Genomic DNA, 57,348 nt, shown 5'->3' on the forward strand with positions numbered 1-57,348 from the left:
GGTCTCTCCTGTTCCGGCCCAGACTGTGCACACGTGCCGCCCTCCATACCCCGGGAGAACCCCGGAGGCTGACCCCGGAACAGGGCCCCCAGGACGTGGCCTTCGCCCAGTCATGAGGGGCTCGGCTTCTCCGCTTTGGGTCTGACGAGGCTGCAAGGTTCGCTTCACGCTACGGCCCGCGTGCTTGCTCCCTCCAAAGAGGTTCTTGACATCCCGCTCAGCCCGCCGCGTCTCCACGACGAACCGGGACCTGCTACCGGGCACTCCGGTGTCTACCCGGACGGGACTCCCACCCGCGAGCCTGGACCAGCTTTCAGGACGCAACATGCCTGCGACCATAACCGGCCGTCCTGCGATTGATCTTGGTCGGTGAGTGCGGGGACATGGAGGCACCCGCGCGAGCTGCCTGGTGGGTGTCGAACAAACAGGACCCTCGCGGTCATGTCTCGTTCCGCCTCCCGCGGAGGCGACCGTCGGCGGGAGGCGGCCGGGCCTCGCGCCGACACCGTACCGACCGGACGCTGACCCGCAGGTCGTGAGCAATGACCCGGGTTCTCGTCGCGCTGCCCGAACCGCCCGGCCGCCGGCGACCGCAGCTTCTCGCGGACGGCTCCCGTCCTGTTCCCAGGGGACTAAGTGGCGCGTGCTCGTGCGGCCCGCCGGACTCGCTATACGATCAGCTGTCGACGGTGAGCTGCTGTGCCGGGGAGGCAGGGTGTACGAGCTGGTGCTCCGAGTGGATTCCGGTCCCGCGGCGTCCGCTGAGCAGGTGGAGCGCCACGTACGCAGCCTTTACCGGGACTTGCGAACGCTCGGCCTGTTCAATGTGGAGCGCAAACAGGCTCCCGCACCGGCCGGCTCGATGGCCTCCGCCGGGTACGAGATCGGAGCCCTCGTCGTCAGTGGCGCCTTCACCGCGGCGGCGATGAAGGCCATGAGCAACGTCCTGGTGGCGTACATTCAGCGTGCCAAGGCCCGTTCCGTGGAATGGGAGTTCGACGGCGACAAGGGCACGTTCCAGGCGCTCTCCGCGAAGGACCAGAGCAAGCTGGTCGATGTCGTGGCCTCGCGGATCGCCGCAGGAGTCAGCACGAATGCCGACAACGGGGAGCCGGGAGACAGCGATGGCGGGTCGCCGGATCGCGCTGCTGGTCGCGACTGACGGGTACGTCGATCCCGGGCTCAACCAGCTCCGGTCACCCGCGCGCGGCGCCGGTGAGTTGGAAGGGTTGCTCAAGGACGAGGCGGTGGGCCGTTTCGACTTCGTCCGTACGCTCACCAACCGGCCCAAAGAGGAGATCGAGCGGGAGATCGAGGCGCTGCTCAGCAATCGCGCGCCCGACGACCTGGTCCTGCTCTACCTCGCCTGCCACGGCATCAGGAACGACACCGACCGGCTGTTCTTCGCGACGGTCGGAACGGACCTGAACCGCCCGCACACCACCGCCGTCCGTGCCGACCTCATCCATCAGCTCCTGGACGAGTGCGAGGCCCGCACCAAGATCGTGCTCCTCGACTGCTGCTACAGCGGTCTCTTCCACCGGGCCACCCCCATGTCTCCCGCGCCGGTGGATGTGGAGGCGGCACTGGTCGGCCGCGGCACCTTCGTGATCACCGCGTCCACCGCGCTTGAGTACGCCTACGAAGGGGACCAGCTCACGCTGGACAACGCCCGGCCCGTGGCACGCTTCACCGCCGCGGTCAACGAGGGCCTCAGCACCGGACTGGCCGATCTCGACCGTGACGGTGTCATCACACCCGACGAGCTGTACACGTATGTGCACGACGCCGTCGTCAACCAGAGCGGCCCGGAACAGACGCCCACCAAGTCCGGTCAGTGCGAGGGACATGTCCCCCTCGCCTACGCTGCGCGCACCGACCCCTCCACCGGCTTGCCCTCGCAGGGGGCGAGGACGAACGAACTGGTGCTGGGGACGCTCCTCCCCCCGCCGGTCGACACCCCGGACCGCGGGTTCATCTGCGACTCCTGGGAGGGCGCGTCCCGGCTCGTGGTGCCGATCGGTCGTACGGCTGCGGCTTCCGGCGGCGAGCTCCTGTGCCTCGACCTTTCGGGGCGGAGCGGGAACGCTGCGGTCGTCGGCAGGCTGGGCAGCGGCAAGACGACGCTGCTGCGTGTCCTCGCGATGTCGCTGGCACTGACCCACACGCCGCACGAGGCGGAGCTGTATCTCCTGGAGGGAGCCGTCAACCGGCTGGGTGTGCTGCGGTCGATGCCGCATGTGAAGAAGGTCGCCGCCGCACACGAGCACGAGGCGGTCGCAGAGGTTCTCACGGCCTTGAAGGACGCCATCGCCGACCGACGGGCCCTGTTCCGGGACCTGGACATCGACTCCGTCGAGGAGTTCCGCGAGCTGCGGGCAGCGGGACGGCTCCCGCGCGCCAGCGCCAGCGATGTCTTCCTGGTGATCGACGGCTGGCTCGACTTCGACTGGGAGATGCCCGAGTTCTCCCAGGAGGTCCACCGGCTCGCCAACACCGGCCTGAACTACGGACTCCATCTCCTCGTTTCCGCCCGGCGGTGGGACGACTTCGGGGCCGGCCTGCTGGGCTTGCTCGGGACCCGTGTCGAACTGCCCCTGGACGACCCGTCGGAGTCGCAGATCGATGCGACTCTCTCGGCGAGCCTCGGGATCGGCTGGGCCCTGTCGCTCCGACGGCGCTTCCGGGTGGCCGTGCCTCACTTGGAGGAGGTCACCGGCTCCGCAGCGGCCAGGCAGGCCCTGGCCGAGACAACGCAGCGGATGCGGGAACGCTGGCTCGGCGTGCAGCCGGACACGGCGCCCCCGGCCCGCACGGACATCCCGTTCACGAAACTGTTCGGCATCGGCGACGCCGAGCGGTTCGACGTGGTCCGCACCTGGTCGCAGCGCCCACCGCAGGAACGGCTCCGGGTGCCGATCGGGGTCGGTGAGGACGGCCAGCCCGTCCTGCTCGACCTCAAGGAAGCGGCACACGGCGGGATGGGGCCACACGGCCTGTGCGTCGGCGCCACCGGCTCCGGCAAGTCGGAACTGCTGCGCACGCTGATCCTCGGCCTCGCCGTCACACACTCGTCGGAGACACTGAACTTCGTCCTGGCCGACTTCAAGGGCGGTGCCACCTTCGCCGGCATGGCGGAGCTGCCGCATGTTTCGGCGGTCATCACCAGTCTCGCCGACGAACTGACCCTCGTGGAGCGCATGAACGATGCCATCGGCGGCGAGCTGATGCGCCGCCAGGAGCTGCTGCGCGCTGCGGGCAACTACCCCAACGTCTCCCAGTACGAGAAGGCCCGAGCGGGGGGCGCCCGGCTGGCTCCCCTCCCCTCACTGCTCATCGTCGTCGACGAGTTCTCCGAACTCCTCACTGCCCGGCCCGACTTCATCGAACTCCTCATCCGGATCGGCCGCGTCGGCCGCTCGCTCGGTGTGCACCTGCTGCTCGCCTCACAGCGTCTGGAGGAGGGCAGGCTGCGCGGCCTTGACACGTACCTCTCGTACCGGATCGGCCTGCGGACCCACTCGGCCGCCGAATCCCGTACGACGATCGGGGTTCCGGACGCCTATCATCTGCCCCCGGTACCGGGCTCCGGCTACCTCAAGCACGACATCGGCGCCATGTCCCGCTTCCGGGCCGCGTACGTCTCGGCCCCCTACGCACCGGAACACGCCCCGGACACCGCGGACGGCACGGTCGTCGACGACGTCTTCGCGGACAGTCTGCTGGACGTGCTGATCCACCGAATCGCAGGCCAGGGACCACCCGCGCACCAGATCTGGCTGCCTCCGCTGGACGAACCGGCCACCCTCGACCAGCTGCTGCCGGAGCTGGCGGCCTCTCCGGAGCGCGGGATGCACCCTCCGGCGTACGAGGGGCTGGGCGGACTCCGGGTCCCGGTCGGACTGGTCGACCGGCCCGACCAGCAGCGCCGCGATCTGCTGTACCTCGACTTCTCGGCGGCGGCCGGGCACGGCCTGATCGTCGGCGCCCCCCAGACGGGCAAGTCGACGCTGCTGCGTACGGTCATCTGCGCGCTCGCCCTGACCCACACGCCGTCCGAGGTCCAGTTCTACTGCCTGGACTTCGGCGGTGGCGGCATGCGGCAGATCGAGCAGCTGCCACACGTGGGAGGGGTGACCTCCCGGCTCGCGCCGGATCACGTCCGGCGGACGGTTGCCGAGATCGCCGGCGTGCTCGCCGAGCGGGAGGAGTTCTTCCGGACCCATGGCATCGACTCCATGGCCGCGTACCGCAGGGGACGCGCGGCCGGAAGGTGGCCGGACCAACGGTGGGGCGACGTGTTCCTGGTCATCGACGGCTGGGCAGGCTTCAAATACGAGTACGAGCAACTGGAAGAGAGCATTCTCGACCTCGGGGCACGCGGCCTCGGCTATGGCGTCCATCTGCTGCTCGCAACCCCTCGCTACGCCGACGTCCGCACAGCGCTACGCGACCATTTCGGCACGCGAGTCGAGCTGCGCCTCGGCGATCCGATGGAATCGGAGATCGCACGCAAGGCGGCGGCGGATGTTCCGGTCGGTGCGCCGGGCCGTGGTCTGACCCTCGACAAGTTCCACTTCCTGGCCGCGGTGCCCCGGCTCGCGGACGGACCGAGCGCTCACACCGGACTGGCCGACGCCACAGCGGAGTTCGTCGAGCACATCCGGTCACTGTGGACAGGACCGACCGCCCCGCCCGTACGCGTCCTGCCCACGCTGCTGTCCGTGGACGCGCTCCCCCCGGACTTCGGCCGCTCCAGGGCAGAGATCGCCCTGGGCCTCGACGAAACGACCTTGCTGCCCTTCGGCGTCGACTTCGAGACCGACCCGTATCTGGTCGTCATCGGGGAGAGCGAGTCCGGGAAGACTTCACTGCTGCGCCTGCTCGCCCAGCGGATCAGCGAGCGGTACACGCCTGAGGAAGCACAGCTGATCGTCATCGACTACCGACGTTCACTGATGGGCGATCTGCCCTCGGAGTACGTGACGGAGTACGTCCCCAACGGCTTGGAACTGCCGTCCCACATCGGGGCCCTGACCCGCGTCGCGGCGCAGCGGATGCCGCCCTCGGACATCACCCCGGAGGAGCTGCGCAACCGCAGTTGGTACACGACGCCGGACTTCTTCCTGCTCGTGGACGACTACGACCTCGTCGCGACCTCCTCGGGCAACCCGCTCCGCCCTCTCCTGGACTACCTGCCGTTCGCGCGGGACGTCGGCCTCCGCATGGTGCTGTGCCGCAATTCGATGGGGGCGGCACGGGCGATGTACGAACCGGTCATGCAGTACCTGCGGGACCAGGGCGCGCGCGGGCTCACGCTCTCCGGCGACAAGTCCGAGGGCGCTCTCATCGGTTCGGTGACCCCGCACCGCCGGCCACCCGGCCGGGCCACGCTCACCGACCGACGCCACCTGCCGCGACAGGTCCAGCTGGCCTACCAGCCTCCCCGTACCGTCTGACGGGCGAGGGAGGGGCGGCTCGGCCTCACCCACAGGGGAACGGATGCGGGCGGTCCGCAACGGGCGCAACCCGTCCGGCGCGCAGCTGACCTTCTCCTCACCGGCAGACGACCCGTCCTGCGGGTCCCTGCCACCGCGCGAGCAGTGATCTCCGGCTGCCGCCGGGCGGGCCTGGCCCCGTGAGCCGCTGCCCCCTACGGTCCCGGGGCGGTGGGCGGGCCCCCACCGGGCAGCAGCTTCTCCGGTCCGGCCGCGACGACGTCGACGGCCTCGGTCTTGGGACTGCGCTGCTCCTGCCGGGCCACCCAGCCGGCGAACCACGAGAGCAGCATGCACATCCCGATGTAGATCGGCGAGATCACCATCACCACGGGGATGAACGGCAAATCGTAGTCGAGGTTGGACGCGATCAGCTTTCCGGCATGGAGGAACTCCTCATAGGTGATCAGATAGCCCAGCGAGGTGTCCTTCAGGGCCACCACCAACTGGCTGATGATGGCGGGCAGCATCGCCCGCACCGCCTGGGGCGCGAGCACGTAGGCCATCACCTGGGTCTTGTACATGCCGAGCGCGAACGCGGCCTCCTTCTGGCCTCGTTCGACGGCGTTCACACCGGAGCGGAACACCTCGGCGAGCACGGACCCGTTGTAGAGGGTGAGTCCGGCGACCAGGGCGGGCAGTGGCTGCACCTTGAGCGCCACGAAGATGAAGAAGATCATCACCAGTACGGGCATCGCGCGGAAGAACTCGACGACGGCCGTGGCCCCCAGGCGCACCGCCCGGTGGTCCGACAGCCGCCCGGCGGCCAGCGTCCCGCCCAGCGCCAGCGACAGGACGGCTGCCAGCGCGAACGCCTTGAGGGTGTTCCCGAGGCCGCGCAGCAGCAGTTCCTGGATGCCCTGGTACTCGAAGGGCGTCCACTTCTCGTGGGCGAACTGACCGGTGGTGACCAGGAGGGAGACGATCCAGCCGAGCAGGGCGAGGATCACCGCGCCGGACAGCGCCCCGTAGGCGCGGTGCCGCTGGACGGTCCGCGGCCCGGGGATGTCGTAGAGGGCGCCGGCCTGGCTCATCGGACCACCCCCCACGTGCGTTCCAGCAGGTGGAACAGGGCGCTGATGGCGAGCGTGACGATCAGGTAGCCGACGGCGATCCAGACGAACGTCCAGACGATGTCGTAGCCGAGTTCGCCGAGGGTCTTGTACGTGCCGAGCAGTTCGGTGACGCTGAACGCGCCCGCGATGGCCGAGTTCTTGGCGAGCGCGATCAGGGTGGAGCCGACCGGCGGGATGACGGACCGGAACGCCTGCGGGAGGATCACCAGGTTGAGGGTCTGCCCGAAGGTCATGCCGAGACTGCGGGCCGCCTCGCCCTGCCCCTTGGGCACCGTGTTGATGCCGGAGCGCAGCGCCTCGCAGATGAACGCGGAGGTGTAGCAGCCGAGCGCGATGACCGCGAACACCTGGAACGGCAGGACGAGTCCGAACCGGGGCAGTCCGAGCAGCACCGCGAAGAACAGCAGGGTCAGCGGGGTGTTGCGCAGGACGGTGACCCAGGCGGTGCCGATCGCCCGCAGCGACGCGACCGGCGCCACCCGGAAGGACGCCATGAGGAAGCCCAGCAGGAGCGCCAGCACCGAGGCGTAGACGGTGAGTTCGACAGTGCCGAGGAAACCCCGGACATAGGTGGGGAAGTTGTCCGTCAGTACGTTCAAACCGTCCTCGCTCAGCTCGCCGGGTAGCGGTCGATCGCGGGTGGGCGGGGCGCCGGCACGCCGGACAGGCCGAGCGTCGCCTCGTACGCCTTCTTCCAGTCGCCGTTCTTCTCATGTGCCTCCAACGCGTCGTTGAGTGCGAAGCGCAGTGCGTTGTCGCCGCGCGGTACGCCGATGCCGTACGGCTCCTCGGAGAACGGCTCGCCGACGAGCTTGAGTTCGCGGGGCGCCTTCGCCACGTAGCCGAGGAGGATCGCGTCGTCGGTGGTGACGGCGTCGACCTGGTAGGTGAGCAGGTTGTCGACGCACACCGAGTAGGCGTCGTAGGAGACCAGGACCGCTTGCGGATAGTCGGCCAGGATGCGCTGGTAGGGGGTGGAGCCGGCCGCCGAGCACACGCGTCTGCCCGCCAGGTCCTCGGGTCCGTGGATGCGTGTCTCGTCCTTGCGGACCAGCAGCGACTGCCCGGCCAGGTAGTAGGGCCCGGCGAAGCCGACCAGCTTCTTGCGGCCCGCGTTGATGGTGTAGGTGCCGACGTAGTAGTCGATCTGGCCGTTCTGCAGGGCGGTTTCGCGGTTGGCGGAGGCGATGGTCCTGAAGTCGATCGATTCCGGCGGCAGGCCGAGCGAGGCGGACATCATCCTGGCGATCTCGATGTCGAAGCCGGAGTAGGTTCCGGTCGCCGGGTCCCGCTCGCCGAGGTAGGGCTGGTCCTCCTTGGCCCCGACGATGACGTGGCCGCGCTGCTTCGCCCTGGTCCAGGTCGGGGAGTCGGGCAGCTTGAAGCCCCGGGCCACCTGGTAGCGGGGAAGCGTCGAGGCCGCGGGGCCCTTGCCGGGCGGGCTGCCCGCCCTGCCGCATCCGGCGGCGAGCAGCGCGGCGAGCACGGCCAGGGCCAGGGCGTGTTTCGAATGTCGCGTCGGAACGCGGCCCGGGGGCACACGTCTGGTACGGAACATGGGTGGCACCCCCCGGCTCAGTGCATGAGGATCTTGGGCAGGAAGTCCTTGGCCCGGCCGCGGTCCGGGCTGGTGGCGAATTCCTCCGGGACGTGGTCCTCGACGGTGCGGCCGTGGGGAGTGAAGTCGGTGCGGCCGTGGGGCGTGAAGAGGGCGCGACCGTTGAGGGTGAAGACGGTGCGACCGTCAGCGGTGAAGGCGGTTCGGGTCGGCCGGCCGACCCGGGCGAGGGGGCCGCGGGAATCGAGGAGTTCAGGGGAGCGGCGGTCGGCCCCGTCCCGCCGGTGCTCGCCCGCGCTGCCCGGCCGCACTCCGCGCAGCTGTGCCCTGCTCAGCCTCACTCCGCCCAGCCGCGCCGGCGGTCGGCCCTCCGCGGGCAGCCGGCGGCCGACGGGTCCGGCCGTTCCCGGACGGACGCTCTCCAGCCGCTCGACCGTCCTGCACGGCGTCGATGTACCGGATCCCGACGGGCCGATGACGACGACCACCTCTCCCTTGCCGACGGTGGGGCCGATGTCCCGCAGGTCCCGCAGCACATGCAGCTCGCCGTTGTACTCGTTGACGTCACTCAGCTCGATCAAGGGATCGACGGCCATACGCAGCCCTACTCACTCTCAGCTGTGTCGTGGTTGCCGCAAACTATCCAGACAAAGGTGGACTTAATACACGACACGCACTTTCGGGCATTAGCCGTATTTACTGTGCTGAACCTTCCGCATTCAGGCTTCGGCGACCTCTCCGTACAACTGCGACAGCTCGGGAACCCCGTTCGCGGCCCACTCCTGGCCGTCCGCGACGACATCGAACTCGCGCCCCGACGCGAGCCGGACGACGGGCTGCCCGCCGGGCCGGATCGCCCACTGCGCGCCGGGCACGGTGCGCACGATGACCGTGCCCAGATAGAGCCCGGCGTCATTGCCCAGCCAGGGCAGGATCTCCGGATCGTCGCGCCAGCGCGGCAGCACCTGGTCCAGCGCTTCCAGTGAGGCCACGGAGTCGTCGAGCCGGACGTCCTCCCGCGACGCCTGGGAGCGCAGCAGATCGCACTCGGACAGCAACCCGGCGAGTCCCTCGGGGTCGAGGGGCAGCACCGGAGCAGTGCCTCGTCTGTGCCGATTGCCCAGGAAGGGGATGTGCATACGCCCAGCGTGGCACCGACCAGGTCGGAGGCACCACAGGGCGGACGCGGGTGTCGTGCTAGACGTCCAGATCCGCCACCACCGGGGCGTGGTCCGAGGCGCCCTTGCCCTTGCGCTCCTCGCGGTCGACGTACGCGTCCTTGACGGCGTCGGTGAACGGCCTGTTGCCGTAGACCAGGTCGATGCGCATGCCCCGGTTCTTGGGGAAGCCCAGTTGGCGGTAGTCCCAGTAGGTGAAGGGCCGGTCGTACTTGAGGGGGCGGGGGACGACGTCCGACAGGCCCGTCTCGCGCAGCGCGGCCAGGGCGGCGCGCTCGCCCGGGGTGACGTGGGTGAGGCCCTCGAAGGCGGCCACGTCATAGACGTCCTCGTCGGCCGGCGCCACGTTGTAGTCACCGAGGACCGCGAACGGCCGGCCGCCCGACGCGTCACCGGCGACGGCGGCCCGCAACGCCTCGAACCACTGGAGCTTGTAGGCGTAGTGCGGGTGGTCGACCTCGCGGCCGTTGGGCACATACACCGACCAGACGCGGACCGGGCCGCAGGTCGCGGAGATCGCCCGGGGCTCCACCGCGCCCTCGTAGCCGGGGTCGCCGGGCAGGCCCTTGACGACGTCCGTCAGGCCGACACGGGAGAGCACCGCCACGCCGTTCCACCGGCCGGTCGCGTTGACCGCCGCCTCGTAACCCAGTTCGCGCAGCTGGTCCCGGGGGAACTGGTCCTCGGCGACCTTGGCCTCCTGCAGGCACAGCACGTCCGTGCCGCTGCTCTCCAGCCAAGCCAGCAGTCTGGGCAGGCGGGCGGTGATCGAGTTCACGTTCCAGGTCGCGATGCGCATGCTTCACAACCTACCCGGCGGCACTGACAGCGCCTGCCCGCGCTCAGACCTCGGCGCTGGCTCCGGCCGCGAGCCGCTGATGGTCCGAGCCGCCGAGGGCGCCGATCTGCCGGTCGTAGATCGGCCGGGCGAGGTCGGTGAGCAGGGCGTCGTGGATGTCGTAGGCCCGCTGCGGCTCGACCTCACGAACGTAGTCGATGACCTCGGAGATCTTGTTCCAGGGGGCCATCACCGGGAGCATCAGCGTCTCGACGGGGCAGTCGGGGACGGTGAGCGCGTCACCGGGGTGGAAGACCCGGCCGCCGTCGATCAGATAGCCGACGTTGGTGATCCGCGGGATGTCCGGGTGGATCACCGCGTGCAGTTCGCCGTGGACCTGGACGTCGAAGCCCGCCGCGGTGAACGTGTCACCGTGGCCGACCGTGTGCACACGGCCCGGGAAAGCCGCCGTGATCTGGTCGGCGACCGACTTCAGGGTCCAGACCTCGGCCGCCGCGTTCGCCTCCATGGCGGCCCGCAGCCGTCCCTCGTCGAAGTGGTCCGGGTGCTCGTGCGTGATCAGGATCGCGTCCGCGTCGACTGCGGCGTCGGCCTCGCTGAAACCGCCGGGATCGAGGACGAGCGTCCGCCCGTCCTGCTCCAGCCGGACGCAGGAGTGGGACTTCTTCGTGAGCTTCATGGAAAACATCCTCCCCCTCCCCCGTGCCCCGCGCTCAGTCCGCGGGCGTGGTCTCCTCCCGGATGACCCGCTGAGCCACCCTGAACGCGCTGTTCGCCGCCGGGACGCCGCAGTACACGCCCGCCTGCAGCAGCACTTCCTTTATCTCGTCGGGGGTCAGCCCGTTGCGCAGCGCCGCCCGGGTGTGGAAGGCCAGCTCCTCCAGGTGACCGCCCGCGACCAGCGCGGTGAGCGTGACACAGCTGCGCGAGCGGCGGTCGAGACCGGGCCGGTCCCAGATCTCGCCCCACGCATACCGGGTGATGAACTCCTGGAAGTCCCCGGAGAACTCGTCGGACTGGGCCAGCGCCCGGTCGACATGGGCGTCGCCCAGCACCTCACGGCGGATCTTGAGGCCCGCCTCGTACGAGTCGGGCCTCCCCGCCGGCCTCGGTGCCAGGACGGGCGGGGCTATCTCGGCTATGGGCACGGACTGCGGCGGGGCGGCGGCCAGGACCGGCTTGACGGGGGGCGCACCGATGGCGGCCATCTGGCCGGTCCCCGGGTCGAGGGCGGGCTGCCAGGCACTGGAGAAGTGCCGCACCAGCAGGTCGGTGACAGCACCCGGCTGCTCCACAGGGACCAGGTGGGAGGCGCCGGGGACCACCGCGAGCCGGGCGTCCGGTATCCCGGCGACCAGGGTGCGCGCCTCGGCCGGGCCGGTGACCTGGTCGTCCGAGCCGACCAGCACCAGCGTGGGCACGCCGATGCGACCCAGCTCAGGACGCACGTCGAAGGTGGCCAGCGCCTCGCAGGCGGCGATGTAGCAGCCCGGGTCGGTGGTGCGTACCATCTGCACGGCCCACTCGGTGATCGCGGGCTGCGCGGCGGCGAAACCGCTGGTGAACCAGCGTTCGGGCGAGACACGGGCGATCGGGTCCAGCCCGTTGGTCCGCACGATCACCCCACGCTGCCGGAACTCGTCGGCCGTGCCGAACCGCGGCGAGGTGGCGACCAGCGCGAGCGAGGCGAGCCGCTCCGGGTGGCGCAGGGCCAGCTCCATGCCGATCGCGCCGCCGAGCGCGCAGCCCGCGTACCCGAAGCGCTGCACGCCGAGCGCGTCGAGCGTGGCGAGCAGCAGCGCGGACAGTTCGGTGACGGAACCGGCCGGACGGGCGGGCGCACCGCCGTGCCCCGGCAGGTCGAACCGGAAGACACGCCACTGTCTGGTCAGTTCGGGGACCTGGCGGTCCCACATGTGCCACGTCGTGCCGAGCGAGGGGCCGAGGATGAGGACCGGAGCATCTTCGGGGCCGTCGAAGCGGTACTGGAGGGCAGGGGTCGTCGTCTCACTCACCGTTCCACGCTAACCGCCGGTTCACTCCATCGGGTCCCTGGCCCCCCACTCTCCACACCGGGCTCCCTGGGATCGACGGAGAATTCTCACGCAACATTCACCGGATGGTGGACTATTGCATCGAAGAGGTAACCCTGTGTGTTCGGCGTGGTGATGTCGGGCTGAGTGCGTCCCGTGGCGTCGGTGGCTCGGGCCAGCAGGACGTACCCACCCGGGGCCGGCGGACGCCAGTCGGTGGACCAGCGGACCCAGCCGGCCCGGCGCGGCGCGTCGTGCAGCCGGGCCCGCCGCCACGTCGTGCCGCCGTCGGTGCTGACGTCGACCCGGACGACGCCCCCGGCACCGGACCAGGAGCGGCCGGTGAGCCGGTGTTCGGTGACGTCGAGTCTCGCGCCCCAGTCCAGTTCCCAGGCGCTCTTGACCGTCTGCCGGGTCAGCGGGGCGCTGCCGCCCTCCGGATACACGTCGCCGAACAGCCGGTAGAACTCGGTGTTCCACGGCGAGTAGAGCGGCTGTGCCGACACCTCGATGTCGCCGACCCACTTGACCGAGGCGATGCCTGCCCAGGAGGGCACCACGACCCGTACCGGATGGCCGTGGTCGTACGGCAGCGGCTCGCCGTTCATCTCGTAGGCGAGCAGCACGTCGTCCAGGGCCTTGGCCAGCGGCAGGGGGCGCCGCACCCGTCCGAGGTCGGCGCCGTCGGCCGTGACGTAGGCGGGGTCGAGGCCGCGGGGCATGACGTCGACCGCATGGGCGCCGAGCCCGGCCCGGCGCAGCACGTCGGCCAGCCGGACGCCGGTCCAGCGGGCGGTGCCGATCGCGCCGAGCGTCCAGGCCGTGCCGGCGACGGTCTGGCCCTGCTGGCTGGTGAAGAAGCTGCGCCCGTTGCCCGCGCATTCCAGGAAAGCGGTACGGGTGACGGCGGGCAGACGTTTGAGGTCGTCGAGGGAGAACTCGACGGTCCGGTCGTGGACGAGGCCGTCGCCCCGGACGGTGAGGGTCCAGTCGGCGGCGTCCAGGACGGGGGTGACGGTGTGGTTGCGGACGAAGAAGTGGTCGACCGGGGTGTGGTAGCCGGTGCCCGCCAGAGAGGCGAACCTGGTCTCGGCGTTGGTGCCGCGCACCGTGAACCAGTCGTCGGGGAGGGCTTTGACGATGCCGCCGACGGCCGGAGCGGGCACGGCGGCGGGTGCGTGGGGGGTGGGTACGTGCGTGGTGGGGGTGGCGGCGGTGGGAACGTCGATGGCGAGGGCCGGGGTGGCTGGAGCCGCGGTGGCGAGGGCCGGGGTGGCGGTGACTCCGAGGCCGGCCGCCGTCAGGAGCCTGAGCATGACCCGTCGGGAGACCCCGTCTGCACGGGCCTCACCGGCCAGCCACTGTCGCAGGCGATGCCGGTCGTAGGCGGATTCGCCAGTGGATTCGGGGGTGCGGTCGGGGGTGCGGCGGCCGGCGCGATCGGCGTTGGGTGGGGTGAATCGGATTGATTTGGTGGTGGGTTCGGGGCTGAGTTCAGGGGTGGATTCAGAGGTGGATTCGGATTCGGAGGTGCGCATCGTGCGGGCCTGCCTTTCGGAGGGGCGGTGCGCGGACGGATGGCGTGTGCGGGGAGGGCGGACGGGCGGTACGCAGGCGGCCGGTACGCCGACGGGAGACACCGACGGCGACCCCGTACCGGAAGCGGAGGCCACTGTCCTGTGCCACGGGGTATGTGCCACGGGGCGCGGAGCGCTGGGCGCTTGGCTCGGTGACCGGCCTGGGTTCCGCGAGGCGGACCGGCGAGGGCTGGAAAGACCAGAAGGGCCGGACGGACCAGACGTGCCGGACGGGCTGTTCCGAAAGGGCCGGTGGCGAGAGGGCCGTCAGGTGATGACGATCAACAACAACAGCGACGGAACGCGAACGCGCGGAACCGCAGGGCGGCGGGGCGGCGTCGGCTGCTGATCATGGGGCCATGGTACGAGGGGACGGGCCGTGCGGGTGCGGAATCAGGCGGAATCGACGCGGAAACAAGTCTGAACGGCCACCCCGCCGGCCGACCGGACAACCACCGGCTCGCCTCCGGCACCCGGTCTCCGCACGCTCAGCTGTCGCCCAGGGCGTCCAAACCGGTCAACGCACCGACCGGGTCAGGGTCCGGGGTGCCTCTAGGCCACCAGTCCTCGCGGCCCGGCTCCGATTCGTAGGCGTACCACGAGCCGTCGCGGCCGAGGCGGAGTTGGACATGACCCCGGGGGTGGGTGAGGTGGTTGCGCCAGGGACGGAACGCGGGGAGGTCGGCTGCCAGCAGCTGGGGGCGGGCCCGGTCGAAGCGGCCCGCCGGTGGGTCCCAGGGCTCCTCCAGGACAGCGAGCCCGTCGAGTCCGCCCTGTCGCCAGGCGGCGACCGCACGCGCCAGTTCGGCCGGGGTGCGGTCCACGGCGGCTGCCAGAGAGGAGTAGAGCGCGCGGGTGGCGGCGGTCAGGCCGGAACCGGGGCGGGCCGCGGCGAGGCGCACCGCGTCCTGCCACAGCGTCAGTTCGCCTACCGGGTCCCAGCCGGTGGACAGCAGCGTGTACGCGCGGGCGGCGGCGTCCGTCGCCAGCTGGTCCAGGGCGAACGGGTCGGGTCCGCCCGGTGCCGCCGGATACGCCGGGGGCTGTTCGGGGTGCGCGGGCGGTGGCAACGGGGCCGGAAGCGGCGGGCGTTCGCCGGCCGCGAGTGCGTCGGTGGCCCTTACGCCGGGCAGCGGTTCCGGCTGCCGCTGCTGCACGGCGCGGGCCTCGGCGGTGGCGCTGCGGCGGGACAGCGCGTCGAGGAGCCGGCGTTCGCCCCGGCCGCGCATCAGGAGCAGGACGAAGGGGTCGGCGTCGAGCAGCCGTGCCGTCTGGTAGCAGAGGGCGGCGGCGTGCTTGCAGGGGTGGCCGGAGTCAGGGCAGTTGCACCGCGGATCGAGATCGCCGGGGCCGGGCAGCAACGCGGCGCCGCTGTCGGCCAGCGACTCGGGCAACTGCCGGTCGAGCAGCGCGGCGATCCGGCCGGGCCGTTCGGCGGCGGCGTCCAGGAAGCTCTCCCAGTCGGCGTCGTCGAACGTGCGCAGCCGCACCTGCACCAGGTAGGGACGCGGGCGGCTGCCGCGTACGTACGCCAGCACGAGCCCCGGTGTGACGGTGATCGCGTCCACTTGCCCCTGCTCGGCGTAGCCCCGTCCGCGTGCCAGGCGCCTGGCGTCCAGCGCGCCCTGTTCCAGGGCGGACACCCAAGCGTTGCCCCACCAGCTCACGGCGAAGGGCTCCCCGACTCCGCCAGTGACCGACCTGCCGGGAAACGGCGCGAAAGTACGACGCAGTTCCCCGTCCCGGTGCGGGGCACCCAGGGTCCAGGTCCCACGCGACGGAACGGATCCAGAACCTGAACCTGAACCGGATCCAGAACCGGAACCGGGACCGGAACCGGGGCTGTCCGCCGGTGACCCTTCATGGCCCGCGCGGGGTCCCGATGCGTCCTGGTCCGGGGCGGCGGATGTGTGCGGGTGCAGGCCGCCTTGGGCATCCGGACGCGGGCCGCCCAGCGCGGCGGGGCGCGAAGCGGCCTGTGCCTCCGGACGCGGGACGACCTCTGCCTCCGGGCGTCTCCAGGGCCAAACTCCCTGATCGGCGGCGGTGATGACGCGCTCGGGCTCAGTATCGGGCCGGGTCTCGGCGCCGGACACGGGCTCGGCCCTGGCCGGGGCGACCGCCGGGGACGGCAGGCGGAACACGTCGGCCGGCAACTGCCGCACGTCCCGGCCGGATCCGCCGCGGGCAGCACCGGCCCCCGCACCCGCCGACGGGCCGCCGGAAGCGGTCAGTGATGCTGCCGCCCCGGTAGCACGGGGAGCCGGGGCGCGGTTCGCGGCGCGCGGTGGCGTGGAGGGCCGGCGTTCCTCGCCGAGCCTCTGTGTCTCTTGGCGTGCCGCGCGCAGGGCCTCTCGGGCGGCGTCGCCGGGACGGCTCCCGGAGCCGGCGCCGTCGCCGGGACGGAGGTCGGTGGGGGCCGCAGCGGTGGAGGAGGACGCGGTGGGGCCGGCGCCGTCGGCGGGTGACGCGTTCTGCGGGGCAACGCGGTCGGCGAAGGTCCCGGCCGCGGTGTGGGATGCGGTGTCCGACGTGGTGTCCGATGCGTCGTCTGTCGCGGGTCGCTGCCCGTCACGACCGTCCCGCCGAACGGTCGGGTCAGGGGCAGCTGAGTCCGCGTCCGCCCGGCGAGCACCGTGCACAGCACGCCCAGAGCGCCCAGCGACGGCGGCCGACCTGAGCGCGGCCCGGGCCGCATCGCCTGGCCTCGACCGCCGCACCGGCGGATCGTCGCCCTCGGCATCGGCTGCCAGGGGTCCCTGATGGGCACCCGAAGCCGTACGCCGCGGCAGTCCCCCCTCGGCGTCCCCCTTCGTATCCCGTGACCTTCCCCCCACAACGTCCCGCACCGCATCGCGCGGCAGCCCCTCCGCCGCCTCCGGCCCCGCCCCTCCCGTTTGCTCCCCCGACACCCCTGGCCCAAGCCCTCGCGTTTGCGCCTCCGGCAGCTCCAGCCCCGTCCCTCGCGACTGCGTCTGCGCCGCACCCGAAATCGCGCCACGCACCCGCTCCCCGGACAGGTCCGAAACCACACCACGCGACCGATCCCCTGGCACGCCCGAAGCCACGTCACGCAACCGCTCCCCAGGCGCTCCCGAAGCCACACCCCCCAGTTGCTCCCCCGTCACGCCCGAAGCCGTGTCGTGCGCCCCCTTCTCCGCCCGGGAACGGGGCCGCGCCGTGTCTTCCCGTTGTGTGCCGGCCCGTTCGCGGGCCGCCCGCAGTGCGCGCCGGGCGATATCGGCGGGGCGCTCCTCCCCGGCCTTCCGCTCCCCCACGCCCTTCCGCTTCTCCGCAGCCTTCCGGTCCTCCCCAGCCTCCGGGCCTTCCCCAGCTTCCTGGTCCTCCCGAGCCTGCCGGGCTTCCCCTGAGTCCCGGGCCGTCATGACGTCCTCCGCAGCGACACCAGGTCGGACAGCTCACGGTCCGTCAGCTCCGTGAGGGCCGACTCGCCCGAGCCGAGGATCGCGTCGGCCAGGGCGCGCTTGGACTCCAGCATCCGGGCGATGCGGTCCTCCACCGTGCCCTCGGTGACCAGGCGGTGGACCTGGACCGGCTGGGTCTGTCCGATGCGGTAGGCGCGGTCGGTGGCCTGCTCCTCGACGGCCGGGTTCCACCAGCGGTCGAAGTGGACGACATGGCCGGCACGGGTGAGGTTCAGGCCCGTCCCGGCGGCCTTGAGGGACAGCACGAGGACCGGGGTCGCCCCGCTCTGGAAGCGGTCCACCATGCGTTCGCGCTCCGGTACCGGCGTGCCGCCGTGCAGCAGATCCACGGGGACCGCGCGGGCCGCCAGGTGGGCGGTGATCAGCCGGGCCATACCGACGTACTGCGTGAAGACAAGTACCGAGCCGTCCTCGGCCAGCACGGTGTCCAACAGCTCGTCTAGCAAGGCTAGTTTGCCGGAGCGGGCAAGCATGCCGGGCCCGTGCGGCGGCTCCTTGAGATACAGCGCGGGATGGTCGCAGATCTGCTTGAGCGCACCGAGCAGCTTGAGGACCAGGCCCCGGCGTGCGATGCCTTCCACGGTCTCGATCTCCAGCATCGATTCGCGCACCACCGCCTCGTACAGCGCGGCCTGTTCGCGGGTGAGCGGTACCGGATGGTCCGTCTCCGTCTTGGGGGGCAGTTCCGGGACGATGCCGGGGTCGGACTTCTTGCGGCGCAGCAGGAAGGGGCGGACCAGCCGGGCCAGCCGGTCCACCGCTTCCGGGTCCTCGCCGTTCTCCACGGCGCGCGCGTGCCGGGCGCGGAACGATTTCAGCGGTCCGAGGAGTCCGGGGGTCGTCCAGTCGAGCAGCGCCCACAGTTCGGAGAGGTTGTTCTCGACCGGTGTCCCGGTGAGGGCGACACGCGCCGGGGTCGGGATCGTACGCAGGGCCTTGGCCGTGGCCGAGTGCGGGTTCTTGACGTGCTGCGCCTCGTCCGCGACGACCATGCCCCACGGCTGGCCGGCCAGGCGGGGGGCGGTCGAGCGCAGGGTGCCGTACGTGGTGAGGACGAAGCCGCCGGACAGGTCGTCGAGGGTGCGGTCCGGGCCGTGGAAGCGGCGGACCGGGACGCCGGGCGCGAACCGGGCGATCTCCCGCTGCCAGTTGCCGAGCAGTGACGCCGGGCAGACCACCAGGGTGGGTTCCTGGCGGGCCCGCTTCAGGTGCAGTGCGATGACCGTGACCGTCTTGCCGAGGCCCATGTCGTCGGCGAGGCAGCCGCCGAGCCCGAGCGAGGTCATCAGGTCGAGCCAGGCCAGGCCGCGGAGCTGGTACTCACGGAGGGTGGCGTGCAGTCCGGCGGGCGGCCGGGCGGGGCCGATCCCGGCCGTGAGCCGGTCGCGGAGCGCGGCCAGCGCGCCGACCGGCACCGCCTCGACGCTCTCACCGTCGACCTCGGCGACGCCGGTGAGCGCCACGGACAGCGCGTCGACGGGGTCGAGCAGGCCCAGTTCGCGCTTGCGGGCCTTGCGGACCAGCGCGGGATCGACGAGCACCCAGCGGTCGCGCAGCCGGACCAGGGGCCGGTGCGCCTCGGCGAGCGCGTCCATCTCAGCCTCGCTGAGCGGATCACCGCCGAGCGCCAACTGCCAGCGGAACTGGAGCAGTTCCTCGCTCTCGAAGAAGCCGGTGCCGTCGGTCGCCGAGCCGGGCGCGGTGCGCACCACCGCGGTCGCCGACAGGTCGTGCGCCAGGTCCCTGGGCCAGTGCACGGCGACTCCGGCCGCGGCGAGGCGGGTGGCGGCCACACCGAGCAGATCGCCGAGTTCCGCCTCGGACAGGGCGAGCACGTCGGGCGCGTCCTGCTCGGCGAGCCGGTCCAGGGGCGGCCACACGCGGGCCGCCCGGCGGACGGCGAGGGCCGCGTCCACGCGCGCGCGTGGCCCGAACGCCGCGTCGGCCTCCCCCGCCCACAGGGCGGCGGCGTCGGCCACCAGGGTGGGGTCGGCGAGGCTGTGTACCTGGACGATCGCGACGCCCGCGGCGCGTGTCCCGGCGCCGCCGGCGGTCTCGTCGAACAGGTCGTGGGCCGACAGGTCGAGGCGGAGGGAGATCCGTACGCCCGTGTCCATGCCCGCGGCGACCTCCGCGGCCCAGTCGCGGGCGTCGGGCAGGAGGTGGGGCGCGCGGGCTGCGAAGGGCCCGCCGACGGTGTGCGGGGCGGCCGGGGTACGGGGCAGGGTGTCCGCGACCGCGTCCAGGAAGGAGCGGACCAGCGCCTCCGGCTCGGGCAGCCTGAGCGGACCCGGGCCGGACAGCGGGACGGCGTGCCCCTCGGCGGGGAGTGCGGCCGCCACGGCACGCAGGTGGGCGATGTCGTCGGGCTCCAGGGGGCCGGCCCGCCAGGCGTCGTGGCCGGCGGCGGTCAGGCCGGGCAGCAGTCGGCCGCGGGCCGCCAGCCGCAGCGCGTGCAGGGCCGCCGCGCCCCAGCAGGCCGTCGCCGGGTGGGCGGCCGGGTGGCGCCGGGCCCGCACGAGCAGGGGCAGGGCGGCGGCGAGCGGCAGGGACAGCGCGGGCACGGTCCTGCGGCGCACGCTCGCGCCGTGCGGGCGGACCACCGTCAGCTCGTCGCGCCGTACGCCCGGCGACGGCTCGTGGTCGGAGGCCGGCTGCGGTCGCCCCGCGGAGAGGGGCGGTGCGTCGGCGCGGACAGGTGGCGGTGGTGGGCCGGCCGGGTCCGGCAACTGGTGCGCGTCCGCCCGGGCGAGCCGCGGTTCCTCGTCGCCGACGGCCGGCAACGGCTCGCCGTCGGGATCCCAGAAGGCGATCCGGCCGTCGCGCGGCAGCGGCGCGGGAAGGTAGATCGCGGCGAGGCGCACCGGAACCGGGCCCCCGGTCTCGCCGGGTCGCCCCGTACGCTCGGCCGTCGCGGTCGTGCCCCTCATACGTTCTGCCACCTCCCACCCGTGCATCGGATCGAACGTCTTCGACTGTACGGGCGGGGTCTGACAACCGGCCCCGGCGACCGGCCCGAGCCGGATGGGTGAGCACCCCGACCGGCCCGGGCCGGATAGGTGAGCACCGGGGGCCGGTCAGAGCCGCGAATCGCTCAGTACCGCGGATCGGTCGGAGCCACGGAACCGGTCAAGGCACCGTGAGCGAGACGACGTACACCATCGGGAGCTTCGGGTCGGACATGTTCACGACCACTTCCTTGCGGGGCGCCGGGTTCTTCTTCCTGAGGCTGAAGCCCGACCACGGGCCGGGGCCGGTGAAGTCCCAGCCGGTGATCTTCCGGTCCCGGTCGGTGATGGTGATGTGGTTCGCCTTGAGGCTGTTCTGCTGCACGCCCATGGCCTCCAGGAAGCTGTCGAGGCCGGCGACAGTGGTGCGGAACTGGACGTAGAGGCGGCTGGTCTTCCAGTTGTTGGTCTCGTAGTAGGCGATCCGGTCGGCCGGGTGCGGGACCGACACCTGGTAGAGGCGGCGTTGCACCTTCGACGGCCAGCCCTCGGTGAGGCCGGTCGCCGAGTACTTGGCCTCCTTGTCCTTGCCGCTGTCCCGGCTCTGGTCGGCGGAGATCATCAGGTACCCGGCCGGAACGCCGATGAGCAGCACGATGATCAACAGGGTCAGGGCCCGGCGGCGGGCCCTGCGGCGGGGGCTCTCGACGGGCCGGGCCGGTGCCTCGGCCGGCTCGGACTGGTGCGGCAGCGACACGGTCATGCGGTGTCCCGGGGCCGACGGGCTGCCACGTACCGCTCGTAGCGCTCGTAGCGCTCCACCCGGCGCCGCTTGGCCCGGCGGAAGCGGCGGGCGACCAGCCGCGCGAGGTCGGCCGCGCCGACCATGCCGGCCTCGGGGCCGAGCTGAGCGCGGGTGATGCGCGCCTCGGGGCGGTAGCCGCGACCGGTGAGGTGGCGTTTGAAGGCGTCCCGCGCGGGGCCGATCAGCAGGTCGTCGGCGGCCGAGACGCCGCCGCCGATCACGAAGCAGGACGGGTCCAGGGCCGCCGCCAGGTTGGCGATGCCGACGCCCAGCCACTGGCCGATGTCCTGGAGCAGTTCGATGCACATCGCGTCGCCCTCACGCGCCAGCTCGGTGATCAGCGGGCCGGTGATGTCGCCGATGCTGCCCTTGACGTGCTCGATGATCCCGTACGCCACCGGGGAGTCGGCGGCGGCCAGTTCCCTGGCCTCGCGGACCAGGGCGTTGCCCGAGCTGTACTGCTCCCAGCAGCCGCGGTTGCCGCACGGGCAGCGGTGCCCGCCGGGCACGACCTGCATATGGCCGAACTCGCCCGCGACCCCGTACTTGCCCCGCTTGACCTGGCCGTCCTCCAGGATCGCGCCGCCGATGCCGGTGCCCAGCGTGATCATCACGAGGTGGTCCTCGCCGCGGCCGGCACCGAACCGCCACTCGGCCCAGGCGGCGGCGTTGGCGTCGTTGTCGACCAGCACGGGCACGGCGAGCCGGCCGGCCAGCCGGTCGCGCAGCGGCTCGTTGCGCCAGGACAGGTGGGGGGCGAACAGCACGCGGTTGCGGTCGGCGTCGACCCAGCCGGCCGCGCCGATGCCCACCGCGTGCACATCGTGCCGGTCGGACAGGTCGAGGACCAGTTCGACGATGGTGTCCTCGACGACCTTGGGGCTCTTGGACTTGTCCGGGGTCTCGGTGCGCAGCCGCTCCAGGATGTTCCCGTCGGCATCGACGACGCCCGCCATGACCTTCGTACCGCCGATGTCGATGCCCACGGTGGGGACTCTGGGGGCGGTCAGGTGGGACCGGCGTTCCCGCGTGCCGACCGTACGCAGGACGGGGGCTCTGCGGGATCCGATGGGAGCCGTGAGATCGCGGTAGGTGCTCATCACGGCCGATTCTGCCTCACCGTGGGGTGTGGATGGGGTCACGGCCCGACGGTCGTATTGTCCGGACATGATGACGGATCCAGTGGGCCGGCCGACCGCTCAGGACCGTACGAGCAACTGGAACTCGAACGAATAGCGCGACGGCCGGTAGATGTGGTCGCCGAACTCCACGGCGCGGCCGGTGTCGTCGAAGGTGGTGCGCTGCATGGTGAGCAGCGGGGCGCCCTCCGCCTCGCCGAGCCGCTCGGCCTCGGCCGCCCCGGCGCCACGGGCCCCGATGGACTGCCGGGCGCTGTGCAGGGTGATCCCGGCGGCCCGCATCAGCCGGTACAGACCGGTGGCCTCCAGTTGCGCGGTGTCCAGGTCGAGCAGGCCGGGCGGCAGATGGTTGACCAGGTACGCCATCGGCTCGCCGTGCGCCAGCCGCAGCCGCTCGATGCGGTGCACCTCGCTGCCCTCGGCCACGTCCAGCGCGGCTGCCACCGCCGCGGACGCCACGACGACGGTGTTGACGACGACCGAGGTCGCGGGCCGCTGACCGGCCGCCTCCAGGTCGTCGTAGAGGCTGCTCAGCTCCAGCGGGCGCTTGACCTGGCTGTGCACGACCTGGGTGCCGACCCCACGGCGGCGGACCAGCAGCCCCTTGTCGACCAGGGACTGGATGGCCTGGCGGACGGTGGGCCGGGACAGACCGAGCCGCCCGGCCAGCTCGATCTCGTTGCCCAGCAGGCTGCCGGGCGTGAGCGCTCCGTGTTCGATCGCGGCCTCCAGTTGCTGGGACAGCTGGAAGTACAGGGGGACCGGCGAGCTGCGGTCCACGCTGAGATCGAGTGAGGCGGTCGGGTCCACTTCTGGTTTCGGCACGGCCTGAGCGTAGCTCCGGGGCCGGTTGACGGGAAGTCGTGAGGTCCGATTGTCCGGACATAGCGATTGACAGCGTCCGGGATGGCCCTCAGTTTGTTTCCATGCGCATCGGGATCATCGGTACGGGCCGCATCGGCACCCTCCATGCGAACACGCTCAGCCGTCACCGCGAGGTCGGTTCGCTGATCCTCACGGACGCGGACCCGGCGCGGGCCCAGGACCTCGCGCACCGCCTCGGGGAGACGGCGGCGCCCGGCGTGGACGAGATCTTCACCTGGGGAGTGGACGCCGTGGTCATCACCGCGGCGACGGCGGCCCACGCCGACCTGATCGGGCGCGCGGCACGCTCCGCGCTCCCCGTCTTCTGCGAGAAGCCCATCGCCCTCGACCTGCCGGGCACCCTGCACGCGCTCGCCGAGGTCGACGCGGCCGGCACGGTCCTGCAGATGGGGTTCCAGCGGCGGTTCGACGCGGGCTACGCCGGCGCGCGCGAGGCGGTGCGGTCCCGGCGGCTCGGGCGGTTGCACACGGTGCGCGCCATGACCTGCGACCAGTCCCCTCCCCCGCCCGAGTGGCTGGCACTGTCCGGCGGGCTGTTCCGGGACACCCTGATCCACGACTTCGACGCGCTGCGCTGGGTGACCGGGCGCGAGGTGGTCGACGTGTACGCGACCGGGTCGGACGCCGGTCCCGCGATGTTCCGCGAGGCAGGTGACGTCGGCACGGGTGCGGCCGTGCTCACCCTGGAGGACGGCACACTGGCCACGGCGACGGCGACCCGGCTGAACGGCGCGGGATACGACGTCCGCATGGAGCTGGCCGGGGAACGGGACACCGTCGTGGTCGGACTGGACGACCGCACTCCGGTCGCCTCGACCGAACCGACCGGCCCGCCGCCCGCGGACAAGCCCTGGCCGGGGTTCCTGGAACGGTTCGGTCCCGCCTACGAGGCCGAGCTGTGTGCCTTCGTCGAGGTGGTGCGCGGCGAGCGGCCCAATCCCTGTGACGGCCGTGAGGCGCTGCGGGCCCTGCGCGTCGCCGAGGCCTGCGAGGTGTCCCGCCGGGAGCGCCGGCCGGTACGGCTGACGGAGATCCAGGGCGAGGGCGAAGCCCCGGGCGCACCCGCGCCGGCCGCCGGGTGACAGGGCCGCGGCCGGAGGACCACCCTCGTCGCCCACAGCGGCCTCCGCGCCGGCGGGCGGCGCATCCCGCGCATCGGCGGTTCGACCGGTGCCGCCTCGATCAACCCCGAGCCGTCCCGTTCCTGTCGTTCGCCTCGTTCATGCCGTTCGCATCATTGCCGTTCGTGTCGTCCAGGAGGCCCGCGTCGTAGGCGAGCAGGGCGATCTGTACGCGGTTGTTGAGGCCGAGTTTGGCGAGGATGCGGGAGACGTGGGTCTTGACGGTGGCGACGCTCATGAAAAGCGTGGCGGCGATCTCGGCGTTGGCGAGTCCGCGGCCGACCGCGACGGCGACCTCCCGTTCGCGGTCGTTGAGCGCGGCGAGCCGCTCCCGCGCGCGGGAGCGGCGGGTATCGGCCGCGCCTCCGGCCGCGTGCGCCATCAGCTGGCGGGTGACGGTGGGCGACAGGACGGGGTCGCCGCCCGCGACCCGGCGCACGGCGTCGACGATCTCGGCGGGCGGGGTGTCCTTGAGGACGAAACCGGCGGCGCCCGCGCGCAGGGCGTGCAGCACCTGCTCGTCGGCGTGGAAGGTGGTGAGGACGACGACCTGGGGCGGGTCCTCGCGATCTCGCAGCCGTTGGGTGGCCGTGAGCCCGTCCACCGACGGCATGCGGATGTCCATCAGGACGACGTCCGGACGGGTACGGTCGACCAGCGCCTCGACCTCGCTCCCGTCGGCGGCGGTGCCGACGATCTCGATGTCATCGGCGCCGCCCATCATCAGGGCCAGGCCCGCCCGTACGAGCGGGTCGTCGTCGACGAGGAGCAGTCTGATCGCAGTCATGGCCCTTACGTAATCACGGGTGTACGGCCTCCACGGGCCTCATGGGTACAAGACGGCCCGCGGACTCATGGATGTCCGGTGCACGGATGTCCACCGGCCCGCCGGGTACCGCGGACGTCTCAGGCGGCGGCCCACGGCAGCCACGACCGCACCTCGAAGCCGCCGTCGCCGGTGGCGCCGTGATCGAGGCGGCCGCCGGCCAGTGTCGCCCGCTCGGTGAGTCCGATCAGTCCCTGGCCGGAGCCGGGGACGTGCGGTACGTCGCCGTCCGGGGCGGAGTTGTGCACCGTGACGGTCAGCCCCTCGCCGGGGGCGCCGGTGAGGGTCACCGTGACCTCGGTGCCGGGGGCGTGCTTGCGGGCATTGGTCAGTCCCTCCTGGGCAATGCGGTAGGCGGTGCGGCCGACGGACGTGGGGACGGCGTCGGGCTCGGCGACCGGCTGTCCAGACCGACCTTGGCGCCCGCCGCGCGGGACTCCGCGACCAGGGCCTCCAGCGTGACCAGCGTCGGCTGCGGGCGCCCGTTGTCTTCGGAGTCGCCGGCCCGCAGCACGCCGATGATCTCGCGCAGGTCCTGCAGTGCCTCATGGGCGCTCTCCCGGATCACCCCGGCCGCCCGCACGACCTCCTCGCGGGGCGCGTCCGGCCGGAACTCCAGGGCGCCCGCATGCACGCTGAGCAGGGTGAGCCGATGGGCGAGCACGTCGTGCATCTCCCGCGCGATGGCCTCGCGGGCGAGCCGCTGTGCCCGCTCGGCGCGCAGCCGGGCCTCGGCCTCGGCCCGCCGGGCCCGGTCCCGCAGGCTCAGCATGAGCTGGCGTTTGGAGCGGGCGACCATGCCCCAGCCGATGACGGAGACGGTGAGCAGCGTGGCGAACAGGACGACGCCCAGATAGGGCAGCTCGGGATCGGGTCGCAGCCAGTAGAAGACCGGGGCCAGGGCGAGGTTGACGGCACCGGTCCAGGCCACGTACCGGAAGGGCCGGTGCACGGCGAGCGTGAACAGGGCGACCATGCCGGCGCCGCCCGCGGTGTTGGACAGCAGGCCGACCGGGATCATGGCGACGGCGAGCGCGACCGGCCACCGGCGGCGCAGCCAGACGGCGGCGCAGGCCAGGGCGCCGAGTGACTGGTCGAGGACGGCGAGCGAGTGGGCCAGGCCGACCTCATGACGCAGGGAATCGGCGCTCACCAGACCGAGGAAGACGGCCAGCAGGAAGCAGGAGAAGTCGACGAACCAGTCGCGTGCGGTGCGGCGCGGGCGCCGTCCGGCCTGCGCGGCGTCCGGGTCCAGCGCATGGATCACGGCCGACGGGAACAGCCACCGTCGGCCCGCGAAACCGTGGGCCGCCCGCTGCGGCTCCGCACCCTGCCTCGTACCACTCACGGTCGACAAATCTACGCAGGTTCGACGCCGGCGACCGCTGGGAGCGCGGCATCGGCGACCAAAGTCGGGGCGCCGGATACTTTCGGCGGCCCCGACGGCGGACACCGGCGACCTGCGGCGAGTACGGAGCACCCCACGGCCGATGCGACGCGGCGGGCCGGGGGGCAAGGGTTCGTGGCATGAAGCAGTTTCTGGAGCTGATCGGATTCCTCGCCCTGGCGCAGGGGGTCATGGGGCTGGTGCACGAGTTCACCGACTGGCACGTCGGGCTCCTCCAGCGGGTGGGTTTCCTCGACGGGTACGAGGTCTACGCCAGCATCGTGCTGATCGTGCTCGCGGTCGCCCTCTTCGCCGCGGCGGAGAGCCGGGGATCCGATTGAGCCGCGACTGACGGGGTGGGACAGAACGGGTTGACTTCGCGAAAATTCGTCGAACGCGAGGGAAAAACCCCGAGTTGTCATTGACATGCCACCATCTACGCGCGTCATCATGGGCCCATGAGATTCCCCCCACACAGCACCCGCATCGGCGCCACGGCGGCGCTCCTGTCCGCGCTGCTCATGGGCGCCACCGTCACCGCCACCACGGCCGACGCCAAGGCCGCCGCGGTCGGCGACATCTGCTACGGCGCCCTTCCTTCCCAGACGTACGACACACTCAGGCTGATCGACCAGGGCGGCCCCTACCCCTACCCGCAGGACGGCACCGTCTTCCAGAACCGCGAGGGCGTCCTGCCGGGCCAGTCACAGGGCTACTACCACGAGTACACCGTGAAGACCCCGGGCTCCTCCACGCGCGGTGCGCGCCGCATCGTCACCGGTAAGGACTACCAGGAGGACTACTACACGGCCGACCACTACGTGTCGTTCGACCTCATCGACTACGGCTGCTGAAAGCCGTCGGCATCACCGGCTGCCCGACCGGGCGCACGGCCGGAACGTCGACCGCAGTTCCCGGACGCCCCTGCCTCCGCGACCCCCGCACATCCGCCGCCGGGCAGGTGCGTCCGGACCCCACTCCACGGGTGCATGCGGACTTCACGCCACGGACGCATCTGAACTCCACTCCGCGGGCGCGTCGGGGCCTCGCACGGGTCACCGACGCGGCCGGGAACCGGCCGGCCTCACCCGACGTGCGTCGAGAACATTCCGCCCGTCGGTCCCTGCTTGTCGCCGCCCTGGGCCTTCTTCAGGGCGTTGGCGAGGCCCTCGATGGTGAGGGACTGCAGGATGACGCGGCCGCTGCCCTCCAGGGTGGCCAGTGACAGCCCCTCGCCGCCGAAGACCGCGTTCATGATCCCCTGACGGTTGAGACCGCCGATGCGCTGGACGCCGTACTGGATGCCCTCCTCGAAGGCGACGACACAGCCCGTGTCGACCTCGATGCGTCCGCCGAAGTCGGCCGGGTCGAGGTCGATGAAGTTGCCCGCGCCGGCGATGATCACCGTGCCGTACCCGGTGAACTTCTCCAGGATGAATCCCTCACCGCCGCTCATACCGGTCCGCCCGCCCTGGAAGGCGATCCCGAACTCGATCGTCGACTCGGCGGCCACGAAGGCGTCCTTCTCCGCGAACCACGCGCGCGTGCCGTCCAGTTCGAGGGCGCGCATCTCGCCGGGCAGCACGCCCGCGAAGCCGACGGTGCCCGCGCCGCCCTGGGCGGTGAAGTGCTGGAAGGCCAGTGACTCGCCGGCGAGCGCACGCTGACCCACCTGCATGGCCGTACCCATGGCCTGGCGCAGCAGGCCACCCATGCCGCCTCCGCCGCTCTGCTGTCCGCCGCCGTTCGAGTTCGACGGGCCCGACAGGCGGGTCTCCATGGTCACGTTCGCCGTCTTGAACAGGAACTTCCCGGCCTCGCAGTACACGCTCTGGCCGGGCTGCAGGTTGACGACCGCCATCTGCATGGCGTTGCCGACGATTTCTTGCTGAAGAGTCACGAGGGGAGAACGCAAGACAGGGAGCGAAGAGTTCCAGCCAGCCGAGGTCGCCGTCCGGGCTCAGTCACCCGTTCCCCGCTCAGCCGCCCAGTTCCTGGTGACGGGCGGCCAGCCGGGTCGCGCCCTGCTCGGTGAGCGAGCCGTGCAGACGCAGTCGTGAGATGCCGCCGTCCGGGAAGATGTCCACGCGCGCGTGCGTGCCGACGGCGGGTTCCGGCAGGACGAACCGGTGGTTCGTGTCGGGCTGCAGACGGGTCCGCGGAAGGATCTCGGTCCACTCGCCGACCGCACCGCCCGAGCCGACCGCACCGCCCGCCCCGCTCTCCCCGTCCCGGACGGACACCGAGGCCCAGCCGGCGCTGTTGCCCTTGAGGCAGGCGGTGTCGATCTCGATCGCGCGGATCGAGGACTGGGCGGCCAGCCGGTACCGGATCCAGTCATGGCCCTGGTCGCGGCGGCGGCGCGTCTCCCAGCCGTCGTCCATCTTGCGGGAGCGGCCGGGCCGGATGGTGTTGGTGGCGGGCGAGTAGAAGAGGTCGGAGGCGTCCTCGACCCGGCCGCCGTTCTCCAGGGCGACCACGTCGAAGGTGCCGAGCGCGGCCAGCCACGCGGGATCGGGCACCACCTCGCCGTACACCCGCAGGCGCGCGATGCCGCCGTCGGGGTGCTGACTGACCCGCAGGTGGGTGATGCGCTGTTCGACGGTGACCGCGAAGCCGTTGGCCGCGTGGCCGCCGACGGGGGTGCGCGGGAGAAGCGTCGTCCACTTCGCGTCGTCGGACAGCAGCGCGCCGGGGGACGGGGCACCGGGTACGGAGGTGCCCTCGATGGACACGGCCTGCGGGTAATTGCCGCGGAAGTGGGCGGTGTCGACGACGATGCCGCGTACGACGCCGGGTGCCCCGAGCCGGATCAGCGCCCAGTCATGGTCCTCGGCGGCCGGCCACGGGTGGTCCGCGGAGGTGCCGCGACGGCGGCGCGTCTCCCAGCCGTCCATGATCTTGCCCTTGTGCCCGAAGTGCTCGGGGTCGAACTCGGCCCGGCCGGGCAGCAGCAGGTTCTCGCGCTGGGCGAAGAACTCGTCGGCCGCGGCGACGACCGAGGCACCGAGCCGGCGGTCGGCGAGGTCGGCGAGGTGGGTGAAGGGGAAGTCGGCTGTGCGGTAGTCCGCGTACGGGTCGCCGCCTTCGTAGGGGTTCGCGTCGCCGGTGAAGCTGGGAATCGCCGTCACGGTGATCAGGGTTCCTTTCGGGATTCGGCCGCCGGATGGATGGAGGGGGCTCAGGGGGTACGGCTCAGCAGCCGGCCCTTCGGGACGCCGAACTCGCCGTCGGCGGCGATGCGTTCGCCGCGCAGCCAGGTGGACTTCACCACGCCGTACAGGCTCTTGCCCGCGTACGCCGTGACCCGGTTGCGGTGCTGGAGATGCGCCGGGTCGACGGTGAAGGTCTCGTCCGGGGCGAGGACGGCGAAGTCGGCGTCATGGCCCGGGGCGATGGCGCCCTTGCGGGCGCCGAGGCCGACCAGGGCGGCCGTGCGGGTCGACATCCAGCGCACGACGTCGGCCAGGTCGTGGCCGCGCCGACGCGCCTCCGTCCAGACGGCGGCCAGACTCAGCTGGAGGCCGGAGATGCCGCCCCAGGCGGTGGCGAAGTCGGCGGTCTTCAGGTCGGCGGTGGAGGGCGAGTGGTCGGTGACGACGCAGTCGATCGTGCCGTCCGCCAGCGCCTGCCAGAGCAGGTCCCGGTTGGCGGCCTCCCGGATGGGCGGGCAGCACTTGAACTCGCTGGCGCCGTCGGGGATCTCCTCGGCGGTCAGGGTGAGGTAGTGCGGGCAGGTCTCGGCGGTGACCCGCACGCCGTCGGCACGGGCGGCGGCGATCAGCGGCAGTGCGTCGCTCGACGACAGATGGAGCACGTGCACCCGCGCGTCGAGCCGCCTGGCCTGCGCGAGCAGGTGCGCGATGGCCGTGTCCTCGGCGTCGCGCGGGCGGGAGGCGAGGAAGTCGGCGTATCTGGGGCCGCCGTGCTGCGGGGCCGCGGCCAGCTCGTGCGGGTCCTCGGCGTGCACGATCAGCAGGCCGTCGAAGGAGGCGATCTCGGCCAGGGACCGGGCCATCCCGTCCTGGTCGAGGGGCGGGAACTCGTCCACGCCGGACGGCGACAGGAACGCCTTGAAGCCGAAGACCCCGGCGTCGTGCAGCGGGCGCAGGTCCTTGACGTTGCCGGGCAGGGCGCCACCCCAGAAGCCGACGTCCACGTGGGCCTGGCCGACGGCGACGGCCCGCTTGGTACAGAGGTGGTCGACCGTGGTGGTCGGCGGGAGCGAGTTGAGGGGCATGTCCACGAGGGTGGTGATGCCACCCGCTGCCGCCGCGCGGGTGGCGGTCCAGAAGCCCTCCCACTCGGTGCGGCCCGGGTCGTTGACGTGCACGTGGGTGTCGACCAGGCCCGGCAGCAGGACGTCGTCGCCGACGTCCGTCAGGCCGGTCCCCGCGGCCACGGGAGCGTCGTACGGCAGTACGGCCGTGATCCTCCCGGCCGAGACGGCGACCGAGGCGGCTCGCGTCCCCTCCGGGGTGATGACACGTGTCGAGCGCAGGACCAGTTCAGCGTCGGACACCGCGAGCCCTCTCTGCCGTCGTTCACATCCAGGAAACGGGATTTACCACCACGTAACGGATTTCAACGTTCTGTTGAAGGAGTCTTCACGCCCGGTCCCCCGGCGTCAAGGGGCACACTTTCCCTCAGAGCACCCTCCCGTCACGCTCTAGACATTTCCACTACACGGAATTACGCTTCCGACCAGCAGAATGCAGCGACGGAAAAGTGGGGAGTCGATCGGCCGCCGGGTAGGCTTCTGCCCTTCCTGCCAGCCCCGAAAGGAACGCGCCGTGCCGACGTCCAGCGCCAGCACCACCGACTCCGCCAAGTCCACCGGCGGCGGGGTCCAGTCCCTGGAGCGCGCCTTCGACCTGCTCGAACGGGTGGCGGACGCGGGCGGCGAAGTCGGCCTCAGCGAGTTGTCCGCGAGCAGCGGGCTGCCGCTGCCGACCATCCACCGGCTCATGCGGACTCTCGTGGCCTGCGGATACGTCCGCCAGCAGGCGAACCGCCGGTACGCCCTCGGGCCGCGCCTGATCCGGCTGGGCGAGTCCGCCTCCCGTCTGCTCGGCACCTGGGCCCGCCCCTATCTGGCCCGACTGGTCGACGAGACCGGCGAGACGGCGAACATGGCCCTGCTGGACGGGGACGAGATCGTCTACGTGGCGCAGGTGCCGTCCAAGCACTCGATGCGCATGTTCACCGAGGTCGGCCGGCGGGTGCTGCCGCACTCCACGGGGGTGGGCAAGGCCCTGCTCGCGGACGTGCCCGACGACGAGGTGCGCGCGCTGCTGTCCCGCACGGGCATGCCGGCCGCCACCGAGAAGACCATCACCACACCGGACCGCTTCCTGGCCGCCCTGGCGGACGTGCGCCGCCTCGGCTACGCGATCGACGACAACGAGCAGGAACTCGGCGTCCGCTGCCTGGCGGTCTCGGTACCCGACTCCCCCACGGCCGCCGCCATCTCGATCTCCGGCCCGGCGGGCCGGGTCACGGAATCGGCCACGGAGCAGATCGTGCCGCTGCTGCAGCAGGTGGCGGTGGATCTGTCGCAGTCCCTGGCGACGTCGACTCCCTGACGGGCCGCCGGCCGCGGCAGCATCGGGGGCTGGGCGCGGTCATCGCGCCGCCGCGCGACGTCTGTCGGCCGGTTCGGTTTCAGGGCCGTGGTGGCTCCCCGAACAGGTCCACCGCGGCACGGACCTCCGACAGGCTCCCGGACAGGGCGCTGACCGAGCCGATCGCGCCCGCGACCAGGAGCAGGGAACGGCGCAGCCTCGGGATCTCCGGGGCCCCGCCGGAGGTCATCGCGGCCAGCACCGCGAGTTCGTCCTCGGCTATGACCCGGTCCCGGAACTCGGCCGGGTGCGCGGCGAGTTCCCGCCGCAGCCGGGACACCGCTGTCCGCAGTTCGGCCACCCTCGGGTCCTCGCCGCTGCCGGTCACCGGCATCTGCCCCAAACTCCGCAACACGGCCCTCCCCCCTCGTACTCCGCGTGGCGCACGCGCCCGGCGGTTCCACCCCCTGCCCCGCGGCGCTGAGCGGACGCCGGGGGACGGCCAGTAAACGCCACCCGGCGGGTGCCGCGCCACTCCACGGACCGAAATTCAGCCCTCGGGCACCGGGTGATCCCCGCGATGTCAGGTATGCAGGACGTATGGCCATGGACGCATGACGGAGGACGTATGAGCAACGACCGAGGCGGCCCGGGTCCGGCCGGCGGCAAAGGCCCGGTCGCCGGGTTGGTGCTCGCCGCGGGCGGCGGGCGGCGGCTCGGCGGGCGGCCCAAGGCGCTGCTCGACCACCGGGGCAGACCGCTGGTCGAGCACGCGGCCACCGTGCTGCGGGCGGCCGGCTGCGAACGGATCCACGTGGTCCTCGGCGCCGCGGCGGACGCCGTCCGGAAGCGGGCCGCCCTCGCCGGCTGCGTCCTGGTGGACAACCCGGACTGGGCGGCGGGCATGGGGTCCTCGCTGCGGGCCGGGCTGGACTCGTTCGCCGGTACGGGCACGCGGGCGGCCCTGGTCTCGCTGGTCGACCAGCCGGGCATCGGCGCGGAGGCGATGCGCCGGGTCCGTGCCGCGTACCGGGACGAGACGTCGCTCGTCTCGGCAGTGTACGCGGGGGTCCGCGGCCACCCCGTCCTCCTCGGCCGCGCCCACTGGGCGGGCATCGCCGCCGTCGCGACCGGGGACCGGGGCGCCCGCGCCTACCTGAAGGCCCACGAGGGGGAGATCACGCTGGTCGAGTGCGGGGACGTGGCGCGGCCGTACGACATCGACACCGCGGCCGACCTGGTCCACCTTGAGTAAGTGGCGTGGCACCGCGCGCCACCTTGCCTCGACCCGGAGAATCTCGATATCAACAAACCATTGAAGTTCCACGATGAGGAAACTAGTATCCACTGGTCAGAAGCGCCCGACCGCTCCTCGGGCTCCACGGGCTCCACGGATCGATGGGCACCCGGTGCCAGGCTGAAGGAAGTGACCGCTCATGTCCGCACCAGCGCCGTCCCCGCTGGCCATCGTCGACGCCGAGCCCCTGCCCCGGCAGGAGGAGGTCCTCACCGACGCGGCACTGGCCTTCGTGGCCGAACTGCACCGGCGTTTCACGCCGCGCCGTGACGAGCTTCTCGCCCGCCGCGCGGAGCGCCGCGCCGAGATCGCCCGCACCTCCACGCTCGACTTCCGTCCGGAGACCGCAGCCATCCGCGCGGACGACTCCTGGCGGGTGGCTCCGGCCCCCGCGGCCCTGGACGACCGCCGGGTCGAGATCACCGGTCCCACGGACCGCAAGATGACCATCAACGCGCTCAACTCCGGCGCGAAGATCTGGCTCGCGGACTTCGAGGACGCCCTCGCACCGACCTGGGAGAACGTCGTCACCGGCCAGCTCAACCTGACCGACGCCTACCGCCGGAACATCGACTTCACCGACCCCGCGAGCGGCAAGTCGTACGCCCTGCGCCCGGACGCCGAGCTGGCGACGGTCGTCGTGCGCCCGCGCGGCTGGCACCTGGACGAACGCCACCTGGCCGACGCCGACGGCACCCGGGTGCCCGGCGCCCTGGTCGACTTCGGCCTGTACTTCTTCCACAACGCCCAGCGCCTGCTGGACCTCGGCAAGGGCCCCTACTTCTACCTCCCGAAGACGGAATCACACCTGGAGGCCCGCCTCTGGAACGACGTGTTCGTCTTCGCCCAGGACCACCTCGGCATCCCGCAGGGCACCGTCCGCGCCACCGTCCTGATCGAGACGATCACGGCCGCGTACGAGATGGAGGAGATTCTCTACGAACTCCGCGACCACGCGTCCGGGCTGAACGCGGGCCGCTGGGACTACCTGTTCTCGATCGTCAAGAACTTCCGGGACGGCGGGCCGAAGTTCGTCCTGCCGGACCGCAACGCCGTGACGATGACCGCCCCGTTCATGCGCGCGTACACCGAACTCCTCGTCCGCACCTGCCACCGGCGCGGCGCGCACGCGATCGGCGGCATGGCCGCGTTCATCCCGTCGCGGCGCGACGAAGCGGTCAACAAGGTCGCCTTCGAGAAGGTCAGGGCGGACAAGGACCGCGAGGCCGACGACGGCTTCGACGGCTCCTGGGTCGCCCACCCCGACCTGGTGCCGATCGCCATGGAGTCCTTCGACAGGGTGTTGGGCGACCGGCCGAACCAGAAGGACCGGCTGCGCGAGGACGTGCACGTCGCGGCAGCCGACCTGATCGCCGTCGACTCCCTCGACGCCAGGCCGACGTACCCGGGCCTGGTCAACGCCGTGCAGGTGGGCATCCGTTACATCGAGGCATGGCTGCGCGGCCTGGGCGCGGTCGCCATCCTCAACCTGATGGAGGACGCGGCCACCGCCGAGATCTCCCGCTCCCAGATCTGGCAGTGGATCAACGCGGGCGTCGAGTTCGAGAACGGCGAGAAGGCCACTCCGGAACTGGCCCGCAAGGTCGCCGCCGAGGAACTGGCCGGCATCCGCGCGGAGATCGGCGGCGAAGCCTTCGCCGCCGGCCACTGGCAGCAGGCCCACGACCTGCTGCTCCGGGTCTCGCTCGACGAGGACTACGCCGACTTCCTGACGCTCCCGGCGTACGAGCAACTCGCGGGCTAGTCCGGCCAGTCGGGCGGGGGACCGTCCAGCCCAGCCCGCCGGGCCCGCCGCCCGCGGGTGTCCGGGCTCATCCGTCCGAGTGGCCCAGGGATTTTTCCGGGGCCACTCGGTCGCGTACGGCCCGCTTCACGGCCGTCGGCTCGGGGAAGCCCTGGTCGCGCCGGTCCCAGACGACCTCGCCGTTCACCCGGACCACGAAGACGCCGCCCGTGCCCGGTTTCAGGGCCAGCTCCGTCAGCTCGGCCTCGAAGGTGGTGAGCAGTTCTTGCGCCAGCCAGGCGGCGCGGGGCAGCCAGCGGCACTGGGTGCAGTACTCGATCTCGACGCGCTGGTTCATCCCAGGTGCACCGACCAATCCTGTTCGGCCCCCGGTTTGCCGTGCAGGTCGGGGACCTCCTTGAGCCAGTCGGGGCGCCCCTGCTGTCTGCGCGCCGCCCGGCGGGCCTCCTCGGCGGCCAGTTCCTCCCCGGTGGGGAAGTCCGAAGGCAACCAGGCCGACGACGCCTGCACGCGTGCGTGCAGGTAGTCCACGTACGCCTGCCGGACGTCGTCCGGCGTCGGGAAGCCGGGTTCGTCCGCCAGCCACCCGTCCGGTACGGCGGCCGTGACCTCGCGCAGCAGGTCCCGCGTCACCCTGGGCGCCAGTTCGGCGTCGGCCGCACGGACGTCCGGCGCGGCGGGCGTCCCGCCGTCCGGCCCCGGGGGATGCAGCCGGCCGAGGGCGTGGTGCCGGAAGTCGTAGGCCTTCGCCGGGTCCGCCGTGTCCCAGCGGTGGTGGAAGACGAGGGCGGCACCGTGGTCGATCAGCCACAGCCGGGGCGGTGCGACGCCCAGGGTCGGCCAGATCATCAGGTTGGAGCTGTGCACCGTGCGGTCGACGTTGACGGTCAGGGCGTCGAACCAGACGATCCGGCCCGCCTCCCGGGGGTCCACGGGGAAGGTGTGCGCCACCTCGGGGGTGAAGTCGCGGGCGCCCGGCAGATAGTCCATGCCGAGGTTGACCCCGGCGCTGGCGCCATGGAGGTCGCGCACCTCCTGGTGCTCCTCGTGCGCGGCTATCGCCGGGTCGAAGTGCACCAGGACCAGTTCGGGGAAGCGCAGCCCGAGAGCGCGCGCCAGCTCGCCCACGATCACTTCGGCGACCAGCGCCTTGCGGCCCTGCGCCGAGCCGGTGAACTTGACCACGTAGGTGCCGAGGTCGTCGGCCTCTACGACTCCGGGTACGGAGCCGCCGGATCGCAAGGGTGCAACATAGCGAGTTGCGGTGACCTCTCTCAGCATCTTCCAAGGCCCCGAGACTCGTTTACCTTACATTCCATGGCAGGCTCCAGCATGCTGCAGTCCCGGGAGAACTCCCCGATCAGCCCTGGGGAGAATCCGGGGAGTTTCGACCGGCATCCCCGTCTCCCTGTCTCCCAGCAGTCCGTCAACGGCGGCGGCCCTCGCTTCCGGCCTCCGGCACGAGGTGAGCATAGTAACCGAGCGTGACAGCCGGGGACGAGTGGCCGAGCCATCGCACCGGCGTCACCATGGACCGCCCTGCCGCCGGCGTGATCGAGTCGCAGGTGTGCCGCCGGACGTGAAAGCCAGAGCACCGCGCCACCAAGGTGCTGCTCACACTCTGACCCGCCGGCACCCCCCTTCCCCCGGCCCGCTCCGTACCCCTCGCACCCGCGGGGCGCCACTCACCCGGTCCCCCGCCACTGTGTCCGTCGCGCTCACCCACGGCATGGCCCTCATACGGTCCAAGACAGCGGCGCGCAGCCCTCCCCGCCCTCGCGGCGCCGATGCCGTGGCGCTGACCGCCCGTCATGGACTCGGCCGGCGCCGACTCACGGCCGATCGGAGTACCGCAACCGCATCCACAGGTCCCGTCAGGATGGTCCGTTTGGCTCAGGCCGGATCAGGGTGCGGTGCCAGAGCACGCGAGCCCGGCGTGATCCGAACGAGAGGCCCCGGTCGGGGCAGGGGCGGCCCGCGAGGGCTCAGTCCCCGAGGCCGTCGCGCAGCAGGCGCCGGGCCACCTCGGTGCGGGCCGCGGCGAGTTCCGTGGCGATCCGCTCGGTCCGTCGGGCCTGCGGCACTACCGCCGCCGCCACGGGCTCCGCGGCGAGCAGGCAGACGCGCCGCAGATGGGTCGGCGGGTGGGTGGCGTCGACCTGGTGTCCGCGCCGGGCTCCGGCACGCCGCTGCCGTTCGTACTCGTGCTCCGGGACGGACGCCGCGTACGCGGTGAGCCGCCCCCACAGCGCGTCGGCCCGGGCCGTGGCCTCCCGGGCGGACCTCGACCCGCCGAGGGCGGCACGGTTGGCCTCGCTGCGCAGCAGGAGACCGAGCGGCCCGGTGATGAGCAGCCGGTCCATGAGGCCCACCGCCGCCTGCGTGGAAGCGGTGCGGGCGGCCAGCCGGTCAGCCAGGTACTCGGCCCGCGTCCCTGCCCGCGACGTCAGCCGGACGAACAGCGCCAGCGCCCCTCGGACCAGCAGGCGAGGCACCACGTAGAGGGCATTGACAGCCATCTCGATCGCGGACGGGTGCGGAAGCGGCCGGAGGGTGTGGTGCCAGAGGGTCAGGGTCCGCACGGCCGTGCCCACCATCAGGCCGTTGCGCGTGTCGCCGTTGGCGTAGTGGGCCAGTTCATGGCCGAGCAGCGCGATCCGCTCCTCGGGCGTGAGCACCTCCCACAGCGGCATACCCAGCACCAGTAGCCGCCGGCCGCGCACCCCGTACGTCGTGACGGCAGCGTTGATGCTCCCGTCCACGGCGATCGCGTGCACGCTCCGGGTTCCGACCGCCCGCGCCACCTCGTCCGCCAGGGCGAAGAGTTCGGGCGCGTCGGCCCGGAACAGCACCGGCCGGTCGTCGGGCAGGCGGCGAACCCTCGGGGCGAACCCCCAGGCCAGCGCCAGGAGCACCAGACCCGCCACCACACCGGCGCCACCCCAGCCCGCCACCACACACCAGACACCGCCGACGGCAAGCGCGAGGGTGACGCCGTGCACGGTCAGGGCGAGCGCGGTGGCCGTCACCGCCGAGGCGTCGCGCCGCGGACGCGGTTCCCGCCCGCTCAGCATCTCGGCGAGCAGTTGCTCGCCGTGTCGTCGGGCCAGGGCACGCTCGGCTCGTTCCAGCCGTCCCGTGTCCGGCCGCGCCTCCTCGGGGTCCACGTTCCAGTCGCAGGCGGCGCACCAGACGGTGAACCGGCTGTCTCCGCGGATCTCCGTGCCGCATTCCGGGCACGGCTGTGTCGTCTCTCTGGCGACATCAGGCATCACACTTTCCCCCCCTCCGCGGCCCCTCCCCGAGCCGCTACCTGCTGATACGGGCCGATCTGATCACATGGCGGGGCCGCGCTGGTCCGTACGGGCTGAACCGTGATGGCGCCGCAATCGTCCGAGGGGCGGCGGGGCGGCCAGGTGGTGTTCCTCAAAGACGTGCGGCACCCCGCCCAGGGGTGGGGCGGCTTGCTCTGACCGAGTCGGAGCGCAGGACGACCGCCGAGGGACACAGGTACGCCGACATATGGGCTGAGCACGCCTCGGACACCCAGCGCGTCGGGATGCCCAGGAAACCGCTTCAGCGGGAAACACCCGTGATCGCAGAGGACCCGCCCTCTTTGTAAGCACTTCTTTGGGCTCCAGCGCACGGGCCGGAAGTGGCTGCACGGCGTGGGAAGTTGATCTGGCTCCACTTGGCGGCCAGGAGCTGTGAAAGGCTCGCCGGATGGACTACGTGTTCGATGCTCCGCCTGTTGACCGGGAACTCCTTGATGTCGTTGTTCGCCTCGTCAGCCGTGGCTGGGCGTGGTCTGGGGTGCTGGGTGCTGCCGGGCCCGGAGCCGTCCTTGCAGTCGAGCCAGCGTGCCCAGGTCACAAAGCGCGCCAGTATTCGCGGAGCAAGGACCCAAGCACTCAACCCGGCCGGCTGGCCGGAGGAGCTTCTTGTCGCTCTCCACCGTCAGGCGTTCCTGATGTCTTCGATGGGCTGCATCGTGGACCTGGTCACGGGCCGCGCCGATGCCGTGGTGATCGCCGGTCCGCCGATGGGCTATGAGGATGTGGCACCGATGCCTGTCATCGTCACGGAAGCGGGTGGCCGGGTGACCGACCTGGGCGGGGCGTCCGTGCTGGAGGGCGACATGACGGTGCTGGCCACCAACGGCCGGCTTCATGACGCGTTCCTCGAACTGGTCAAGGACTTGCCGCGCGGTCGTGACCTGCAGGCCCTCGACGAGGGCGATTAGCGCAGCGGACTGCGCCGCGACAAAGCCCGTTCTCGTCCAGCCACCGCGGACACTGGGCGGTCCACGACGTGAGTCGAGCCGGTTGCCCTGGTCTCATTCAGCGGCATGCTGCGTAGCTTCCACGGTGTTCCTCACCTGGCTGGCCAGCCGTGAGATCCCTCGCTTCGCCCACATCACCCACGCGCACCTCGACCAGTTCCGTGACGACCTCCGCGCGGCCGAAGGCGCCATCGGCCACAAGCAGGACGTCCTCACCGAAGTCCGTCGGCTGTGGTCCTGTCGCGTCCTGCTGCCCGAGTCGCTGCGGCTGCCCCCAAGAATCACTTTGGGGCGGCGAGGACACCGTCGACCTGCTCGGCGCCAGGCGAATCGAGCAGGATGGAACGGCTGCACCCGCACCTCGCTGCCTGGTCGCAGGCGCAATCCAATAGGGACACTTGTGAACGAAAATCACGTGGGCGTCGGCCGGACGTGACTCGGCTGACGTGACTCGGCTAGCGAGTCCGTTGCGGACAGCCTCGGGAGTCCTGGGCCGACTCAACTGGCCGTCGGAGCCGGCAGCGTGACCACCTCGCGCAGTTCGTCGGCGGCCTGGGTGATGAGCTGGGAGAGGGAGGCGTCCGGGTCGGTCAGCCAGCGGGACGTGGCGCGCCGGTGGATCGCCAGCACCACGTCGATGATGAAGCGTGCCTTGCCCGGCTCGACGCCGCGGCGCTCAAGCGCCCGCGCCAGCGCGTCGGCGATGTCGGCGAGCTTGATCAGATCGCGCTCAGCCAGTGCCGGGTTGGCGGCGATCACTCTGACGCGGCGCAGCAGGAACTCCCGCGGGCGAAAGATCTCCTCGGCGGTTCTCAGCGCGGTCAGCACCGCCTCGATCGGCGTGAGGGCCGGGTCGGCCGCCTCGACCTGGGCGACGAGGTGGGTCTCGATCTCGTCACCGGCGAAGAGGACTTCCCGCTTGTCGGGGAAGTAGCGATAGAAGGAGCGCTCCTTCAGACCGGCGGCGCCCGCGATCTGCGCGACCGAGGTGCGCTCGAAGCCCTGCGTCTCGAACAGTTCGAGCGCCGCGCGCTCAAGCCGGCCCTGTGCGTCGGATTCCCATCTCGGCATGCCCACCAGGGTACGACAACAGAAGCTGTCATCAGCTGCTATGGTCGATGACAACAGATGCTGTCATCAACAGGAGATCGTCATGAAGGCTCTGCAATTCGACCGGTTCGGTTCCCCGGACGTGATCGTGCTCCGCGACGTCCCACAGCCGGAGCCGGGTCCCGGTCAGATCCGGATCGCCGTGCAGGCGTGCGGCCTGACGCCGGCCGACTGGCACGTCGTCGACGGTCTCCTCGCTGACCATCTGCCGCCGCTGCCGCGCGGGCTCGGCTTGGAGATCGCGGGCACCGTCGATGCGCTCGGTGAGGGCGTCACCGGGGTCCAGATCGGCGACCGCGTGTTCGGCCCGGCCGCCTTCCACGGCCCGACGGCCGGCGCCGCCGAGTACGCGCTGATGCCGGCCTGGGCACGCATCCCCGAAGGAGTCACCGCCGAGCAGGCCGCCGCGCTGCCGATGGCGGCCGAGACGGCGTGGCGCGCGCTCGACGACCTCGGCGTCCAGCCCGGTGAGCTGCTGCTCGTCCACGGCGCGGGTACCACCGTGGGTGAGGCGGCGGTGCGCTTCGCGCTGCACCGGGGTATTCGGGTGATCGCCACCGCCGGGCCGACTCGGGCCGCCGCCCTGGAAGAGATCGGCGCCCAGGTGACCGCCTACGGCGAGGGCATGGCCGAACGCGTCAGCACACTGGCCGGAGGCCGCGTCGACCGCGCCCTGGACGCGACGCCGGCCGGGGGCCGGATCGACCGCGCCGACCAGCCCAGCCCGGCTGGCGGCTCGCTACCGACCTTGATCGAGCTGACCGGGGATCCCGACCGTGTCCTCACCGTCTCGGACTTCGCCGCCGCGGCCGAGCTGGGCGTCCGGATCACCACCGAGATCAGCTATGACCAGATGGACGAGTTCGCCCGGCTCGCCGGCGAAGGCATCTTGGTCGTACCGGTCGCCCGCACCTACACGCTCGACCAGATCCAGGAAGCGGCCGAGCTCAGCCGGTCTCGCCGCCCCGGCGGCAAGCTCATGCTCGTCCTGTGATCACCCTGCCGGCCTGGTAAAGCAGGACATGAACGTCCCCGAGCTGCTCGAAGCCGCGACACTGCTTGTCCCCGAGGAGATCGCCACAGAGAACGACATCACGGTGCGGGACGTCTGGGATTACCTCAGGGAAGACTAGTGGGAGGTTGCCCTCGGGCTGCTGGAGGAGTTCGGCGACGTCCCTTCGCTCCCAGTCAGCTTCTGGGAGAACCCGGCCACCGCAGCCGAGCAGATGCGGCTGGAGAGGAGCGCGGCCTGGTGCCACTGGCGCTGCTACGAGAGGATCTCAGCTCCCAGTACATCTGCGCGGGCGGAATGAAGACGCCGGGTCCTGCGGATTCACTCGCGCGCTCCCGCCCCGTCGTCGGTGCGCAGCCAGGAGGGCAGCAACTGGTGGACGGCGGGCAGGGCCATGACGCGGGCTTCGCCTTCGCCCAGGCTGCCGGGTCGTCGGGGGCGTCGTGCTCGGTGCAGCCGCGCGGGCACTCGTCCGCTTGCCGGTCCACCGACCACCGGGGCGTCTGCACGCCCAGGTCAGGCGCGACGGGCACGGACACGGCGTTCCTCCCGCTTCTGCGTGAACTGGTCGACCTTGTCGTCCTCCTCGGCGACCGGGGCCAGCTTCCGCAGGCTCTCCATCACCGCGCGCAGCTCACGGGCCGCGTTCGCCTTGGCGGTCGGCCCGCTCCGCTCATCGACCGACGCGCCCGGAGTGAGAGCGAGCTGCGACAGGCCGGGGGAGATCTCACCGACCCGGAGCCGTTCGAACTCGGCGGCGGTCGCCTCGACGTTGGTCGCCATGATCCCCCTCCGGCCAATCAAACAGGCACAGCTCCACCACACCGGAGGTACGTGATGATCAAGCCTGGTCGGCGTTGATAATGCTCGTGATCAATACACCTAGCGTCCTGCGACTCGTCCCGGTGAAGTGGGAGACGCCGTCCGATGACGCACGGGGTCGTAGGGGGCCACCGGCCGGGAAGACGTCGATGTCTGCTGGGAAGCCTGCCCTGAGGCGCCCTGAGTTGGGTCCATCCGAGCCATACGAATCTGCTCCGGCGGCGGAACGATCGCGGCGGTGGCGGATGTCGCTCCCCTCGCGCGCAATGTGCTGTCCAGGCTCTTGGCGAACTCTGCCAGCGGATCCCCGTTGGCAGGTGTTCCAGCCCTCTGTTCAATCTGCTCCCTCAGTGTCTTGGCAATGGCAGCTTGGACCGTCAGGGGAAGACGGTCTGGGCTGATGGGTGTCGTCATCCTGTGACCTCCAGTGGATCGGTTCTCCCAGTGGTTTCCGTGAGTCAAGACGGAACCACGAATTAGAAGGTTCATCTCAGTCGAGGTCCGTGGCACACACCGCCCAGTGGCGCGGAGGTGCCGAACAGCCGGCGAGGCCCCGATCCGGCGGCACGGCACCCTCCTCGCCCACCGGACATCCGTCAACGACACACATAACCGACGATCAGGTGATCCCGCAGGGAACGCCCTGTGTGATGTCACCCAAGGTGACGGACTCCCCAGTACGGCTCTTCCTCTTCGTCAGGCCAGGGCACGATGTCAGCCGGCCGGTCTCCGGCCCAGTAGGGCAGTTCAAAGGGGAGCGGTTCGCCGATGTTCTCGATGATGCCGCTGTCCGGGGACAGGCTCAGCGAGCGGACCAGGCGCCCGTCCTCCCACACGGCGAACGCAAGCCAGTCGACAACGCTGTGCATGGCGTGCAGGACGAGCCTTCGGCCAGCGCCTGCCGCCACCAGGTGCTCCGGCAGCTGGGAGGGAAGGTCTATCATCACCCTGATCGAGCGGGCAACAGCGGGGAATCACGGAATCACGGGGAGTACAGCCGAGGCCGGCGAGGTTCCGTCCGGCCCGTTCTTTAGCCTCGCGCTTTCACGAGGTGGCCTGTCCACAGGCTGATCAGAAATACGGAAAGTGCCCTTGACCTGCAGCGATAGGACTTGCTGAGGGTCCTGTTGGTTGCGAGGGAAAGAGCACTTTCCAGGTGAGAGAGCCTATCGCGTCGTACCCGCGTGTCCGTGTCCGAGGCGACGGCCGCCAGGTGGTCTCGCAGGCCGGCTCGGTCCTGCTGATGGAGACGGTCCGCAAGGTTGGCCTTGACCGGGCGATATCTGTGGCACTGGCTCCGTGGCGCAAGCCCCGAGCCGTCCATGACCCCGGGAAGGTCCTCCTGGACGTCGCACTGGCGGTCGCGTTGGGCGGCGACTGCCTGGCTGACGTCGGCATGCTGCGGGCCGGGCCGGCCGTGTTCGGGCCGGCCGCCTCCGACCCGACGGTCTCCCGCCTGGTCGACGCCCTCGCAGCCTCCGGGGAGAAAGCCCTGCGGGCCATCCGTGCCGCGCGGGCTGAAGTCCGCGAAAACGTCTGGCGGTTGGCCGAAGGGAAAGCGCCTGATGCGGACGGGTCGGTGACTGTTGACCTTGACGGGGTGCTGGTGATCGCGCACTCGGACAAGGAGGACGCAGCTGCGACCTGGAAACGAACCTACGGACACCACCCGTTGATGGGGTTCGTCGACCACGGACCGGGCGGCACCGGGGAGCCGGTGGCGGCCCTGCTCAGACCGGGGAACGCGGGCTCGAACACAGCCGCCGACCACATCACCGCCGCCCGTCTGGCCCTGTCCCAGCTCCCGAAGAAGTACCGGCGTGGGCGGCAGACCCTGATCCGCACCGACTCCGCGGGCGGTACCCATGACTTCGTGGCCTGGCTGGCCCGGCGGGGACGGTGGCTGTCCTACTCGGTCGGCATGGTGATCACGGATGCGGTCCACGAGCACGTGCTGAAGGTTCCGGCATCCGCCTGGACGCCGGCCGTCGAGGCGGACGGCGAGGTCCGCGACGGCGCCTGGGTCGCCGAACTCACCGGCGACGTCCTGACCGGCTGGCCCAAGGGGATGCGGCTGATCGTCAGGAAGGAACGGCCGTACCCCGGGGCCCAGTTGAGGCTCACTGACGCGGACGGCATGCGGCTGACTTGCTTCGCCACCAACACCTCCGGACGGCCGATCGCCGAACTCGAGATCCGTCATCGGCTGCGGGCCCGGGCCGAGGACCGCATCCGGGCCGCCCGGGCTACCGGGCTGCGGAACCTCCCCTTGCACCGCACCGCCCAGAACCGCATCTGGCTGGAGATCGTGCAGATCGCGCTGGACCTGCTGGCCTGGATGCCGATGCTCGCGCTGACCGGAAAGGCCAGACTCTGGGAGCCCCGCCGCCTGCGGCTCCGCCTGTTCACCACGGCCGGACAGCTCGTGAGCACCGGCCGTCGGCGGATCCTCCGCCTGGCCCGGCACTGGCCCTGGACCAGTCACATCACCGCCGCACTTGACCGGCTGACCCAGCTGCCGGACCCCGGCTGACCGACGGATCCCCCATCCCTTCGACAGCACCTCAACACCCGGAGCAGTGGAACCCGGCGCCATCCCGAGGCGACACTCGGGCCTGGGTCCTGCCCAACCTCAGCCCAGAGCGCGAAAACGGTCCACCGACTTCGCCAGCGGACCGTCACGAAACTTCGAGGTTAGGTCAGCGCCCAAACCCGTTGCAAATGCCCGCAGTTTCCCAAGCTAAGAGTCAGCTCTAGGGATCACGCTCCTCCCCGCCGCCGGACTCTCATTGCTCGGTTACGCGATCGCGCATGTGGCGAGGAAGTCCCTGCCAGTCCTCCATCGCGCCCTGCACCAGTCGCTGTAGACGTTCCTTGCTCTCGAACTTGAGTACGTCTCGCAGGCAGGCGCAGTCGGCTAGGTCCTTGTTGCCAGCGATGCAAACGTAGATACCCGCGATCTGCAAGCCCCGTGCAGCTGCCGAGAGTTTCGCATCAACCGGCAGCGGGATCCTCCGGGCCAGTTCTTGCGCAAAGATCCGCTCAATCCTGGGGCGTCCCAACAAGCCGAAGATTCCGCCTGCTGCGCGGCCAACGGCCTCATGTAATCGTTCCTTTCCTTTGAGGATGCTGCGCGCCAACTGGGCGAGGTCATCACAGCCTCTCCGGCGGTGGCGATTCACGAGCGTTTTCCACGTCTTCTCCGAGACGTAGTCGGACGCGCGTTCAGCGATGACTGCGGTGCCACCGTGCTCGATGACGTCCAGGCATAACCGTGCTGCCTCCTCCGCTCTCTGACGCTCTCGGGTGGCTTGTGCTGGAGGCTGGGCGCGTCGTTGGGGCTGAGTAGCAGCCCTGGGCGCGGCTGACTGCCGCGGTGCTCGACGTGGGGGTTGGGCACGCTTCGCAGGTCGCTTACGGGGCGTAGGGACGCGTCCGGCTGGCCGACCGCGATGGTGATGACATCGCACGTCTGGACCGGTCACTCGGTTCTTGCACAACGTCCCGTCGTCGGTCTGCGCACGGCACCGATACACCATGCCGGAAGTCTGAGGACGTGCCAAGGGGCCGGACAAGGACGCCTATTTGGCCAGCAAGACCGCCGGTTTCTCTTCTCAGCCATGCCAAGGCACCAAGAGGGGTGGAGAAGGCGCATCCGTCTCGTTTTCCGTCTCATTCAGCGCCGTTCAGGGACGTTCAGTAGAGTCCTGGAGCCGGCTCCGCGCCCTCGGCCAGCTTCCCATGAACCGTGTTCAACGCACTGGGACGCCGCCCCTCACCCCACCACCACGGTTGGAAAGCGTGCGCTGCCCTCTCCTACCGCCGGGCGTCCTGTGTCACCATCGGGCGGAGTGTCCGCGATCAACGTCGAGGCAAGCGCCATGTGGTGTGGGGGAATCGTGACAGCAATGACCTGGGGCATCGTGGGCCTCGGAGCCCTTCTCATAGTGGCCGCTGCGTACGCACGCCTCGTGGAGCAGGAACAGGTACACCGGGGAGCTGATGCCCTTCGCTTCCGCGTCTTCAGAGTGTGGGTACCCCTTGTCATTGGCGTAGCGGCGTTCGGAAAGCTCCCCCGAGCTTTGAGCGCCCCATTCCCGGTCGTCGTCTTCTGCGACGTGTTGAGCCTGGCGCCGGCCGTCTTTGTGGGGGTACTGGGACTGGTGGCCGCCAGACAGCCACGCTCAAAAGTCCGCACCACAACCCCACCAGAAGGAGAGGGGAACACCGGGCCATCACGGTGAAAGCAGCCCCGCCCGACAAGGTTGTGCTTTTACCGTTCGCCCAGCTCAACGCCCTAATCAGCCCCAGAGTGTCGCAGCTTCCCAAGCTGAGAGCGCCCTTCACCACGGCAACCCTCCTGTCCTAATCGAGCCTCGGGAGGCACAGCGGCGTGGGTTTGAGTTCCACGTAAGTGGCCCAAGATGGCAAGCGTGAGTACCTGGGGGGAACTTGCGAGCCAAACAGCCAGTGCGCTGATAGGGACGTTGGCCGGCGGAGCCGTCACGGTGAGCGCTGCGCGGCGGCCCTCGGTTCGATCCGTCAAGGCATGCAGACCGATCTTCTCGCCATAGGAGACGATCATGTTCGCGCCCGGTACCCGACTCTCGTGCGGCTGTCCTACGACGTCGGGTGGAGAGGCATCGGCCAGGGAACCGCGAGCGTCAGATCCGCGACGTTCGCGGGTACCTGCGCTATGTCCAGTACACCCTTGAGGCCGTGATCGACCCGCTACACGTGGGATCGCCTACAACACAGCTCGGCCACCATCGCCCTGCCGTACAGCAGCGAAGTACAGCAACCACAGCAACCACCACGACCAACAGCCGCTCCGAGGAGCCGAATGGCGACGTCTGTGACCCTCGTTGACCGATCTCTGTAGAGCTACGGATCAGAAGGTTGCAGGTTCGAATCCTGCCGAGTGCACACAGGTGAGAGGACCCGGAGAGATCCGGGGCTTCTTGCATTTCGGGGGCGTACAGCAGCGAAGTACGGCAACGGGTCCGGTCGGGTGGTGCTGATGCCGCCCGCTGCCGATCGCTCGTCCCATGGCGGCTCCAGCCCAAGGCCGCGGAGCCGACCTCTCCCCGTTGCCGGCTCTCCGCTGACGGGAGCGGGGGACTGACGGAGATCGACTGAACCAAAGGCTCGCCACAAGCGTTGTAAAACGCGAACAGAGTCTCCATACATCAGCGTGTCAAAGTGAGCTTAGCTCACTCAACACCCACGAAAGGGATGAAATGCCGAAACCGGACCAGGCAGCCAACCAAAAGAAACTCGCCTATCAGGTTGCTTCGGGCGCAACAACGGGAGGCGCTGTAGCAGCTACCGTTGCTGCCGTATCTACGCAGAACAAAGTCGCGAGCGGTCTATACGGCTTGGCGGCAGGCGCCTCATTGCTTACTGCTGCTGGTACTGCTCTCCTATCAGCCCAGCAGGGGATGCACCGGCGACCTGGGACCGATATTGAGCTCGGGTCCCAGTCGTCCAACGCTGGCGCGCCGCAGCGGCCGGCTCCCGTGTACTTCCCTCCTTCTGCTCGCCAGTCCTCACCGGGGCGGTAGTTCCGCGTCTTCGTTCAGGCGTCTTTCGCGGGAATTTCGCCATTTTCGCGCTACGTCGGGCGCAGCATCGATGGCGTGATATCCACCCACAGATCAGAAGGTTGTGAGGGGGGTGGGTACGGAACCATTCGGAGTCCCGAGACCCACTGGTCCGGAGACCCCTATCCGGCCACCCCCCTTGGCCGCCGTGTTCTTCGGCGAGAACATCGAACCGGCCCACCTCTGCAACGGAAGCTAACAGCTCCCACTGACAACGCCCTTGTTCCCATAGCCGGCCCGCCTGCGGACGTGCCAGAACCGCGCCAGGTCGGTCGGGAAGACACGGGGGACACCGGGGAAGTCAGACCGCGACCTTCAGGAGTCACCAGCCATCCGCCGCAGGCCAGCATGCTTCCCGCCCGTGAGGCACACGAGCTTCCCGAGCTCAGAGCGCGGGTTCGGTTCCCGTCACCCGCTCCATGACCGCCCCCGGGCCACCGGCTCGGAGCTTGCTTGTTGTACGGACCGCACCAGACGGTTGAGGCCAGCGGCAGTCTCGGCACGATCAGCGCATGCTGAAGATGGCGATCACACGGGCCGGGGCGCGGAGGGCGCCGGGGAGGACAGAGGAACGTTCGACCAGGATCGAGCCGCCCGGGCGCGGACCGGCGAGCTCGTGGGACCACACAGGTCCGGCGACAGCCGGCCCGCACAGCCCCTCGGGAAGCTCGCTCTCGCCCTCCCCGAGTGCATATTTCTCGTCATATTCGAGCAGGGGCTTCCCCTCGGGGACGAGTCCCGCGCGGTGCAGGTAGTCCGGCATCTGCCTGCTGAGGAAGGACACCCGGGCGCTGCCGTTCTCGGTGACGTAGTGAATGTCCGAAGCGTCGGCAGGTATCGGCACGCCACCGGCCGAGATCACATCCGGCAGTCTTGCGTCGCTGCCCGCACAGGCTCGTGCGTCCCCGAACGGATGGAACAACTCGTCCTGGAACAACCACAGGAAACCTCCCGTTCCGCCCGCGAAGACGGCCACCACGACGGCCAGACACGACAGTCGCCGCCTCCACCGGGAAGATCCGGCGTCCGCGTCGCCCGCACCCTCCGGAGACGGAGCCCCTTCCGTGTCCTCGGAATCGGCCCTCCCGCCGGTCCCTTGTGCATGAGACATGAAGGCCCCCTTCGGCTGCGCTCGCATCGTGGCCGCCGAAGTCTAGATCGACCCGGATGGGGCCGACCTGGTGTTGATGCAAGGCGCACTGTTCCCCGGTGACGTCGGGCGCGGTGGCCAAGCCAGCCCCCTGGAAGTACGTCGGCCTGCCGCGCAGCCGCCGGCTCCCGACGCCCCGGCCGGCACGGTGCCGGGCAGAGCCCGGCGTCGACGCGGCCTCGGCCGGCTCACCGCGCCGAGGGACGAGACCCGGTCGGCAACGGCGCCCGCTGCGCCTCGTACCCGGCGAGGTAGAGCCGCATACGGCAGTGGTCCTCGGCCTCGGCGAACACCTGCCGCCGCCAATGGGCGCTCAGGCGGTGCGCGACCGCTACCAGCCGGCGGCGGTCCTGCGGTGTGTAGGCCGGGAAAGCGGCCCAACCCCGGTCGGCGATCTCGTTGCCCAACTCGTTGAACAGCACGGACCGGAAACGCCGCTCCTCCTCCTCGGTCAGCGGTGTGGTCGTGCCCTCTGCGGGCAGCACCCGGACGTTGTAGAGGTCCCGTGTCTCCATGTCGTCCTCCGACTGCTCAGGGCTCACGCACCCGTGGCCCACGTGTGCTCATGGCCCACGTGTGCTCGTGGCTCGCGGCTCGTCCGTGCAGAGACTACCGGCGCGCGGCCGAGGACGGCGGGCGTCCGGACGCCTCCCCCAGCAGACTCCCGGCTCCCCTAGCCGACAGGTTGCCGGTTCCGGTAGCCGGCATGCTCCCCGTTCCGATAACCGACAGGCTCCCCGTTCCGATGGCCGGCAGGCTCCCGGCTCCCCTCCGCCGCTTAGGCCAGATGCCAGCGTGCGGATGCGCACCCCCCGCGTTCCGCCACAAGATCCTGATCATGCGGACATCAATAGTTACCCGGCCGTCTCTGCGGCCGATGCGACGCGGCAGTGCGCGCCATGCCATATCCGCGGCTCTCGCCTTCGGCATCCTGCTGACGGCGACCACGGCATGCGGTGACACCACCGACTCGACGAGCCCCGGCGGCGCACCCGGAAACAACAACCCGGCGTCATCCGGCTCCCCCCGCCCGGCGGTGGGCATCCACCTCCCGGGCGTCGGAGACCGGATGAGCAAGCAGATACCGGCCGGTACCCGTCAGGTGATCGTCGTCTACGGCGAGCGCCGGGATTCCCCCGACAGCCTCCTCGTGCTCTACGAGAAGCGGGGTACGGCCTGGCAGCGGGCGGGCAGCTGGCCCGCGCACAACGGCAGGATGGGCTGGACGACGGACCACCGCCTGGACGACGAGCGCACCCCCGTCGGGGTGTACAGCCTCACGGACGCGGGAGGCTCGCTGCGGGACCCGGGCAGCCGGCTGCCGTACTGGTACGACGACAACGCCTTCGCCGCCACACTGCCCGAGGAAGAGGCTCACGCCCACGACTTCGACTACGTCATAGCCATCGACTACAACCGGCTGAAGGGCGCCCCGCCCTATGACTGGTCCCGGCCCGAAGGCGTGGAGAAGGGCGGCGGCATCTGGCTGCACCTGGACCACGGTGACGGCACGTCGGCCTGCGTCACGGTCCCGGAGACCGGGATGAAAACCCTGCTGCGCACCCTCGACCCGGCCCGGCACCCCGTCATGGTGATGGGCGACCGGGAACGCCTCAAGAGCTGAACGACACCCCGGCCACTCGGCTCCCGCAGTCCGCCGGGCCCCGGCCCGGCGGACGCCCCTCACCCGTACACGAACACGGACACAGAAACGGGCGGGCACGGGCCGGCACGGACACGGGCATCGCGCCCTGGTGTCCCACCGTGGCGGACGGCAGGTCGAGCGCGACCACGCCCTGCGTGTCCGTACCGGGAAATCCAGGTCAATGCCACCGTACGGGTGCGGAGTGGGCGGTACGATCGCGAGTTCGACAGGGACTTCGAGGCGTCCCGTTCACAGCGGGCGCGGGCGAGGAGGGGGTCGCATGGTGGAGCGGTCGGACGGGCGAACGGACTTAGCCGCGCAGGGGGCGGGGGCCGACGTGGTGGCCTTCGAACCGGAGGCACGGGTGTGGGTGACGCGGGCGGGGGCGGCGGCCGGGCGGACCGGTCTGGTGCCCGTGCCGCGGCTGGACGGTTCCCTGCGCACCGACACGGGGACACTCGACGACGACGCGGACGACTTCGGGCACATCGTGCACGAGGTCCCGGCGGTCGTGCTCCAGGCCGAGTCCGCGGACGACGTGGCGGAGATGATCAAGCTCTGCAACGACTACCGCGTCAAGGCCGCAGCCCGCGGTCAGGGGCATGCGACGTACGGTCAGGCGCAGGTCGCCGAGGGGCTGGTGATCGAGACGGGCGCCCTGGACGGGATCGGGCCGGTGGCGGCCGGGCAGGTCACGGTGGGCGCCGGGGCGGTGTGGAGCGCGGTGGCGCGGGAGACGCTGCGGCACGGGCTGACGCCGCCGGTGTTCACCGACTACCTGGAGCTGTCGGTGGGCGGCACCCTCTCGGCCGGCGGGCTCGGCGGCCAGGCGCACCTGTACGGCGCCCAGGTGGACAACGTCCTCGCGCTGGAGGTGGTCACCGGTACCGGCGAGGTGGTCAGCTGCTCGCCCACCCGGCAGCCCGACCTGTTCCACGCGGTGCTCGGCGGGCTCGGCCAGTGCGCGGTGATCATCTCGGCGACGCTGCGGCTGGTCACCGCGCCCGAGAACGTACGGCACTTCCTGCTCCCGTACGCGGACCTGGAGACGTTTCTCGCCGATCAGCGGCTGCTCGCCGGGGACCAGCGGTTCACGTACGTCGAGGGCACGGTCGAGCCGGACGAGCGGGGCGCGTACACGAAGTACGTGCTGGAGGCCGTCGCCTACGGGCCGCCCGCCGGGCCGGCGCGGGACGACGGCGAGTTGCTGCGCGGCCTGCGCTACGACCGGTCCGGGCAGCTCACCGCGCAGACGCTCGGATACTTCGACTTCCTGAACCGCCTCGCCGACGGCGTGGCCGCCCTCCAGCAGGAGGGATTCTGGTCGTGGTGCCACCCGTGGCTGAATCTGCTGCTGCCCGGCGACCGCGTCGCCGGGCTGTCCCGGACCCTGCTGGACGGGTTCGCCGGGCAGGACGTCGGTCCCGGCGGGGTCGTACTCCTCTACCCGCTGGTCCACCGCCGCCTGCACACCCCGCTGCTGCGGGTCCCCGACGACCCGGTGCCGTATCTGATGGCCGTGCTGTGGACGCTGGACCCGGCGGACCAGGCGGCCGTGAGCGCCCGGACGGCCGCCAACCGCGCCGCGTACGAGACGGTCCGCGCGGCCGGTGGCACCCAGTACCCGGTGGGGTCCGTCCCGATGACCGCGGCCGACTGGCGCGGCCAGTACGGCAAGCTGTGGGAGGAGTTCGACGCCGCCAAGCGCCGTTACGACCCCCATCGCCTGCTCGCGCCGGGCCAGCACATCTTCACCCCCTGAGCGGACCTGCCAACTGGCCCACGTCCACACCCGCATTCACCCCCACGCGCACCCGGCCCGGCACCCGTGCCCCCGCCTCTGCCCCCTGTCACCGCCCATCGCCCATCGCCCATCGCCCATGACCCGTCGCCCACCGGCCGGCGTCGGCGTTACCCGCCCGCCAGCGGGTTCGGCAGCGGCAGATAGCGGGCGTCGGCGCCGTCCGCGCGGGTCCAGCGCAGCAGCAGGTTCGTCTTGCCCGGCAGGGTGGGCGAGGCGAGCAGGGCGCCGGCCTCGGGCAGGCCGTGCCGGGTGAGTTCGCCGCGGACGGCGGGCCAGGGGTCGAGGCCGGGATGGCGTTCGGCGAGGGCGGCGGCGACCTCGACGAGGTTGTTGACCACCAGGGTGTAGACGAGCCGTTCCCAGCCGGCTGCCCGGGGCACGTCGGAAAGCAGTTTGACGCCCTCGGCGTCCCGGAACAGCGCCTGCACGGGCAGGCCGGTACCGTCCACGGCGATCAGCGTGTTCTGCAGATGTGCCTCGACCACCACGCCGTGGTCGGCGAAGGCCGCCAGCGCCGGCGGGACGACCTGGCGCAGGTACGCCGCCCACCAAGCGGCCGGGTCGGCGGTGGTGGCGAGCGGGTCGCCGTCGAAGCCCTCCACCAGTCCGGCGGCCAGCAGCGGCGTCGCCCCCGGCAGCAGGTGGCCGCCGAGCCCGTCGCGGACCAGGACGGCCAGTTCCTCGAAGGCGAAGGCGGCCGTGCGGTAGCCGCGGTCGCCGAGCCAGGCCGCCGGGCCGTCGAAGGCGGCGAAGGCGCGGCTCGCGGCGGCGTCGGTGCGGCGCAGCTTGAGCAGGTCGTGCCGCCACAGGCGGCGGATGTCGTTGGTGATGCGCACGTCGAGGCTGAACTTCAGGAACAGGTCGCGCCCGGGTTCGTACAGGGTGCGGATCGCCGCCGTGGGCCACACCTCGGACGCGGTCGTGCCCAGCCGCAGCAGGCGTCCGTCGGCGAAGGCGGGCGCGAGGGTGCGGGCGGCCAGGTCGAGCTGCCAGGGGTGGGCAGGCAGCAGCCGGTAGCCGGGCGGGGCGGTGCCGAGGGCGTCCAGGGCCGCGGTGTCGCCCTCCTCGATGACGGCGTCGGCGCGCACACCCAGCAGTACGAGCGGGAAGCGTGCGTGGGCCTCGGGGGCGTAGGGCAGCCAGCGGTCGGCCGGGCCGCCGCCGCGGGCCTTGGGCGCCGGGTGGCAGGGATGGCCGGTGAGCAGGGACTGCTCGGAACGCTGGTAGGGGTCGTCGGGCGGGGTCGTCCGGGCGCGGGCGGTGAGCAGCGCGGCGATGGTGTCGCGGCTGTCGAGCATCTCGCCGGGCAGCTCGTCGTTGGGCACGCCGGTGTGCCGGTGCAGTTCGTCGGCGACCAGCCCGACCAGCCCGTCGTGGTCGAGGCGGTGCCAGGCGCCGGCCGTGTACACCTCGGGTGCGGCGGGCCGCCGCAGGCCGCGCACGCGCAGCAGCCGGCCGCTCGCGGGCAGCCGGTGCACCGGCTGCCCGCCGGGTTCTGCGGGTTGCTCGGCGACCTCCCGGAGCAGGCAGTTGAGCAGGGGCGCGGCGGCGTACGCGTCGGCACGTACGCCGATGTCGTCGCTGGGGTGCCTGAGATCCACGCGGTCCGTTCCTCGTCCCTGCGTACGGATGGTGTCACGGGCCACATGGCGTCGCGCGCCCACGCGGTCCGATCCCGATCAGTATGTCTGTCGAACCCGGCATGCATGCCGCCCACCCGGATCCGAGGAGCCAGCCCGTGCACCGTCCCCCCACCGCCGAGGACCAGGTCGCCGCCGAGCTGGCCGACGTACGGCCCGGCCTCGTGCCGCGGTACGCGGCGGAGCTGCCCGGTGCCCGCGCGGCCGTGCTGACCCGTCTGTGGCGGGCGCTGGCCCACGAGCCGCTGCCGTGGCCGGCCGGCCGGGCGGCCGGTGCGGACGGGCTCGCCCTGCGGCTCGCCGACGGCCGGACGCTCGACGGGCCGCTCGCGGATCCGTACGCGACCGACGCGTATGTGACGGCCGTGTTCCTGGACGGCACGGCGTACGACGATCCGGCCCGGCTGCTGACCGCTCTCGCGGTGCCGCACGCGGCCGGTCTCGCGGGTGAACTCGCGCACAGCGTGGCCTCGTTGGCGCTGTCGCGGGCCGGTCAGCCGGAGCCCTCCCCACAGTGGCCCGCGCGGGACTGGGAGTGGGAGCAGCGGGTGGTCGACGGTCATCCGTTCCACCCGGGCTGCCGGTCCCGGCCCGGTTTCTCGGTGGCGGAGCAGTTGGCGTACGCGCCGGAGCACCGGCCGGTGGTGGCCCTGGGGACGGTGCCGGTCGCCGCGGCGGAGTGCCTGGTGACCGGCGAGTGGCCCGCGGAGCTGCGGGACGGGGAGCGGCTGCTGATCCCCGTGCATCCCTGGCAGGTCGCCCATGTCCTCAAGTCCCCGGGCGGCGGCGGGCCGTCCGCGCATCCGCTGATGTCGCTGCGCACTCTCGCCCTGCCGGACGGCCCGCACGTCAAGACCGCGCTGAGCACCCGGCTGACGTCCTCGGTGCGGGACATCTCGGTGTACTCGGTGGGTGCCTCGGCGACCCTGTCGGCGTTCGCGGAGGGCCTGGCGGCCCGCACGGACGGGCTGCTGCACATCACCCGCACCCTGGGGGCGGCCACCGCCCACTCCCCCGATCTGGCGGCGGTGCTGCGCGAGTCGCCGCAGCGGTTCGCGGCGCCGGGCGAGTACGTGCTCCCGGTCGCCGCCCTCGCCGCCACCGATCTGCCGCACTCCCCCGCCCGGCTCGCGGCGTTCGTCCGGCTCGCGCTGACCGTCGGGCTGCGGCTGCTGGACCTGGGGGTGGCCCTGGAGGCGCACGGCCAGAACCTCCTGGTGGTGCTGTCCGGGACGGGCGATCCGCTGCGGCTGGTCTACCGCGACCTCGCCGACATCCGGATCAGCCCCGCCCGGCTGGCCCGGCACGGTATCGCGCCGCCCGGGCTGACGGGCCGTCTGATCACGGACGACGTGCAGACGCTGCGCCGCAAGCTGTTCGGCTCCCTGGTGGCGGGGGCGCTGGCCGCCGTGGCGGGTTCGGGAGAGGCGCTGCGGACCGCGCTGACGGCGGCCCTGCCGGATCTGCCGCGCACCGCCGATCTGGCCGCGCTGCGCGAAGGGCCGTTGCCGGCCAAGGCCCTGACCCTGATGCGGCTGTCCCCGCGAACCCCCGGTGACCAGTGGGCGGCGCTGCCCAACCCGTTCGTTTTGGAGCCCGACACCTCTGATCAATAGGATCCGCCGATGATCAGAACACAACGGCTGGCGGCGGGGGTCTGTGCCCTGCTCGCCGCCCTGACGGCCGCGCTGGCGTTCCCCGCCTCAGCAGCCGCCGACGAGACGGAGCAGGCCGCTCCGAAGGTGGAACTGGTGCTGGACGTCAGCGGTTCCATGCGCAAGGCCGACATCGACGGCGGAACGCGGATGGCCGCGGCGAAGCAGGCGTTCAACGAGGTGCTGGACGCGACCCCCGAGGAGGTGCAGCTCGGCATCCGCACGCTGGGGGCCAACTACCCGGGCAACGACCGCAAGGAGGGCTGCAAGGACACCGAGCAGCTCTACCCGGTCGGCCCGTTGAACCGGACCGACGCGAAGACTGCGGTGGCGACGCTGGCACCGACCGGCTGGACCCCGATCGGGCCGGCGCTGCTGAAGGCGGCCACCGACCTCGACGGCGGCTCCGGCACCCGCCGTATCGTCCTGATCAGTGACGGCGAGGACACCTGCCAGCCGCTCGACCCGTGCGAGGTGGCCCGGGCGATCGCCGCCAAGGGCATAGGGCTGACCATCGACACGCTCGGTCTGGTGCCGGACGCCAAGACCCGCGACCAGCTCAGCTGCATCGCGGACGCCACCGGCGGCACCTACACCTCCGTGCAGCACAAGGCGGAACTCAGCGACCGGGTGGGCCAGTTGGTCGACCGGGCGGCGGATCCGGTGGTCACTCCGGTGGCGACCGAGGGGTCCGGCGAGTGCGCCGAGGCGCCCGCGCTGAAGCCCGGCCTGTACACGGACCGCGAGGAGTTCGGGCAGCAGCGCTGGTACAAGGTGGACGTCGAGCCGGGCCAGGAGCTGCGCGCCTCGGTGAGCGTCGCGGCGGACCGGGCCGTGAACCCCGACTACGGGATACTGCTGCGGGCTGTCAACGGCCACGGGCGGGAGCTGGTGCGCGGCGAGGCGGCGGGCAACGGCCGTACGGACGTCACCTCGACGGGCCTGCGCTATCCGAAGCCCGAGAGCGACGACGACAACGCACCGGCCGAGTCGATCTGTCTTCAGGTCACCAACTCCTTCTCGGCGGCCGCCGGCGTGAAGACGCAGCCGGGGCTGCCGCTTGAGCTGACCGTCGACGTCGTGGACGGCCCGGACGCGGCGCACGACGTGGCCGCCTTCGGTCTCGGGCGCGGCTGGTGGCTGCTCGGCGCGCTGGTCGTGACCGGTTTCTTCGGGGGTCTGCTGTGGGGCTGGGTGTCACGCTGGCGGGTCGCGGTCTGGAGGTCCAACTGATGCGAATCACACGTATGGTGAGCGGTGCGCTGCTGCTGCTCGGGCTGGCCGCGGCGCCCGCGGCGGCCGACGCCACCCCGTCGCCGAGCCCGTCGGACGGCGGCAACGCGCCCACCCAGGCGGGGACTTCGTTCCGTACGGCGACCGAGATCGACCAGGGGCAGCAGGCCACCGCGGACGGCTCCACGGGTGACTACCTGTACTGGTCGTTCCCGGCGGACGCCGGGCAGCGCCCGGACGTCAGGGCCACGGTGAAGCTCCCCCAGACGCACGGCACGCAGACCTGGCAGCTGGACGTGTACGACGGTCTGCGCCGGCGCCAGTCCTGCCAGTACGGCACCCAGACCCGCACCGCCGCGGCGGGCACCGGCACGGTCGAGCTGGCCTGTGTGCTGCGCACGGTACGGGCCTGGTCGGAGACGTGGGCGAACGACCCGCTGCCGGGTACGTACTACATCCGGCTGACCGTGGTGGATCTCGCCCCGGCCGA

Annotated in this window: 46 protein-coding genes and 2 pseudogenes (1 of these 48 only partly in view); 18 read left to right on the forward strand and 30 right to left on the reverse strand. The window is 71.4% G+C overall.

The window, feature by feature from the left end:
* Positions 1-715: 715 nt before the first annotated feature.
* Together ACFYPJ_RS31540 and eccCb are read left to right on the forward strand one after the other, a co-directional pair.
* Positions 716-1,162, forward strand: a complete 447-nt coding sequence (locus ACFYPJ_RS31540) for a hypothetical protein (protein WP_389024612.1) — start codon at positions 716-718, stop codon at positions 1,160-1,162.
* Positions 1,125-5,459, forward strand: a complete 4,335-nt coding sequence (gene eccCb / locus ACFYPJ_RS31545; protein WP_389024614.1) for a type VII secretion protein EccCb — start codon at positions 1,125-1,127, stop codon at positions 5,457-5,459. The genes ACFYPJ_RS31540 and eccCb overlap by 38 nt, the downstream gene beginning before the upstream one ends.
* Before the next feature lie 194 nt (positions 5,460-5,653).
* Here the strand turns inward: eccCb and ACFYPJ_RS31550 are convergent, their stop codons facing one another.
* The 14 genes from ACFYPJ_RS31550 to ACFYPJ_RS31615 all read right to left on the reverse strand — a co-directional run bounded on the left by ACFYPJ_RS31550 (position 5,654) and on the right by ACFYPJ_RS31615 (position 22,867).
* On the reverse strand, positions 5,654-6,532 hold the full coding sequence (locus ACFYPJ_RS31550; protein ID WP_389024616.1) for an amino acid ABC transporter permease: 879 nt from the start codon (positions 6,530-6,532) through the stop codon (positions 5,654-5,656).
* Positions 6,529-7,173 (reverse strand): amino acid ABC transporter permease, encoded by a 645-nt coding sequence (locus ACFYPJ_RS31555; RefSeq protein ID WP_389024618.1) that lies wholly within the window; start codon positions 7,171-7,173, stop codon positions 6,529-6,531. Before ACFYPJ_RS31555 ends, ACFYPJ_RS31550 begins: the two co-directional genes overlap by 4 nt.
* Positions 7,174-7,184: 11 nt before the next feature.
* Positions 7,185-8,132, reverse strand: coding sequence for a glutamate ABC transporter substrate-binding protein (locus ACFYPJ_RS31560; RefSeq protein ID WP_389024620.1), 948 nt, complete (start codon positions 8,130-8,132; stop codon positions 7,185-7,187).
* A 17-nt stretch (positions 8,133-8,149) separates the two neighbouring features.
* The gene (locus ACFYPJ_RS31565) at positions 8,150-8,728 is read right to left on the reverse strand and encodes a hypothetical protein (RefSeq protein WP_389024622.1); all 579 of its coding nucleotides are present in this window, start codon (positions 8,726-8,728) and stop codon (positions 8,150-8,152) included.
* 123 nt (positions 8,729-8,851) lie between these two features.
* On the reverse strand, positions 8,852-9,271 hold the full coding sequence (locus tag ACFYPJ_RS31570) for a DUF6278 family protein (RefSeq protein ID WP_389024624.1): 420 nt from the start codon (positions 9,269-9,271) through the stop codon (positions 8,852-8,854).
* Positions 9,272-9,329: 58 nt separating this feature from the next.
* Positions 9,330-10,109 carry an exodeoxyribonuclease III gene (locus ACFYPJ_RS31575; protein ID WP_389024626.1) on the reverse strand — a complete coding sequence of 260 codons (780 nt, stop codon included), beginning with the start codon at positions 10,107-10,109 and terminating at the stop codon, positions 9,330-9,332.
* A gap of 43 nt (positions 10,110-10,152) precedes the next feature.
* Entirely contained in the window at positions 10,153-10,788 is a 636-nt protein-coding gene (locus tag ACFYPJ_RS31580; protein WP_389024627.1) for an MBL fold metallo-hydrolase, read from the reverse strand.
* A gap of 34 nt (positions 10,789-10,822) precedes the next feature.
* Positions 10,823-12,124, reverse strand: coding sequence for a 4-carboxymuconolactone decarboxylase (gene pcaC, locus ACFYPJ_RS31585; protein ID WP_389024629.1), 1,302 nt, complete (start codon positions 12,122-12,124; stop codon positions 10,823-10,825).
* Positions 12,125-12,210: 86 nt separating this feature from the next.
* Positions 12,211-13,458, reverse strand: a complete 1,248-nt coding sequence (locus ACFYPJ_RS31590) for a sulfite oxidase (protein ID WP_389024631.1) — start codon at positions 13,456-13,458, stop codon at positions 12,211-12,213.
* A gap of 749 nt (positions 13,459-14,207) precedes the next feature.
* Entirely contained in the window at positions 14,208-16,472 is a 2,265-nt protein-coding gene (locus ACFYPJ_RS31595) for an SWIM zinc finger family protein (RefSeq protein WP_389024764.1), read from the reverse strand.
* Between the two features lie 629 nt (positions 16,473-17,101).
* On the reverse strand, positions 17,102-20,095 hold the full coding sequence (locus tag ACFYPJ_RS31600) for an SNF2-related protein (protein ID WP_389024632.1): 2,994 nt from the start codon (positions 20,093-20,095) through the stop codon (positions 17,102-17,104).
* A 199-nt stretch (positions 20,096-20,294) separates the two neighbouring features.
* On the reverse strand, positions 20,295-20,876 hold the full coding sequence (locus tag ACFYPJ_RS31605) for a sugar kinase (protein WP_389024633.1): 582 nt from the start codon (positions 20,874-20,876) through the stop codon (positions 20,295-20,297).
* Positions 20,873-22,018: an ROK family glucokinase gene (locus ACFYPJ_RS31610; RefSeq protein ID WP_389024635.1), complete on the reverse strand. Its 1,146-nt coding sequence runs from the start codon at positions 22,016-22,018 to the stop codon at positions 20,873-20,875. Before ACFYPJ_RS31610 ends, ACFYPJ_RS31605 begins: the two co-directional genes overlap by 4 nt.
* Before the next feature lie 99 nt (positions 22,019-22,117).
* Positions 22,118-22,867 (reverse strand): GntR family transcriptional regulator, encoded by a 750-nt coding sequence (locus ACFYPJ_RS31615; protein ID WP_389024766.1) that lies wholly within the window; start codon positions 22,865-22,867, stop codon positions 22,118-22,120.
* A gap of 116 nt (positions 22,868-22,983) precedes the next feature.
* On the opposite strand from ACFYPJ_RS31615, the gene ACFYPJ_RS31620 reads away from it, so the two are divergent.
* Complete coding sequence (locus ACFYPJ_RS31620) at positions 22,984-24,024, forward strand: Gfo/Idh/MocA family oxidoreductase (RefSeq protein ID WP_389024636.1); 1,041 nt, start codon at positions 22,984-22,986, stop codon at positions 24,022-24,024.
* A gap of 100 nt (positions 24,025-24,124) precedes the next feature.
* Here the strand turns inward: ACFYPJ_RS31620 and ACFYPJ_RS31625 are convergent, their stop codons facing one another.
* Positions 24,125-24,850 carry a response regulator gene (locus ACFYPJ_RS31625; protein ID WP_389024638.1) on the reverse strand — a complete coding sequence of 242 codons (726 nt, stop codon included), beginning with the start codon at positions 24,848-24,850 and terminating at the stop codon, positions 24,125-24,127.
* 119 nt (positions 24,851-24,969) lie between these two features.
* A pseudogene (locus tag ACFYPJ_RS31630) lies at positions 24,970-26,246 on the reverse strand (sensor histidine kinase).
* 170 nt (positions 26,247-26,416) lie between these two features.
* Here ACFYPJ_RS31630 and ACFYPJ_RS31635 point away from each other — a divergent pair.
* Both ACFYPJ_RS31635 and ACFYPJ_RS31640 read left to right on the forward strand, forming a co-directional pair.
* Entirely contained in the window at positions 26,417-26,617 is a 201-nt protein-coding gene (locus tag ACFYPJ_RS31635; protein WP_389024640.1) for a hypothetical protein, read from the forward strand.
* Positions 26,618-26,734: 117 nt separating this feature from the next.
* Positions 26,735-27,130, forward strand: a complete 396-nt coding sequence (locus ACFYPJ_RS31640; RefSeq protein WP_389024642.1) for a ribonuclease domain-containing protein — start codon at positions 26,735-26,737, stop codon at positions 27,128-27,130.
* A gap of 230 nt (positions 27,131-27,360) precedes the next feature.
* Here ACFYPJ_RS31640 and ACFYPJ_RS31645 read toward each other — a convergent pair whose 3' ends face one another.
* The 3 genes from ACFYPJ_RS31645 to allB form a co-directional block, all read right to left on the reverse strand.
* Positions 27,361-28,176 carry an AIM24 family protein gene (locus tag ACFYPJ_RS31645; protein ID WP_389024644.1) on the reverse strand — a complete coding sequence of 272 codons (816 nt, stop codon included), beginning with the start codon at positions 28,174-28,176 and terminating at the stop codon, positions 27,361-27,363.
* 79 nt (positions 28,177-28,255) lie between these two features.
* Positions 28,256-29,407, reverse strand: coding sequence for an allantoicase (alc, locus tag ACFYPJ_RS31650; protein WP_389024646.1), 1,152 nt, complete (start codon positions 29,405-29,407; stop codon positions 28,256-28,258).
* 50 nt (positions 29,408-29,457) lie between these two features.
* Positions 29,458-30,798, reverse strand: coding sequence for an allantoinase AllB (gene allB, locus ACFYPJ_RS31655; protein WP_389024647.1), 1,341 nt, complete (start codon positions 30,796-30,798; stop codon positions 29,458-29,460).
* A gap of 271 nt (positions 30,799-31,069) precedes the next feature.
* Between allB and ACFYPJ_RS31660 the strand changes: the two genes are divergently transcribed.
* On the forward strand, positions 31,070-31,861 hold the full coding sequence (locus ACFYPJ_RS31660) for an IclR family transcriptional regulator (protein ID WP_389024649.1): 792 nt from the start codon (positions 31,070-31,072) through the stop codon (positions 31,859-31,861).
* Between the two features lie 79 nt (positions 31,862-31,940).
* Here the strand turns inward: ACFYPJ_RS31660 and ACFYPJ_RS31665 are convergent, their stop codons facing one another.
* Complete coding sequence (locus ACFYPJ_RS31665) at positions 31,941-32,255, reverse strand: DUF5955 family protein (protein ID WP_389024651.1); 315 nt, start codon at positions 32,253-32,255, stop codon at positions 31,941-31,943.
* 213 nt (positions 32,256-32,468) lie between these two features.
* Here ACFYPJ_RS31665 and ACFYPJ_RS31670 point away from each other — a divergent pair, with 213 nt between their 5' ends.
* The gene (locus ACFYPJ_RS31670; protein WP_389024652.1) at positions 32,469-33,095 is read left to right on the forward strand and encodes an NTP transferase domain-containing protein; all 627 of its coding nucleotides are present in this window, start codon (positions 32,469-32,471) and stop codon (positions 33,093-33,095) included.
* A 181-nt stretch (positions 33,096-33,276) separates the two neighbouring features.
* Positions 33,277-34,902, forward strand: a complete 1,626-nt coding sequence (aceB, locus tag ACFYPJ_RS31675; protein ID WP_389024654.1) for a malate synthase A — start codon at positions 33,277-33,279, stop codon at positions 34,900-34,902.
* A gap of 67 nt (positions 34,903-34,969) precedes the next feature.
* On the opposite strand, the gene ACFYPJ_RS31680 is transcribed toward aceB, so the two are convergent.
* The 3 genes from ACFYPJ_RS31680 to ACFYPJ_RS31690 form a co-directional block, all read right to left on the reverse strand.
* On the reverse strand, positions 34,970-35,239 hold the full coding sequence (locus ACFYPJ_RS31680; protein WP_389024656.1) for a SelT/SelW/SelH family protein: 270 nt from the start codon (positions 35,237-35,239) through the stop codon (positions 34,970-34,972).
* Entirely contained in the window at positions 35,236-36,183 is a 948-nt protein-coding gene (locus ACFYPJ_RS31685) for a HipA family kinase (RefSeq protein WP_389024658.1), read from the reverse strand. Before ACFYPJ_RS31685 ends, ACFYPJ_RS31680 begins: the two co-directional genes overlap by 4 nt.
* 704 nt (positions 36,184-36,887) lie before the next feature.
* Entirely contained in the window at positions 36,888-38,174 is a 1,287-nt protein-coding gene (locus ACFYPJ_RS31690) for a M48 family metallopeptidase (RefSeq protein WP_389024660.1), read from the reverse strand.
* A gap of 497 nt (positions 38,175-38,671) precedes the next feature.
* Here ACFYPJ_RS31690 and ACFYPJ_RS31695 point away from each other — a divergent pair, with 497 nt between their 5' ends.
* Entirely contained in the window at positions 38,672-39,145 is a 474-nt protein-coding gene (locus ACFYPJ_RS31695; RefSeq protein WP_389024768.1) for an inositol monophosphatase family protein, read from the forward strand.
* 537 nt (positions 39,146-39,682) lie between these two features.
* On the opposite strand, the gene ACFYPJ_RS31700 is transcribed toward ACFYPJ_RS31695, so the two are convergent.
* The gene (locus tag ACFYPJ_RS31700; RefSeq protein ID WP_389024662.1) at positions 39,683-40,255 is read right to left on the reverse strand and encodes a TetR/AcrR family transcriptional regulator; all 573 of its coding nucleotides are present in this window, start codon (positions 40,253-40,255) and stop codon (positions 39,683-39,685) included.
* Between the two features lie 82 nt (positions 40,256-40,337).
* On the opposite strand from ACFYPJ_RS31700, the gene ACFYPJ_RS31705 reads away from it, so the two are divergent.
* Together ACFYPJ_RS31705 and ACFYPJ_RS31710 are read left to right on the forward strand one after the other, a co-directional pair.
* On the forward strand, positions 40,338-41,288 hold the full coding sequence (locus tag ACFYPJ_RS31705) for an NADP-dependent oxidoreductase (RefSeq protein WP_389024664.1): 951 nt from the start codon (positions 40,338-40,340) through the stop codon (positions 41,286-41,288).
* Between the two features lie 28 nt (positions 41,289-41,316).
* Positions 41,317-41,568 (forward strand): annotated as a pseudogene (locus ACFYPJ_RS31710) (hypothetical protein); the annotation flags it as partial.
* 254 nt (positions 41,569-41,822) lie between these two features.
* On the opposite strand, the gene ACFYPJ_RS31715 reads toward ACFYPJ_RS31710, so the two are convergent.
* Together ACFYPJ_RS31715 and ACFYPJ_RS31720 are read right to left on the reverse strand one after the other, a co-directional pair.
* Positions 41,823-42,089 (reverse strand): hypothetical protein, encoded by a 267-nt coding sequence (locus ACFYPJ_RS31715; RefSeq protein WP_389024666.1) that lies wholly within the window; start codon positions 42,087-42,089, stop codon positions 41,823-41,825.
* Positions 42,090-42,781: 692 nt separating this feature from the next.
* Positions 42,782-43,072, reverse strand: coding sequence for a DUF6928 family protein (locus ACFYPJ_RS31720; RefSeq protein WP_389024667.1), 291 nt, complete (start codon positions 43,070-43,072; stop codon positions 42,782-42,784).
* Positions 43,073-43,284: 212 nt separating this feature from the next.
* Between ACFYPJ_RS31720 and ACFYPJ_RS31725 the strand changes: the two genes are divergently transcribed.
* Entirely contained in the window at positions 43,285-44,661 is a 1,377-nt protein-coding gene (locus ACFYPJ_RS31725) for an IS1380 family transposase (RefSeq protein WP_389024669.1), read from the forward strand.
* Positions 44,662-44,914: 253 nt separating this feature from the next.
* On the opposite strand, the gene ACFYPJ_RS31730 is transcribed toward ACFYPJ_RS31725, so the two are convergent.
* The gene (locus ACFYPJ_RS31730; RefSeq protein WP_389024670.1) at positions 44,915-45,268 is read right to left on the reverse strand and encodes a hypothetical protein; all 354 of its coding nucleotides are present in this window, start codon (positions 45,266-45,268) and stop codon (positions 44,915-44,917) included.
* Positions 45,269-45,979: 711 nt separating this feature from the next.
* On the opposite strand from ACFYPJ_RS31730, the gene ACFYPJ_RS31735 reads away from it, so the two are divergent.
* Positions 45,980-46,372, forward strand: coding sequence for a hypothetical protein (locus ACFYPJ_RS31735; protein ID WP_389024672.1), 393 nt, complete (start codon positions 45,980-45,982; stop codon positions 46,370-46,372).
* A 1,864-nt stretch (positions 46,373-48,236) separates the two neighbouring features.
* Here the strand turns inward: ACFYPJ_RS31735 and ACFYPJ_RS31740 are convergent.
* Positions 48,237-48,707 (reverse strand): hypothetical protein, encoded by a 471-nt coding sequence (locus tag ACFYPJ_RS31740; RefSeq protein ID WP_389024674.1) that lies wholly within the window; start codon positions 48,705-48,707, stop codon positions 48,237-48,239.
* A 362-nt stretch (positions 48,708-49,069) separates the two neighbouring features.
* Positions 49,070-49,396 (reverse strand): hypothetical protein, encoded by a 327-nt coding sequence (locus ACFYPJ_RS31745; RefSeq protein WP_389024675.1) that lies wholly within the window; start codon positions 49,394-49,396, stop codon positions 49,070-49,072.
* Between the two features lie 554 nt (positions 49,397-49,950).
* Here ACFYPJ_RS31745 and ACFYPJ_RS31750 point away from each other — a divergent pair.
* Positions 49,951-50,505 carry a L,D-transpeptidase family protein gene (locus ACFYPJ_RS31750; protein WP_389024677.1) on the forward strand — a complete coding sequence of 185 codons (555 nt, stop codon included), beginning with the start codon at positions 49,951-49,953 and terminating at the stop codon, positions 50,503-50,505.
* A gap of 301 nt (positions 50,506-50,806) precedes the next feature.
* Positions 50,807-52,288 (forward strand): FAD-binding protein, encoded by a 1,482-nt coding sequence (locus tag ACFYPJ_RS31755; RefSeq protein ID WP_389024678.1) that lies wholly within the window; start codon positions 50,807-50,809, stop codon positions 52,286-52,288.
* A 149-nt stretch (positions 52,289-52,437) separates the two neighbouring features.
* Here the strand turns inward: ACFYPJ_RS31755 and ACFYPJ_RS31760 are convergent, their stop codons facing one another.
* Complete coding sequence (locus tag ACFYPJ_RS31760; RefSeq protein ID WP_389024679.1) at positions 52,438-53,931, reverse strand: IucA/IucC family protein; 1,494 nt, start codon at positions 53,929-53,931, stop codon at positions 52,438-52,440.
* A gap of 137 nt (positions 53,932-54,068) precedes the next feature.
* Here ACFYPJ_RS31760 and ACFYPJ_RS31765 point away from each other — a divergent pair, with 137 nt between their 5' ends.
* The 3 genes in view from ACFYPJ_RS31765 to ACFYPJ_RS31775 are tightly spaced (at most 9 nt apart) and all read left to right on the forward strand, a layout consistent with a single transcriptional unit that may run on beyond the window.
* Positions 54,069-55,586 (forward strand): IucA/IucC family protein, encoded by a 1,518-nt coding sequence (locus tag ACFYPJ_RS31765; protein ID WP_389024680.1) that lies wholly within the window; start codon positions 54,069-54,071, stop codon positions 55,584-55,586.
* Positions 55,587-55,595: 9 nt separating this feature from the next.
* Positions 55,596-56,858 carry a VWA domain-containing protein gene (locus tag ACFYPJ_RS31770; protein WP_389024682.1) on the forward strand — a complete coding sequence of 421 codons (1,263 nt, stop codon included), beginning with the start codon at positions 55,596-55,598 and terminating at the stop codon, positions 56,856-56,858.
* Positions 56,858-57,348, forward strand: partial view of a hypothetical protein gene (locus tag ACFYPJ_RS31775; RefSeq protein WP_389024684.1) — the 5' portion only. The gene runs 325 nt beyond the window's last position; the window shows 491 of its 816 coding nt (coding positions 1-491); its start codon is at positions 56,858-56,860; its stop codon lies beyond the right edge, outside the window. The genes ACFYPJ_RS31770 and ACFYPJ_RS31775 overlap by 1 nt, the downstream gene beginning before the upstream one ends.

Source organism: Streptomyces sp. NPDC006012 (assembly GCF_042871185.1).
Lineage (GTDB): Bacteria > Actinomycetota > Actinomycetes > Streptomycetales > Streptomycetaceae > Streptomyces.

Excerpts from the sequence above, each read along its gene's own strand:
- ACFYPJ_RS31610 (WP_389024635.1), bottom strand. The coding sequence starts at position 22,018 with ATGAGCACCTACCGCGATCTCACGGCTCCCATCGGATCCCGCAGAGCC.
- aceB (WP_389024654.1), top strand. The coding sequence starts at position 33,277 with ATGTCCGCACCAGCGCCGTCCCCGCTGGCCATCGTCGACGCCGAGCCC.
- ACFYPJ_RS31715 (WP_389024666.1), bottom strand. The coding sequence starts at position 42,089 with ATGGCGACCAACGTCGAGGCGACCGCCGCCGAGTTCGAACGGCTCCGG.
- ACFYPJ_RS31680 (WP_389024656.1), bottom strand. The coding sequence starts at position 35,239 with ATGAACCAGCGCGTCGAGATCGAGTACTGCACCCAGTGCCGCTGGCTG.
- ACFYPJ_RS31635 (WP_389024640.1), top strand. The coding sequence starts at position 26,417 with ATGAAGCAGTTTCTGGAGCTGATCGGATTCCTCGCCCTGGCGCAGGGG.
- ACFYPJ_RS31670 (WP_389024652.1), top strand. The coding sequence starts at position 32,469 with ATGAGCAACGACCGAGGCGGCCCGGGTCCGGCCGGCGGCAAAGGCCCG.
- ACFYPJ_RS31685 (WP_389024658.1), bottom strand. The coding sequence starts at position 36,183 with ATGCTGAGAGAGGTCACCGCAACTCGCTATGTTGCACCCTTGCGATCC.
- ACFYPJ_RS31605 (WP_389024633.1), bottom strand. The coding sequence starts at position 20,876 with ATGACCGTGTCGCTGCCGCACCAGTCCGAGCCGGCCGAGGCACCGGCC.
- ACFYPJ_RS31700 (WP_389024662.1), bottom strand. The coding sequence starts at position 40,255 with ATGCCGAGATGGGAATCCGACGCACAGGGCCGGCTTGAGCGCGCGGCG.
- ACFYPJ_RS31620 (WP_389024636.1), top strand. The coding sequence starts at position 22,984 with ATGCGCATCGGGATCATCGGTACGGGCCGCATCGGCACCCTCCATGCG.
- ACFYPJ_RS31705 (WP_389024664.1), top strand. The coding sequence starts at position 40,338 with ATGAAGGCTCTGCAATTCGACCGGTTCGGTTCCCCGGACGTGATCGTG.
- ACFYPJ_RS31625 (WP_389024638.1), bottom strand. The coding sequence starts at position 24,850 with ATGACTGCGATCAGACTGCTCCTCGTCGACGACGACCCGCTCGTACGG.
- ACFYPJ_RS31580 (WP_389024627.1), bottom strand. The coding sequence starts at position 10,788 with ATGAAGCTCACGAAGAAGTCCCACTCCTGCGTCCGGCTGGAGCAGGAC.
- ACFYPJ_RS31690 (WP_389024660.1), bottom strand. The coding sequence starts at position 38,174 with ATGCCTGATGTCGCCAGAGAGACGACACAGCCGTGCCCGGAATGCGGC.
- ACFYPJ_RS31750 (WP_389024677.1), top strand. The coding sequence starts at position 49,951 with ATGAGCAAGCAGATACCGGCCGGTACCCGTCAGGTGATCGTCGTCTAC.
- ACFYPJ_RS31575 (WP_389024626.1), bottom strand. The coding sequence starts at position 10,109 with ATGCGCATCGCGACCTGGAACGTGAACTCGATCACCGCCCGCCTGCCC.
- ACFYPJ_RS31550 (WP_389024616.1), bottom strand. The coding sequence starts at position 6,532 with ATGAGCCAGGCCGGCGCCCTCTACGACATCCCCGGGCCGCGGACCGTC.
- ACFYPJ_RS31565 (WP_389024622.1), bottom strand. The coding sequence starts at position 8,728 with ATGGCCGTCGATCCCTTGATCGAGCTGAGTGACGTCAACGAGTACAAC.
- ACFYPJ_RS31600 (WP_389024632.1), bottom strand. The coding sequence starts at position 20,095 with ATGAGGGGCACGACCGCGACGGCCGAGCGTACGGGGCGACCCGGCGAG.
- ACFYPJ_RS31640 (WP_389024642.1), top strand. The coding sequence starts at position 26,735 with ATGAGATTCCCCCCACACAGCACCCGCATCGGCGCCACGGCGGCGCTC.
- eccCb (WP_389024614.1), top strand. The coding sequence starts at position 1,125 with ATGGCGGGTCGCCGGATCGCGCTGCTGGTCGCGACTGACGGGTACGTC.
- ACFYPJ_RS31755 (WP_389024678.1), top strand. The coding sequence starts at position 50,807 with ATGGTGGAGCGGTCGGACGGGCGAACGGACTTAGCCGCGCAGGGGGCG.
- ACFYPJ_RS31770 (WP_389024682.1), top strand. The coding sequence starts at position 55,596 with ATGATCAGAACACAACGGCTGGCGGCGGGGGTCTGTGCCCTGCTCGCC.
- ACFYPJ_RS31745 (WP_389024675.1), bottom strand. The coding sequence starts at position 49,396 with ATGGAGACACGGGACCTCTACAACGTCCGGGTGCTGCCCGCAGAGGGC.
- ACFYPJ_RS31720 (WP_389024667.1), bottom strand. The coding sequence starts at position 43,072 with ATGATAGACCTTCCCTCCCAGCTGCCGGAGCACCTGGTGGCGGCAGGC.
- ACFYPJ_RS31570 (WP_389024624.1), bottom strand. The coding sequence starts at position 9,271 with ATGCACATCCCCTTCCTGGGCAATCGGCACAGACGAGGCACTGCTCCG.
- ACFYPJ_RS31695 (WP_389024768.1), top strand. The coding sequence starts at position 38,672 with ATGTCGTTGTTCGCCTCGTCAGCCGTGGCTGGGCGTGGTCTGGGGTGC.
- ACFYPJ_RS31590 (WP_389024631.1), bottom strand. The coding sequence starts at position 13,458 with ATGCTCAGGCTCCTGACGGCGGCCGGCCTCGGAGTCACCGCCACCCCG.
- ACFYPJ_RS31560 (WP_389024620.1), bottom strand. The coding sequence starts at position 8,132 with ATGTTCCGTACCAGACGTGTGCCCCCGGGCCGCGTTCCGACGCGACAT.